This is a genomic window from Pseudoselenomonas ruminantium (assembly GCF_900113715.1).
In the GTDB taxonomy this organism is placed as follows: domain Bacteria; phylum Bacillota; class Negativicutes; order Selenomonadales; family Selenomonadaceae; genus Selenomonas_A; species Selenomonas_A caprae.
Genome location: NZ_FOQK01000028.1, coordinates 1 through 41738, shown reverse-complemented (window position 1 = coordinate 41738; position 41738 = coordinate 1). Strand labels below are relative to the sequence as shown.

Annotated in this window: 48 protein-coding genes; 30 read left to right on the top strand and 18 right to left on the bottom strand. The window is 41.9% G+C overall.

Annotated features, from left to right (window positions below):
• Positions 1 to 190: 190 nt before the first annotated feature.
• Together BM181_RS12780 and BM181_RS12775 are read right to left on the bottom strand one after the other, a co-directional pair.
• Positions 191 to 796, bottom strand: coding sequence for a hypothetical protein (locus BM181_RS12780; protein WP_075445531.1), 606 nt, complete (start codon positions 794 to 796; stop codon positions 191 to 193).
• Positions 796 to 1233 carry a hypothetical protein gene (locus BM181_RS12775; RefSeq protein WP_075445529.1) on the bottom strand — a complete coding sequence of 146 codons (438 nt, stop codon included), beginning with the start codon at positions 1231 to 1233 and terminating at the stop codon, positions 796 to 798. Before BM181_RS12775 ends, BM181_RS12780 begins: the two co-directional genes overlap by 1 nt.
• 443 nt (positions 1234 to 1676) lie before the next feature.
• Between BM181_RS12775 and BM181_RS12770 the strand changes: the two genes are divergently transcribed.
• From BM181_RS12770 to BM181_RS12750, 6 genes are all read left to right on the top strand, one after another.
• Complete coding sequence (locus BM181_RS12770; protein ID WP_075445527.1) at positions 1677 to 2273, top strand: recombinase family protein; 597 nt, start codon at positions 1677 to 1679, stop codon at positions 2271 to 2273.
• A gap of 132 nt (positions 2274 to 2405) precedes the next feature.
• The gene (locus tag BM181_RS12765) at positions 2406 to 2900 is read left to right on the top strand and encodes a nitroreductase family protein (RefSeq protein WP_231473903.1); all 495 of its coding nucleotides are present in this window, start codon (positions 2406 to 2408) and stop codon (positions 2898 to 2900) included.
• A 5-nt stretch (positions 2901 to 2905) separates the two neighbouring features.
• The gene (locus BM181_RS15185) at positions 2906 to 3241 is read left to right on the top strand and encodes a hypothetical protein (protein ID WP_371263044.1); all 336 of its coding nucleotides are present in this window, start codon (positions 2906 to 2908) and stop codon (positions 3239 to 3241) included.
• Positions 3222 to 4709 (top strand): Eco57I restriction-modification methylase domain-containing protein, encoded by a 1488-nt coding sequence (locus BM181_RS12760; protein WP_075445526.1) that lies wholly within the window; start codon positions 3222 to 3224, stop codon positions 4707 to 4709. The genes BM181_RS15185 and BM181_RS12760 overlap by 20 nt, the downstream gene beginning before the upstream one ends.
• Positions 4675 to 5592 carry a BsuBI/PstI family type II restriction endonuclease gene (locus tag BM181_RS12755; protein ID WP_075445525.1) on the top strand — a complete coding sequence of 306 codons (918 nt, stop codon included), beginning with the start codon at positions 4675 to 4677 and terminating at the stop codon, positions 5590 to 5592. Before BM181_RS12760 ends, BM181_RS12755 begins: the two co-directional genes overlap by 35 nt.
• 176 nt (positions 5593 to 5768) lie before the next feature.
• The gene (locus tag BM181_RS12750; RefSeq protein ID WP_075445524.1) at positions 5769 to 6392 is read left to right on the top strand and encodes a hypothetical protein; all 624 of its coding nucleotides are present in this window, start codon (positions 5769 to 5771) and stop codon (positions 6390 to 6392) included.
• A gap of 151 nt (positions 6393 to 6543) precedes the next feature.
• Here BM181_RS12750 and BM181_RS12745 read toward each other — a convergent pair whose 3' ends face one another.
• The 3 genes from BM181_RS12745 to BM181_RS12735 all read right to left on the bottom strand — a co-directional run bounded on the left by BM181_RS12745 (position 6544) and on the right by BM181_RS12735 (position 8431).
• Positions 6544 to 7038 carry an AAA family ATPase gene (locus BM181_RS12745; protein WP_075445523.1) on the bottom strand — a complete coding sequence of 165 codons (495 nt, stop codon included), beginning with the start codon at positions 7036 to 7038 and terminating at the stop codon, positions 6544 to 6546.
• 296 nt (positions 7039 to 7334) lie between these two features.
• Positions 7335 to 8210: an ArdC family protein gene (locus BM181_RS12740; protein WP_075445522.1), complete on the bottom strand. Its 876-nt coding sequence runs from the start codon at positions 8208 to 8210 to the stop codon at positions 7335 to 7337.
• Complete coding sequence (locus tag BM181_RS12735; RefSeq protein ID WP_075445521.1) at positions 8207 to 8431, bottom strand: hypothetical protein; 225 nt, start codon at positions 8429 to 8431, stop codon at positions 8207 to 8209. The genes BM181_RS12740 and BM181_RS12735 overlap by 4 nt, the downstream gene beginning before the upstream one ends.
• Before the next feature lie 527 nt (positions 8432 to 8958).
• Here BM181_RS12735 and BM181_RS12730 point away from each other — a divergent pair.
• Both BM181_RS12730 and BM181_RS12725 read left to right on the top strand, forming a co-directional pair.
• On the top strand, positions 8959 to 9159 hold the full coding sequence (locus BM181_RS12730; RefSeq protein ID WP_075445519.1) for a protein kinase: 201 nt from the start codon (positions 8959 to 8961) through the stop codon (positions 9157 to 9159).
• Between the two features lie 71 nt (positions 9160 to 9230).
• Positions 9231 to 10436, top strand: coding sequence for a zinc ribbon domain-containing protein (locus BM181_RS12725; protein ID WP_075445517.1), 1206 nt, complete (start codon positions 9231 to 9233; stop codon positions 10434 to 10436).
• A 285-nt stretch (positions 10437 to 10721) separates the two neighbouring features.
• On the opposite strand, the gene BM181_RS12720 is transcribed toward BM181_RS12725, so the two are convergent.
• The 12 genes from BM181_RS12720 to BM181_RS12665 all read right to left on the bottom strand — a co-directional run bounded on the left by BM181_RS12720 (position 10722) and on the right by BM181_RS12665 (position 20928).
• Positions 10722 to 11117 carry a DUF3846 domain-containing protein gene (locus tag BM181_RS12720; RefSeq protein ID WP_075445515.1) on the bottom strand — a complete coding sequence of 132 codons (396 nt, stop codon included), beginning with the start codon at positions 11115 to 11117 and terminating at the stop codon, positions 10722 to 10724.
• Between the two features lie 63 nt (positions 11118 to 11180).
• Positions 11181 to 11768 (bottom strand): JAB domain-containing protein, encoded by a 588-nt coding sequence (locus tag BM181_RS12715; RefSeq protein ID WP_075445513.1) that lies wholly within the window; start codon positions 11766 to 11768, stop codon positions 11181 to 11183.
• Positions 11769 to 11770: 2 nt separating this feature from the next.
• The gene (locus BM181_RS12710; RefSeq protein ID WP_075445511.1) at positions 11771 to 11995 is read right to left on the bottom strand and encodes a hypothetical protein; all 225 of its coding nucleotides are present in this window, start codon (positions 11993 to 11995) and stop codon (positions 11771 to 11773) included.
• Between the two features lie 345 nt (positions 11996 to 12340).
• On the bottom strand, positions 12341 to 12982 hold the full coding sequence (locus BM181_RS12705) for a hypothetical protein (RefSeq protein WP_143092196.1): 642 nt from the start codon (positions 12980 to 12982) through the stop codon (positions 12341 to 12343).
• Positions 12927 to 13247: a hypothetical protein gene (locus BM181_RS12700; protein WP_075445507.1), complete on the bottom strand. Its 321-nt coding sequence runs from the start codon at positions 13245 to 13247 to the stop codon at positions 12927 to 12929. Before BM181_RS12700 ends, BM181_RS12705 begins: the two co-directional genes overlap by 56 nt.
• Positions 13248 to 13371: 124 nt before the next feature.
• Positions 13372 to 13641, bottom strand: coding sequence for a hypothetical protein (locus BM181_RS12695; protein ID WP_075445505.1), 270 nt, complete (start codon positions 13639 to 13641; stop codon positions 13372 to 13374).
• Positions 13638 to 14333 (bottom strand): lytic transglycosylase domain-containing protein, encoded by a 696-nt coding sequence (locus tag BM181_RS12690; protein ID WP_075445503.1) that lies wholly within the window; start codon positions 14331 to 14333, stop codon positions 13638 to 13640. The genes BM181_RS12695 and BM181_RS12690 overlap by 4 nt, the downstream gene beginning before the upstream one ends.
• 139 nt (positions 14334 to 14472) lie before the next feature.
• A complete protein-coding gene (locus BM181_RS12685) occupies positions 14473 to 16704 on the bottom strand; it encodes a MobA/MobL family protein (protein WP_075445501.1) in 2232 nt (743 codons plus the stop codon).
• A 613-nt stretch (positions 16705 to 17317) separates the two neighbouring features.
• Positions 17318 to 17530, bottom strand: coding sequence for a DUF7675 family protein (locus BM181_RS12680; RefSeq protein ID WP_218150122.1), 213 nt, complete (start codon positions 17528 to 17530; stop codon positions 17318 to 17320).
• Positions 17531 to 17563: 33 nt separating this feature from the next.
• Positions 17564 to 18943: a replication initiation protein gene (locus BM181_RS12675; RefSeq protein ID WP_075445497.1), complete on the bottom strand. Its 1380-nt coding sequence runs from the start codon at positions 18941 to 18943 to the stop codon at positions 17564 to 17566.
• Between the two features lie 265 nt (positions 18944 to 19208).
• A complete protein-coding gene (locus BM181_RS12670) occupies positions 19209 to 19388 on the bottom strand; it encodes a hypothetical protein (protein WP_143092195.1) in 180 nt (59 codons plus the stop codon).
• A 1273-nt stretch (positions 19389 to 20661) separates the two neighbouring features.
• Positions 20662 to 20928 (bottom strand): helix-turn-helix domain-containing protein, encoded by a 267-nt coding sequence (locus BM181_RS12665; protein WP_082336320.1) that lies wholly within the window; start codon positions 20926 to 20928, stop codon positions 20662 to 20664.
• 271 nt (positions 20929 to 21199) lie between these two features.
• Between BM181_RS12665 and BM181_RS12655 the strand changes: the two genes are divergently transcribed.
• From BM181_RS12655 to BM181_RS12570, 18 genes are all read left to right on the top strand, one after another.
• Positions 21200 to 21520, top strand: coding sequence for a TrbC/VirB2 family type IV secretion system protein (locus tag BM181_RS12655; protein WP_075445491.1), 321 nt, complete (start codon positions 21200 to 21202; stop codon positions 21518 to 21520).
• A 62-nt stretch (positions 21521 to 21582) separates the two neighbouring features.
• The gene (gene trbF, locus BM181_RS12650; RefSeq protein WP_082336318.1) at positions 21583 to 22290 is read left to right on the top strand and encodes a conjugal transfer protein TrbF; all 708 of its coding nucleotides are present in this window, start codon (positions 21583 to 21585) and stop codon (positions 22288 to 22290) included.
• Position 22291: 1 nt separating this feature from the next.
• Complete coding sequence (locus BM181_RS12645) at positions 22292 to 23110, top strand: TrbG/VirB9 family P-type conjugative transfer protein (protein WP_075445487.1); 819 nt, start codon at positions 22292 to 22294, stop codon at positions 23108 to 23110.
• Between the two features lie 100 nt (positions 23111 to 23210).
• Entirely contained in the window at positions 23211 to 23741 is a 531-nt protein-coding gene (locus tag BM181_RS12640) for a hypothetical protein (RefSeq protein WP_143092194.1), read from the top strand.
• Positions 23738 to 24544, top strand: a complete 807-nt coding sequence (locus BM181_RS12635; protein WP_075445483.1) for a TraB/TrbI/VirB10 family type IV secretion system protein — start codon at positions 23738 to 23740, stop codon at positions 24542 to 24544. Before BM181_RS12640 ends, BM181_RS12635 begins: the two co-directional genes overlap by 4 nt.
• Before the next feature lie 5 nt (positions 24545 to 24549).
• Positions 24550 to 26718: a type IV secretory system conjugative DNA transfer family protein gene (locus BM181_RS12630; protein ID WP_177207214.1), complete on the top strand. Its 2169-nt coding sequence runs from the start codon at positions 24550 to 24552 to the stop codon at positions 26716 to 26718.
• A gap of 95 nt (positions 26719 to 26813) precedes the next feature.
• Positions 26814 to 27233 (top strand): conjugal transfer protein TraD, encoded by a 420-nt coding sequence (locus BM181_RS12625; RefSeq protein WP_075445479.1) that lies wholly within the window; start codon positions 26814 to 26816, stop codon positions 27231 to 27233.
• Entirely contained in the window at positions 27133 to 28104 is a 972-nt protein-coding gene (gene trbB, locus BM181_RS12620) for a P-type conjugative transfer ATPase TrbB (protein WP_075445477.1), read from the top strand. Before BM181_RS12625 ends, trbB begins: the two co-directional genes overlap by 101 nt.
• A 32-nt stretch (positions 28105 to 28136) precedes the next feature.
• Positions 28137 to 28397: a VirB3 family type IV secretion system protein gene (locus tag BM181_RS12615; RefSeq protein WP_075445475.1), complete on the top strand. Its 261-nt coding sequence runs from the start codon at positions 28137 to 28139 to the stop codon at positions 28395 to 28397.
• Positions 28398 to 30872 carry a conjugal transfer protein TrbE gene (gene trbE / locus BM181_RS12610; RefSeq protein WP_075445473.1) on the top strand — a complete coding sequence of 825 codons (2475 nt, stop codon included), beginning with the start codon at positions 28398 to 28400 and terminating at the stop codon, positions 30870 to 30872.
• Between the two features lie 14 nt (positions 30873 to 30886).
• Entirely contained in the window at positions 30887 to 31654 is a 768-nt protein-coding gene (locus tag BM181_RS12605; RefSeq protein ID WP_075445471.1) for a TrbJ/VirB5 family protein, read from the top strand.
• Between the two features lie 15 nt (positions 31655 to 31669).
• Complete coding sequence (locus BM181_RS12600; RefSeq protein WP_075445469.1) at positions 31670 to 32062, top strand: hypothetical protein; 393 nt, start codon at positions 31670 to 31672, stop codon at positions 32060 to 32062.
• Between the two features lie 9 nt (positions 32063 to 32071).
• The gene (gene trbL / locus BM181_RS12595; RefSeq protein ID WP_075445467.1) at positions 32072 to 33589 is read left to right on the top strand and encodes a P-type conjugative transfer protein TrbL; all 1518 of its coding nucleotides are present in this window, start codon (positions 32072 to 32074) and stop codon (positions 33587 to 33589) included.
• Between the two features lie 13 nt (positions 33590 to 33602).
• Positions 33603 to 33809, top strand: coding sequence for a helix-turn-helix domain-containing protein (locus BM181_RS15800; RefSeq protein ID WP_082336316.1), 207 nt, complete (start codon positions 33603 to 33605; stop codon positions 33807 to 33809).
• Between the two features lie 139 nt (positions 33810 to 33948).
• On the top strand, positions 33949 to 35112 hold the full coding sequence (locus BM181_RS12585) for a ParM/StbA family protein (RefSeq protein WP_075445465.1): 1164 nt from the start codon (positions 33949 to 33951) through the stop codon (positions 35110 to 35112).
• A gap of 98 nt (positions 35113 to 35210) precedes the next feature.
• Positions 35211 to 35504 (top strand): hypothetical protein, encoded by a 294-nt coding sequence (locus BM181_RS12580; RefSeq protein WP_143092193.1) that lies wholly within the window; start codon positions 35211 to 35213, stop codon positions 35502 to 35504.
• 76 nt (positions 35505 to 35580) lie between these two features.
• Positions 35581 to 35988, top strand: a complete 408-nt coding sequence (locus BM181_RS12575; protein ID WP_075445461.1) for a hypothetical protein — start codon at positions 35581 to 35583, stop codon at positions 35986 to 35988.
• Positions 35989 to 36083: 95 nt separating this feature from the next.
• On the top strand, positions 36084 to 37133 hold the full coding sequence (locus tag BM181_RS12570; protein ID WP_082336315.1) for an endonuclease NucS domain-containing protein: 1050 nt from the start codon (positions 36084 to 36086) through the stop codon (positions 37131 to 37133).
• Between the two features lie 63 nt (positions 37134 to 37196).
• On the opposite strand, the gene BM181_RS12565 is transcribed toward BM181_RS12570, so the two are convergent.
• Positions 37197 to 37823: a helix-turn-helix domain-containing protein gene (locus tag BM181_RS12565; RefSeq protein WP_075445457.1), complete on the bottom strand. Its 627-nt coding sequence runs from the start codon at positions 37821 to 37823 to the stop codon at positions 37197 to 37199.
• Positions 37824 to 37993: 170 nt separating this feature from the next.
• On the opposite strand from BM181_RS12565, the gene BM181_RS12560 reads away from it, so the two are divergent.
• The 4 genes from BM181_RS12560 (at position 37994) to BM181_RS12545 (ending at position 41696) form a co-directional block, all read left to right on the top strand.
• Positions 37994 to 40123 carry a DNA topoisomerase gene (locus tag BM181_RS12560; RefSeq protein WP_075445455.1) on the top strand — a complete coding sequence of 710 codons (2130 nt, stop codon included), beginning with the start codon at positions 37994 to 37996 and terminating at the stop codon, positions 40121 to 40123.
• Positions 40124 to 40134: 11 nt separating this feature from the next.
• The gene (locus BM181_RS12555) at positions 40135 to 40455 is read left to right on the top strand and encodes a hypothetical protein (protein ID WP_075445453.1); all 321 of its coding nucleotides are present in this window, start codon (positions 40135 to 40137) and stop codon (positions 40453 to 40455) included.
• 1 nt (position 40456) lies between these two features.
• Positions 40457 to 40906, top strand: coding sequence for a M23 family metallopeptidase (locus BM181_RS12550; protein ID WP_075445451.1), 450 nt, complete (start codon positions 40457 to 40459; stop codon positions 40904 to 40906).
• A 202-nt stretch (positions 40907 to 41108) separates the two neighbouring features.
• Entirely contained in the window at positions 41109 to 41696 is a 588-nt protein-coding gene (locus tag BM181_RS12545) for a hypothetical protein (RefSeq protein WP_075445449.1), read from the top strand.
• Positions 41697 to 41738 lie beyond the last annotated feature (42 nt).

The following is a 41738-nucleotide window of genomic DNA, read 5'->3' as shown; positions in this document are numbered from 1 at the left end:
GATTATGGTGTAAATATCCAAGGATGATGTAATATTAGTTTGACATTTTTGGGGGGAGGGAATATACTTACGATTGATAAAGTCAAGCATTACAAAAATTATTTCAACATCAATACACACTTTTGAACTGGGGGATATAAAGAACAGAGTAAGAGATAAAAATGAGGCGCTGTGATTTCACAGCGCCTTTTTATATTCTTTCACCTATGGTAGAATACTCTTTTTCTCTCTCGCCTAGCCTAGCCCATCCCTCGGAGCCGTGGAAGGAATCAATGCGCTGTTGTGCCTCATATGGGGTGGGATAGGATTCCCGGAACACTTCATCCTTACGTCCACGGGGGGATGTGTAGATAGTGGTTTCCTGTACTGGAGAAATTCCGCTGATGTGGAAGCTATGGACATCGGTGGAATTGTTGTAGAAAATGACACGTTTATCTTTGAACTCCACCTGCAGACGGTTTGCATCCAGCAAAGTGAAGCGACATTTGCGCTTCCTTTCTGCGGTTAATACAGCCCGGACTTCTTTGCTGGCTGTATTCAATAGGTCTTCGCGTGGCCATGTATGGCCAATGAATTTTTCATTAAGGAAATCTTCTATGCTTTGTCGAGGCTTCCAGAGACGTTTGGCCCCTTCACGGGTAATAAACCAACCTACTGCTGTTTCCACTGCTTCATCCTCGGTTAAGCGGTGGTTGATGCAAGCAGAAAAGACATTGGTGGTGGCTATCTCAAATTGCTCTGACACTTCGGCAGTGGACAATAATTTATTAAGATCTTGGATGCTGGTAATTTCCATTATGATTTTTCTCCATTTTGGACTTTCTCCAGTTCGGCAGTCAGATAGTCCAACATATCCTGTAACTCTGCAATTTCTTGATTCTTGGATTTTATGGTTTGCTGTTGATCTAAAATCATATTGACAAGTTTTTGGTTTTCGGTCCTTAACTGGTCAATATCGCCGGCAGCTTCCTGAACGGCATCAAGGGAATCACTATATGTAGTGAATACTTCAAAGAGTTGCTGCTGCAGCTCATCACAGGTAGCGGCAAGACGTTCGTGGGCTTCCTGCAGGTCAATGAACTTTTTTGCTTGCTTGCTGGCTCTATATTTGGTGATAAGGGTTTGAAACATATTGGCGCGAGTGGTGCGGTTTTTCTCGGTCATTTCGATGAAAGCCGCTTTTAACTCCTTACCCACGCGCAAGGTGATTACTTCATCATTGGATTGCTCCATGTTGTTCTCCTTTCCCATTCAGCTATGCTTAGAAATCATCAGGGTCATCTATATGATTGCCAGAACGGATATACTTTCGCACGGTACTGGCGGCATTACTCCATGTCTTTACCCATTGATCTACTTCCTCTTTGCTGGAAAAATCATCAGGTAATTTTCCGGCCATTACAAACGGTGCTTTTTATATTGCTCGGCAAAATATTTATATACTTCGTCTGTCATCTTAATTTCGCCTCTTATTCTATCGTTAATGGCTGTACTGTAAGTATACCATGTTTTATGTTTTAATACAAATATTATAACAATTATATAAAATTAGACCATGCTCTAATTTTATATAACGCTATGGCCATAGAATCAATGCTTGTCTTTATAAAATAACTGTTATTTGATATAATATCAATAAGAATATGATTCTATTTTTATAAAGAGGGGGGATTTACATGAATATAGGCTATGTCCGTGTCTCCACGATGGAGCAGCATGAGGAACGGCAGAAGGTGGAGCTGACGGAAAAGGCACAGGTTGAGAAAATTTTCCTAGACAAGTTATCCGGCAAAGATACTGACAGGCCCCAGCTTCAGGCCATGCTGGAGTTCGCCCGTGAGGGCGATACGGTCTATGTATCGGAGTTCTCCCGGCTGGCGCGTAGCACCAAAGACCTGCTGGACATTGTGCAGCGGCTGAAGGATAAGCAGGTGCAGGTCATATCCCTAAAGGAGAGCTTCGATACATCCACGCCTGCCGGAGAGTTGGCAATGACCATGTTCGCGGCCATTGCTACCTTCGAGCGCAAGATCATGCTGGAACGGCAGCGGGAAGGGATAGCCCTGGCCAAAGCACAGGGGAAGTACCGGGGGCGCAAAGAGGCCAAGAAGCCCGCCGACTGGCAGAACCTTGTTACAAAATACCAATGCAGGGAAATTTCGTCTGTTAGCGAATTAGTCAGAATATGCGGATGTTCCCGGCCAACAGTATACAAATGGTTAAAAAGCTCCGGCATTCATATAAATGATAAACCCGCACAGTTATCAAAATAGGCTACAAGACACCGGCTGCAGTTCATGCAGAAGGTGCGGCGTAAAGTCGCACTTTCGGTGTCCACTTTATTGACTTAAGACCAAAATAGTGATTATGAATAGAAACAGATTTGAATAAAAAAAGGAGAAATCATGGATATTTTACCTGAAATTCTGAATCGAAGAAGTATCAGAAAGTATAAATCAACAAGAGTTACAGATGAGCAAATAAGTGATTTGATATTAGCTGCTTCATTGGCACCTTCCGGTTCTAATGAACAGCCATGGGATTTCATTGTTGTGAAATCAAAAGAAATGAAAGAGAAGATTTGTGAGCTAGACCATAATCAAAAGTGGATGCTTCAAGCACCTGTGTTTATTGTTTGTGTAGGAAAATCAACATATCGTAAAGACGATAGTATGGAGCGTACCATTAGAGATAGCGCAATAGCTATTACTCATATTTTATTACAGGCACAACATATGGGATTAGCTACATGCTGGACAGGTTGGTATGAGCAGGATGAAATGAGAAATTTACTAGGATTAACGGATAAAGATTATGTAACTGGAATCATAATAGTGGGCTATGCAGATGAAAATCCAGATGCAAGACCGCGAAGGAAAGCTACGTATACGGAAATCTGATTTAGATTGAGCTAATAAAAATATGTAAGGCCCATGGTTTAAAAGCTCCAAGTAGTAAGGTACAGTTGAACGCAGTTATTAAAGCTTATTTTTCTGGAGAGAAGATTTCACCTGCAAAGAAAGTCGTAAGACCAAAAAAGAAGGCTGTAGTTACAAATCTTACTTTAGATACAGGAGTGATCGAGTGTGGGGTTAATTGCGGTAACAGATTTAGAGAATTTTTTAGACAACAGACTGGGAAAGAAAGTTTTAGTTTCAAGGTAGATATGGTTGCTACTGCAAAAGCAGTAAAGGCAATAGACACAAATAGGAGATTATTAAATGCTCGAATATGTTATTGATAAAACAAAGTATTACTTAGATGCAATGCCTAAAAAAACGAGAAAAAAAATAGGGCAATTTTTTACAAGTCGTGAAACAGCTATATTTATGGCTAGTCTTTTTGATATTCCCCCAAAAAAACATTTAAGCATACTAGATCCCGGTACGGGGTCAGGAATACTTACGGCTGCCCTTATGGAGCGTTTACAAAAAGAAAAGAATATAAATAGTGTATCATTAACTTGCTATGAGGTTGAACCTGCTATATTAGATTTGTTAAAAAACAATCTTGATTACATAAAAAAATCTGTCAAATTTAAATTAGAGTATACCATCATTACTAAAAATTACATAACTAGTCAATCTAAACCACAATCATTCGCAGATATTATAATAGGCAATCCGCCTTATATGAAAATAAACCGTTCGGCTGAAGAAGCAACTTCTATGAATCATGTAGTGCATGGAGCACCTAATTTATACTTTTTATTTGCTTCAAGAAGTATAGAAAATCTTATTGATATGGGGCAAATGGTATATATTATACCGCGTTCTTGGACTTCTGGTGCTTATTTTAAGGCTTTTCGGCATTTTTTATTTAATAATACAGCATTGCAACATATACACTTATTTGTAAGTCGTGATAAGGTTTTTGAAGAAGAATCTGTATTACAGGAAACCATAATTATTAAACTTCAAAAAACTAATATAATACCTGAAACAGTTACAATCACATCTACAGAAACAACTTATGATTTTCATCACTTAAATAAAATTATTGTACCATTTCATTTAGTGATAGGACACGATGATAACAAATATGTCTACTTAGTAACTAATAAAGAAGATGTAAATGTATTAGAACGCTTAAATAATTTTAATAACACATTAATGTCTCTTAATATGAAAATGAAAACAGGTTTAACTGTTGATTTTCGAGAAACAGAACATCTTATGGATTCACCAACAGATGATAATATCCCTATGTTTTTTGCACAGCACTTAAGAGATGGAAGAATTATTTTTCCAATAGGAAAGCACGGAGAATACATAGATACGAAGAAAAATAGTTTACTCCAGCCAAATTATAATTATTTGTTTGTCAAGAGATTTACTTCAAAAGAGGAATCACGGCGATTGCAGTGCAGCATCTATCTAAAGGAAGATTTCCCACAATATGAGAATATTAGCACTCAAAACAAACTAAATTTTATTGCTAGTAAGAAAAAAGAACTGTCCAAGGAAATAGTATATGGATTATACTGCCTTTTCAATTCGTCGATATATGATAGGTATTATCGTATACTAAACGGTTCTACACAGGTAAACTCGTCAGAAGTAAATACCATGCCTATTCCGACAATAGAAGGTATTGAATATTTAGGGAGAGAATTACTTTTAGGTAAAGATCTTTCTGAAAACAAATGTGATGATATTTTGGAGGAATATATAGATGTCGAAACTAGAAGATGCAAAAAAATTTCTTGAAGCTATTGGAATGCCCAAACAACAACAAGCTGATGTATGCTGTTTAGCATTACTTACATTAGCAAATATTGGTGAAAGTGATAAATGGACAGAAGCCTCTAATAATTGGATTAGAATACATGATATAATCCAATTTGCAAAAAATAATTATAACGTAGATTATGCTGAAAATAGTAGAGAAACAATTAGAAAGCAGGCAATGCACCACTTTAGACGAGCAGCCATCATAGAAGATAATGGAAAAGCTACTAACAGCCCTAATTATAGATACAGATTAACTCCAGAATCATGTGCACTACTGCAATATATAAATTCTGATGAATGGGATGAACAAATAAATTCTTTTCGCAATTCACATGAATCTTTAATTGAAATTTACGCATCAAAAAAGAAAATGCAAAAAATGCCAGTTAAAATAAACAATCAAGATTTTACATTTTCAGCAGGAGCACATAATCAACTTCAAAAAGCTATTATAGAAGAATTTGCACCAAGATTCGCTCCTAATTCAACATGCCTATATGTTGGTGATACCATAGAAAAAGATATGGTAAAAAACGAAGAAAAATTAAAATCGCTAGGCTTTGAAATAACATTACATGATAAGATGCCGGATGTGGTTTTATATAACGAAGAAAAGGATTGGATTTACTTTATTGAATCTGTTACATCTGTAGGCCCTATGGACCCTAAGAGAATAGATGAAATTACAACAATGACAAAAAATGTTAAAGCTGGGAAAATTTATGTTACTGCATTTTTAGATTTTAAAACGTATAAAAAATTCGCTGATAGTTTAGCATGGGAAACAGAAGTATGGATTGCAGATATGCCTGAACATATGATTCATCTTAATGGTGATAAATTTATGGGGCCTAGATAAAAAAGATTTATAAACCTGCCTATTGGCAGGTTTATTTTATTACAATCTGGTATAAAATGAAATTTAAGATATATAAACTTGAATTTTTCTTTGATTTATGCTAAACTATATTCAAGATGATAAATATTTAACACTTTTCAACTTGATTTATGTTTAACATAACGGAGGGTAATAAAATGGGCTGGGGTGGAGCACGAGACGGCGCAGGCCGGAAGAAACAGGAAATAAATAAGAAAATGCGTGGGTTCCGTCTTACTGACGAAGAATGGGCTTTTATGAAGGTTGCCTTGGATAAGTACCGCCAAGGGGAAAAGATGAATGCCAATGGTTCCCCTATTGCTCCCCCTTCACAAGGAAAAGAGGTAGTAAAAGAATATGGCGTCTTTGAGGCGTGCTTGCTTGCTCACTTAGAAGATTTATATAGTCAGGACTATAAGTGGTTACTAGAATACAAAAAGTATTTAAAAGATGAAAGTTACGATAAATATACCGAAGATGAAATAGAATTACAACGAGAAGTTATATATTTACAGATAATCACATTATCTTCTCATCTGCAAAAACTATCATTTAGTGACGATGTAAAAAGATCTTTCTCCTCATTAGATATTGCATTTTTGCATTCGTTAAATATAGATTCTAATAGAAATACTAATGTTCAAGTAAAAACATGGAAAGCTCCTGATAATATAGATTATCAAACTATGAACCTTAAATTATTAAAAACATATCAAGCACGTTGCTCGTTACAAGAGGAAATTCAAATATTGAAAAAAGAATTACATCAATATGATTGGTGATCCGATTGCCCCGCGTAAGCGGGGCAATTTTTTTAAGCGACGGATTGTCAAGCTAAGTGCAACACTTTCTCAAAATGGACCTCATATGGTGTTCGGTGACGCTCCATCAAACTGAAATTTTCTGTTTCCTATAAATGGTTCTTTGGTAGCATCACAACTGCTTGATTTCATTTGCAATCATAGCCACCGTTTTTTCATTGGTATCAATTTTAATCGTGTTTAATGTTTGATACATCGGTATTCTTGCTACACTTCTTTCAATTACATCCTCGGCACGAATACCTCTTTCCACATCCGTAGTTAATCTCTTATGCAAACTGGCTTCATCAGCAATAAGCGAAATACATTTCACCTCACAGTTTTGTGTATCCAGCTTTTCCAAGATAAAATCTATGATAGACTGTTGATGCATTACCCAGCAGAAAATCACATTTTCATAAGCAGAGCAATGCAAAAAGTTATTTAGTAAGTAACAAATATTATCTGTCACCATTGCTTTGGTTTCATTGGTTACTTGGAAAGGGTTTGCGTCCCAACACCAATCCCCATCAAGAAATACGCTATTGGGTAAATCAGATTTTAGTTGCTGGCTAACAGCAGTTTTGCCAACTCCCATTGTTCCGCCAATTATATATAATTTTTTCATATCCTCTCACCTAAAACTTCAAATTTGTCGAACTGTTTTGCAGTTTTCTTCTATTATAATATAATTCATTCCAAAAAAATAGCCTCTGCATAATATTTCTTTGAATATACAGAGGCTGAGTTTAATATTTTCTTTGTCTAGAGTCTGAAAAAGAAAGCCTATTTCAGCTTTCTTTTTCCTGTAGCTTTTTCACTATTCTATCTGTAATTTTATCGGCAAGTACATCTAAAAATCCGTTCTGTAGATTAACTCATCCCCATAAAAGAAAGGCGGTGCCTTCTGGCATCGCCTTTCTTTTATCCTGCTACGACCTCATTCATATAATCAACGGCTTTCTGTGCTGCATTAGCGCCATTTATGAGCCAGTCGGGATTTTCCTTGATGGCCTCGCTCCATCCCTGCAAATAGGCTGCCGTGTTGTCATCCTCGGAAGTGATGCCGAACTGACGGCAGAGGAGAGCCGCACCGAACTCGGCCACGATTTCCTCTTTAGAGTAGCTGATCCGTGCCGTGTCCTCCTCATCAGCCTTTCTGCCCATCGCCTTGCCCGTACTGTGTACCAACTCATGAAAGCAGGTAGCCACATAAGCCTCGGAGGTTTTGAACTCCTTACGGGGAGGCACTTGGACAAGGTGACGGCTGGGGATATAATAAGCACTGCCTTTTCCCGGCTTGGTGGTGCTTTCGTGCTCCATCGTGACACCCGTCTTTTCTGCAAAGGTCGCTATAAAGGCTTCGGCTTCCTCTAGTGGCTGGTTATCGCGGGTGATGACCTGCCGCTTACGCTCCAGTCCTTCCGTCTGGGCTTCAACCTCAAACACATTATAAAATTTAAGGAACGCATAGCAATCATCAGGATTATCGTCATCCTCGGCAGGTCTTTTCTCTACCTTGTTCCAACGGTTCCAATAGACGATAGGTAAGGACTTGGAGCCTTTCTTGATTTTCCCGCCTAATTCTTGGCACTGATTGAAGGTAACATATTCACTGGTTTCCCCGGCTCCTAAGAAGGAGAGAATCAGCATATTGATCCCCCGATAGGCTTTCATGGTTTTAGCATTGACCGGCATAAGCACTTTGTTGAGCAGTCCGCTGTCCCATGGTAGGCGTTTGCTCGTTGCAATCTTTTCAGTGACCATCTTCATAACTTCTGCTTTAATATCCTTCTTCATGGTGATTTCCTCCCTTGGGGGTGTTTTTCGTTGCCCCCTGCTGAATTTTTCTTTTTTTTGATGGCCGGAAGGGATCGCGCCCTGAAGGAAGCCACAAGGCTGCCACGCACCGCGCAGCGGCTCGGCCTTGTGGCTGGGAGGAGGGTGTGATAGGCTTTGCCCCGGCAAAAAAAAGAATAGATTAGATGCTTTTGGCTTTCCCGTTCAGGGAAAGTTTCCATGTATGCGCCTCCTGCTCATCGAGGCGCATACAAAAGTAACGGAGCCCGGCCAGCTCCTGGCCTATGAGCTGGCCGGGCGATAGTACAACCTACCTTCCGGCCCCGTCCGGCTGCAAACGTAAAGCGCACGGTCTGCCGCCTGCCGTGCGCTGCCAAGGGCCACGAACCCGATCCCCGCGTTAGGGATTGAAGCCCGAAGGGTGGAGACAGACCTGCTGGCTCCATTCACGAAAGCCCGACCCGAAGGGGAACGCCCTCCCCCCGAAAAAGCAACCGTATACTAAAAAAGCGGGTTATCTCAAAAACGGCCTCTCAGAATGCCCTGTAAGGCTCGTATTTTCATTTGCGCATATAAATATATACCCCACATAGGAATAATGCACTTAGGCCATCTGTGAGCGTATAAAGGGGCGATGAATAAAAGTAAGCAAATTTCACCAATTTTATCAAAAAAAGAAGGATAAATAGCAGTAATATAGAATAAAATAAGTATCAAAATTTGAAATATACTATGGAGGTTTTTCAGTATGGCAAGAAAAGCAAACTATGAGGAAAAGATTTCAACGATTGAAGCAAAAATCGAAAAGAAGAAAGAGGAAATCAAGTCCCTAAAAGAACAATTAGCCGCACTTCAAAGCAAAAAGGCTCAGAATGATTACCAAGAGCTTTTGGATTACATGAAGAATAATAATCTGTCCGCCGGTGAAGTCCTTAGCAAAATTAGATAAAAAAGAAGGAGCGTTTATACGCTCTTTTTTCGTCGAGAGAAATTTAGTTGACATAAATAGGAGATTTTCTTATGTTTTGTGTGAAATGTGGGACAAAATTGCCGGACGATGCGAAGTTTTGTTATAATTGTGGGAATGAAGTTACACTCATTAGAGGAGATGTAAATAGGGACGATAACGAATCAACAAAAGAATTAAATGCTGATTTAGAACCCAATACAGAAACAACTCCAATAGATAGGGAAAAACAGATATTACAGGCAGATAAACATGGATATATGGCGAAAAATCCAAAAACAAAAAAAGCACTCCTCGAAATTTTGAAAAGTAATGAATCAATAGAGTATATCGTTAAGGGTAGTGAGCAGGGAAAAGATAATGCAGAAGGTGGAGTTTTTGTTATAACTAATCAAAGAATGATGTATATAATAAGAAATATGTTATTCTTTAAGCATTCTGATAAAATATATCCATTAAACACAGAAATAAAACAAGGAAAATGGATGCTGTTAATAAAATGTATTGAAATAGGAAATGAAAAATATACATTTCCTGATAATCCAGAGGCTATCCCTACTATAATCGATACACAAAAGAGACTTCTCGACAATTCTATTGTCACATACAAAAATAATAACAGTAATTTGATTTGTGATATTGGCACTAGATGGGGAAAAGATAAAGCTCAACTATATGCAGTAGATAATACGTTTGAACTAAGATTAAAAGGACATACACCGAGACAAATCCCCATAGATGAAATATATGCAGCTCGTGCAGGCCAAGAATCTACGGTGGATATTTATACTAAATACAGTGTTATATCCATGAAAGTAAACGACAAAAATTCCGTAGTATCGACAATACAAAAATACATAAAAATTTTAAAGAATTTTAATTTTGATAATGACAAAGAGTATAAAGATTTATTACCTTCTATCATCAAATCAGATTTTCCGTATGATATAGATAAAGATAATAAAAAAATCAACATAATTCGTAAATACGATAGATTAGTAGCACCATTAAGATTTGATAGTTTTACAGAATATCTATTTTTTGATGTGGAAACACTAGAAAAATATGATGAGAAAAATTTCAATAGACAAAAGGCTGCATTAGGATGGTTTTTAGGTGGTGATTCGCTAAAATGGGGATTATCTGATAAAGAATATACATTGAAAATAAAACTAAAGAGTGGGTACCAGTGTTTAGTAGAGGCAAAAGATGGAATGATTAACATAACAGATATAGCAGATATAAATGCCCTTAAATAAGAGAAAGGAGGGAGCTTTTGCTCCCTCCTTTCTCTTATTTAAGGATGCTCCCCCGATAACGCTCTAATGATTCTTCAGCAGTGAATTTAACAAAAGCCTGATTCAATGTATCAAGCAGGGCAGAGAGTTCTTTTAATTGCAGCTCATTCATGTAGCAAAGTCCTTTCCTTGTAGCATAACCACAGTATTATTATACCACGGAACCCCAATGATCCCCGCGTAAGCGGGGCGATTTTGGAAAAGGCCACCAGCTACCGCGCTTGGCGCGGTGGCTGGTGGCTTTCCTTATTGCTTCATCATGGCGTGAACTTCGTCCATGAGTTCCTGCCGTGTATTGTATATGTAATCTATGATTTTATGCACTTCGTCCATCTTCAAGCCTCTTTCCTCGCCTTCATCCGTGAAGCCAGTAAAAAGGAGGTTGTTGCAAAGTATGGTTTTATATCCGTCCTCATTTAATAGCATGGTGGGAACGGCTCGCCCTTTTAATAAAAACTCATCGTCAAACCATACTGTAAAGGTTTTACCATCAATATCAAAGTCTTTACAGTCCACCAAATCGCACCCGATATATTTATATTTTTCATGCAGGGAATTTTCTTTGTCGATGTTTCTGATTTGCGGGGAAATCTTAAAATTTTCGTGGTCAATTTCGAAAGTAAGTACAATCATTTTTTTCATGGTGTCAGTTCTCCTTTTCTTCCCCCGCCGTCCCTTGACGGCGGGGCTTTCCATTTTGTTTGTTTAGTTATTCATCAACCCTTTTTCCTTGAAGCTGAAAAAGTGGAATCTGCCTAAAATCACATGGTCTAAAACAGGTATATCCATAATTTTTCCACACTTGACCAGTCTTTCCGTCACCGCTTTATCTTCACGGCTCGGCGTTGGGTCGCCCGATGGGTGATTATGCACAAGAATCATACAAGCCGCAGAATATAAAATAGCTTCCTTGAATACCTCTCTAGGGTGTACCACAGAAGCAGAAAGGCTTCCAATGGATACGACTGGCGTTGCTATGATGTGATTTTTCGCATTCAATAGCACCAGTACAAAATGTTCTCTCATTTCGTCCCTGTATCTTGGCCAAAGGTAATGCGCTACATCTTCGGGGCCGTGAATGGTATCAACGGGATTTGTTTCCATGTTCCAACGGCGGGAAAGTTCATTAAGCATCATCAATTTTTCCTTGCTCTTTTCTCCCACGCCCTTGATGGCCATAGGGGAGGTCATCACCTCCTGCAACGTGTGAGATTGCAGAGCCTTTTCAGGAAGGTTTAAGAGCTTTGCAAGCATTTCTGCGTCCGTCTTTGTGGTCATGTTGTAATTTTTCATCATTAGCACTCCTTTTGCGCTTGAGAGTTCTTTCCGAACCCCCTGCTGCGTTTTTCTTTTTTTTTGATGGCCGGAAGGGATCGCGCCCGGAGGGAACCCGCAAGGCTGCGCAGCACCGCGAAGCGGCTTGGCCTTGCGGGTGGAAGGAGGGGGTGATAGGCTTTGCCCCGGCAAAAAAAAAGATAGATTAAATGCTTTTGGCTTTCCCGTTCAGGGAAAGCTTCCATGTTTGCGCCTCCTGCTCATCGAGGCGCAAACAAAAGTAACGGAGCCTGGCCAGCTCCTGGCCTATGAGCTGGCCGGGCGATAGTACAACCTATCTTCCGGCCCCGTCCGGCTGCAAACGTAAAGCACGCGGTCTGCCGCCTGCCGCGTGCTGCCAGAGGCCACGAACCCGAACCCCGCGTTAGGGATTGAAGCCCGAAGGGTGGAGACAGCCGCGCTGGCTCCATTCACGAAAGCCCGACCCGAAGGGGAACGCCCAGAAAAGACAACAAAAAAGACAGACTCCTGAAGAATCTGCCTGTAAACGTATATAATCTTGATTTATGTATATCTTTTTTCAAAAAAACCTAGTCTGAATTATATTCCTCGCCAATCTCATGGACATCCTCATAGATACCTGATTCCATAATAGCCTCCCAGACGGCCACAGGAAGCTTCCAGAAGGCCAGATACCCCTCGGCATAGTAAATAGCATAGTTTCCCTGCAAACGATGCCCCTCAACGCTTATATTATCGCCACACACGAGAGAATGGAAATTAAAGAGCCACGGATTGAAGTCATCATCTTCAACCACAGCCACATAGAAATCCTCTTCATCACGGTAAATATAAGAATCCGTCAAAAGCATGGCCATAGGAAATATGCTTTTCATCCCATCACTGGAAAGGCTAATGAACTTTTGCTTACTATCCACACAATTTTGTTTCTGCTGCCGGGAAAACCACCGAGAAAGGAAGCCCGCAAAAGCATCCGTATCATAATGCAGGAACCAAGCTGCAGCCTTGGTATTGCAAATATTCGGGTCACTATACAGAAGGTCGGTAAATTCCTCCAGCGTATCGCAATCATCCCAAAGAAATTGAAAAATCTCCCGGTGCTCAAGGTCATTGAGCAGCCAATACTGGCGATGTCCTATAATTTCCTTACATTCCTCAATGGCTACATTCATAGCTTTCCTCCGAGCGTGTCCATAGGACTGTACCATCATCTGCAGCTGCATCAAGACCATGATCACGAATGGTCGATAGCTCAGATTCTACAATCTTCATGATGTCCTCGCCAAACCATTGACCGCGAAGGTCAAGATCATAGTTTAGGCGCACATCCAGCTTATACTCCTCATGGGCAATATAAATCTTTGCCCGGCCTTCTGCATCCAGCTCGTTCTCATCCAAGACAACGATACCTTTTTCACCGTTGCGGTAGATTACAATATTGCCCGTCTGCAGAAATTTATATAAATCCAGCTCCATAGAGAAACCTCCCATGAATCAAAATCTATATGTATTATACCATGTTTTATGTCTTAATACAATCATTATAGAGAAAAAGAAAAGAGCGCAAAATGCGCTCTTTTCTAGCATTGTATCAATATTGTCAAATGATTTCCATGCGCTCCATCTGTATTCTGTCCCGGACACCAAGCGCATAGCAATTTGAAGCCATCAGGTACTCGAATTTTTGCAGCTTATCAATCATGTTGAGGTAGAAATCAGCTTTCCCAGCCTCCTGACAGATAATTTCAAGTTCTGACAAGGCCTTTTCCCTTTCCAGATATTCATCGCGCTGCATAACAGCTCGATCAATAACATCCACACGTTGCATAATCAACCCCTGATACGCTTCATTCACAGACAAATCATTCATTGATACAGTCCTCCAGTAAAATTGGTTATGTCTGCATAATTGTTCGCTACTGCTGTTACATGACGTCTTGTCTCGGTATAGGGGGGCACATCACCATAATTTTGAACTGCATAAGGCCCGGCATTATAAGCAGCTATCGCAAAGCTATTCTGTAAGTCTCCTGCCGATTGGAATCGCTTCAGCTGATAGCTCAAATATTCAATGCCACCTTTGACGTTTTCTTCCAAAATGTAGGGATTATACCCCATTTGTTGAGCGGTATCTGGCATAAGCTGCGCTATGCCAATCGCTCCGGCTCCCGAAACTGCATCCATACGGAAATGACTTTCCTGCTCGAAAAGGCTGGCGGCCAGTATTGGATCAACACCATACTGCGAAGCGTTTTCTAATATTAGGCCGGCCACATAATTGCCATAGTCACTTCCCATCCCGCTTTCGCTTCCAATGTACTGCCCAAGTCTAAGGGTAAAATCATCGGAAGTTGCCATCGGGAAACTTCCATCCATTGATTCCTGCGCCCCAGCTTCGGAATTTGCCGAGTTCTGAAGGGCGTTCTTACTTTGCTCATCATCAACAGATAACGAATAATACATGCTGTCAAATTGAGTGTCATCCGGCAGCTCACTTGCAAAGGCCATTCCTCCACCTATCAAATTGAGCACCAGACATGCAATTATGATTGTTACTCTCATCACAATACTCCTTCATCATACCATTTTTCCATTAAATTTCCATTAGAAACGGACATAAATCATAGATTTTAGAAGCTTTTAAGAGGAATCTTACAAAAAAACAATATTTTAGGGACTAAAAGTCCTATTTGTATCTAAATCATCTTTCATAGCCAGTCCGTTTCAAAGTCTTATCTTTTAAGAGAAGGTCAGATGAATCTCCAAGATGCACGGATATACCACTAGATGCGTGTGCTTCTGGCAAATTGGCAATTTCCTTGATATTATCCATCAAGCTGGATGCAGCCTGTTCCAGTCCATCCTTCTGGCGTTCAAGGGCAATATCCTTAGATGCCTGTTCCCGCATTTCTGTCAGTTCTTCCTTCATCCGCAGGATCTCATGCACATTTTCAGCCATCACAGTTTTTCTGGCCTCCAATACATAATTCTTTTCCATACGGGCTTCCACCATACGCTCAATGCTGGCTTTTGCATGAGCAGAAGAAAGAATATCTGTAAGTTTAACCTTCATATCCTGCTGTTTCTGCAGCTTAGAATCAAGCTGCTCTTTCAGCTCCGACTTGCCGGGAGCAAGGAGGTATTCTTTCTGTAACTTTTCAATCTCCTGACCTAATTTCAAATACTGTTTATACTGGCCATGCGTATAAACACTCTTGGCTGCATTTACGGCAAATTCTTTTTTCATCATGAATCGGTTGAGCTTCGATGTCTTGTATTCCAGCCCACGCTGCTGATAATTCATTTCCACAAGCTTAGAACGAATGAGTTTCAAGCGTTCATGCGGATTTTTGATAGCCTTGATTTTCTCAATATCAAGGCTATTTCTTTCAGCACGGTTCCAAAGTTTGTTCTTTTCATGAGCAAACTTTTCCATTTCAATCAAGCTGGCACGGGAGGAATTAAGGATAAAGCTCTGCGCTCTCAAATTATTGATGCGTTCTTTTCTATCCACAATTCGCTGGCGGGCAATATCCACGCGCTTACGGATAGAATCGGCAATTTCCTGCGTTGCCTTTTGCGCCTTTTCTGTAGCCAAGGATTGCTTCATCTTTTCAATGCGTTCCTTCAGTCCTTCGCTACGTTTCGCATAGGCTTCCTGCAATATTTTTGCTTGCTGCTTATAGATGTTTTCTTGCTCTGGGGTAAGCGTTCCAGCCTTGGCCTTTTCGCTCCATTCTGCTTTAAGGTTGTTAAGGGCTGCCATGTCTTCCTTGCACTTAGTCACCTGCGTTCTAATACGCTTGGTTTCCTGCTTCGTGTAGATGTCATTAGCAAGCTCCTTAATCTTCTGATCAGAAAGGATGTAGTTCTCTTTCTGCTGGCGGAAATGTTGAAGCTCCTTAGTTGCAGCGGAAATTTCTGCCCGGGACAAAGTAAGCTGCGTGGCCAGCTGCTTTTCAATATCCCGTGAACTTTCATCCTGCCGCTCAATAACTGGTTCAGCCAGAACTTTTTCAGCCATTTCATCACGAACAGAGCGTTCCTGTGCCTTGATTTCAAGATTTTCCTTCAAGGTAAGGATACGCTCTCTGCGTTTGATGATAATTTCTTCTGCCAGTTTCTTTTCCTGACGAGCTATGAAGTTATGACGAACTTTCTTCGGGGCATCTTCCAGATAGTATTTTCTCTGGTCAACATACTTTGCTGCTTCACGCAGAGAAGTGTAGGTAAGTTTAGGGCCAAGGTGAACTTGCGGCAGGCGATCCAGAACAAAAGCCTTGTCCTTATCGCCATTAATCAAAGCCTCTGCATACTGGACGGCCAGAGACTTTGAAGAAACGCGGTGTTCTAAACCGTGCTCCTCATAGGCACGATTTATCTTCTTCTCCCAGTTCAGACGGACACGAGCAATTTCCAGTTTGCCTTGAAGGGTGCTAAAACGTGTATCGTTTTTTGCGCCACCCCGGCCCGGCTCTTTCGCATTATAACGCTTGAAAAATTGCTCACGGGTTCGTTCAATTCCATCTTGAACTTTAGGAGAAAACATGATGTGGGCATGGATTTGCCGCTGCTCGTTGTCATTCGCTGCGGGCTTAGAGTGAATGGCAAAGGTATAGGCATTATTCTCGCCTATCTCTTCAGCTATGAACGCCTTGACCAGCTTCAAATTGTCCTCATCCGAAAGCTCTTGGGGAAGAGCAACTTCAAATTCTTCGTATGTTCTGCCGTTGATTCTGGTGAACTCATCGGCAGCCAACCAATAATCCTGCTGGTCTTCTAATACAAAGGATGGCATATTGCCAGATTCTTTGTATACTAACTGCTCTTTCATTTTGGCAGTGCCAAACTTGCCCTCTCGGCAGATATAATCTGCATGAGGGCGAGCGTTACCAACATTGCCATGCTTCACAGAACAATGATACGTTGCCATGAGTTCACCTCCTCCCATTAGTAAAACATTTACCGCGCCTTGCGCGGCCTGTAAGCACGAGTTTCTCGAACCGCAGGTTTGAGAAACTCATAAGTGCGCCTTCCCAAAGGGGAGGACACCGCGTATCTCATTCCTCCCTCTGATATTATACCACGACTGCCCCCTCGTTGAAAGGGAACAACACAAATTTCGCAGCATCTTCGAATTAACAAAAATTCCTGATCACTGCCTGTTGCCACATCCGGTCCATCCGCGACATTGCCATCAAAAATATCACATTATGCCTGGCCTCTCCATTGCCCCGGTGCTAAAACAGAATGATTACAGTGCAATCCATTCTGAAAGCAAAAACAAGCCCACTAGAAAAGTAGAGATCATTTACCGCGGAAAAAATCAATGATACCTTTCACGAATCCCAAGGCACCACCTATAATAACGACAACCACACCTAAAAGAAATCCAGCTGCCATAATAAACAGAACACCTTGTATCATATTGCCCATCCTCAACATCAAATCAGCTTTGATACATCCATTATATCAAAAACCATTTTTTATATATACCAAAACATCCCTAACGCTATTAAAATTCGCTAGGGATGCTCTCACAGATCTTATCGTCTATCAGAAAAGAAATCTTTCCAATCTGGATTTTCACTGTCAAATATTTCTTTCTGTTCCTTAGTTAGTTTATAAGGATAATCTTGAAAAAGATTGAATATCGTTTTTTTATCAAAGCTAAATTTCCACACACCAACAGTATCGCTATTATCAACCCACCATACTTTATGATGTGGTTCTTCTTTGAAAAATCTTTTCTTTTCCAAAACTCCCACCTGATTCCTTTCATCCCGGCCAACTTACTTAAAGAAATTGACCGGGATTTCTTTGCCAGCTTCCAGCAACTTAATTGCTTCTCTTATCTTTGGCACAGTGCTTTTTTTATGTTTTAAATAAATTCGATGCGCAGCTGGTTCTGAACAATCTCCTTTTCTAGCAATGCTTCGATTTAAGAATGTAATTTCTATATCGTTGATTATCGTTACCTCATCAGAGAATTTTTCTTTATCTTGCTGAGCGTATGCTTCTTCATTACGCTTTATCAGTTCCTTGATTTCTTCTGCAGTTTTGGTCTTGCCATTGCTCTGCATCTGCGCTTGTCTCTTCCTCTGTTCTTCTGCTTCGCCAGCATAATCACCTTTCAGCGCAGAGAACAGAATTGCACCATAGCTTTTTCCGCCATTGGCCATTCTTTGCAAAGCAATGTCATTATTTTTTTTCACATAGTCAAAACCTTTTTCGCTAAGGAATTTTTTCAGAACACTTGCATTGATTTTCTTGTAGAGTAGGTCGGCAATAAACCTTAATTGTCCTTCATCATAACCATTTTGCACTGCTTCATCAAAACCAAAACCACGAAGATATTCTCTTACTTTTTCGATTTCCATTTTTTGAATATCTTTAGCCGTTGTTATGGTTTCTGTACTATTATCACTAAGGCTATCCATATAAACAGTTTTCTTTTTCGTATAAAAGATTATACTCTTATATGCGCGTCCGCTTCTTATCAATTCATAGCTGACAAGATACGGCATTTTTTCGTTTCCTGCAATAGACTTTATAGAAGGATCGATAACTCTTGATTTTAAGTGTGCAAACAACGCATATTTATTGTCATCAATGCCCAACTTCTGCCTAAATTCCTGTATAGTCATTTCTGGCCGTTTGCCGATTTTCTTGTATTGCATAGCTAGTTCATAGATTCTTTTTGTATAATAAGTAACCGAAATCAGTTCATCGACTGCGAATCTCGTATAAGGAAGTTTTCGATGTCTAAGACCTAAAAGATACGGAGCTAATTCCTCACTTACTCTCAACCGAACAATTCCCTTTGCAGGATAATAAACGGCAGAATCTAACCATGTGGTTTGTATCAATTTTTCCGTTCCATCTTCATCCCTACCAGTAAATACCACGGCTTTTTTTACCATATCTAAAGTAAATTCTTTAAGCTCACGCAGGTTTACTTTGACAAAATTACACAGTTCCTTTGTGTCGATTTCTATGTAGTTCATTTTTTCTTCGTTCTCATCCAACATGGAAAGAACAGCCTCCATTATTTTTGATTCAGGGAGGCTCATATTATAATTACCCTCGATAAGATAATTGGCTTTTGTTACCTGATTAGTCGGATTAAGCGGATGAACATTCATAAGTGAAATATCATTGTTATCTACCATACGAAATCTCCATTTAATATATTTTGTATTTAAAATATATTATTTTCTTAATACAAAGTCTCTTAATACTATATATAATACATATTTTAATAAATATATATTATATATCATCCTATTACTGTTGTAATGCCAAAGTAATACATAAATTAATATTTAAGTATTACTCTTGAAAAATGATTTATGTCTTGCTATACTTTTCATAAAGTCCCCTATGGGGTAATAATCTTTACGAAAAAGGTGTCTTTCCCTCATGAAGGCACCTTTTTTATTTTTCCCTTTTAGCCCAGATACCTTCCACGGCAGTAGGATCAATCAGATAGCCGTGTCTTGTTTTCACGCACTCCTTGATTTTCCCTTTCTTGCAGTACAGATACACCGTGGCTCTTGACGTCTGGTACTCAGCTGCAATATCAGAGCAGGAAACCAGCTTGGAAAAATCCTGCAAGCATCTAAACTCCATATCTAGTCCTCTCCGACAAGAGACGGCCAAACCGCTTCCCGTCTGATAAATTAACACAATTTCATATCCGGCAGAAAAAAGCTCTCTTGAAGCTCTCACAGGCTCGCAGAGGGCTTTTTTTGTATCCGTCTATATTCTCCTATACCTTTATGCCGAGAACCGCCTCACGGCTATTTCTCGCAACTTGAAGGGAAGTTGATAAGCAGAAGTTAGATCCACGGCTCATCAGCTTCTTTTTTATTATACCATGTTTTATGTCTTAATGCAATGTATATGTATTAAAAAGTGTATTAAAAAACTGGCAAAGATTTTCTCCCGGCCAGTCAGTAATATTGCTCTGACATTATGAACATCAGTTTATAATGTCAACTATTTAACATGAAAAATGTTAAATATATTTCATCATGATTTCTGTTTAATACTTTTCAATTATAACGAATGCAAATCTACATGTTCAAAACCATGAAACTATACATCCCTTATCATACCTGGCCACAACGAATTATAAACTATCACAAATCGGCTCTTTCCCTTACCAATTAATAGTATACTAAAACAGTATACTATTAATTGTGTCCAATATGTGATACATCATAAACCAGATTTTCAAAATGTTAGCCAAGCCCTATCCCGATTATTGGTACAAGCTATAAGCAAAATGATTCAACCTCTGACTATAAAATCCTATAAATTTCCTGACTGTTGATAAACTTGTTGATAAGTCTGTGGATAAATTGTGGATAATAAAAGCCAATTTGTGATAGTTCTTTTTTTACATCACAAAACGGCCATTTCTCGAAGCCAATTTGTGATAGTTCGTGGCCAATTTGTGATAGTTCGAAGCCAATTTGTGATAGTTAGAGCTGGGAACCCGCGCCAGACAAGGGCTGCGAAGCTCAGAAAGCATATTAAATATTTTGCTTGTTATAAAGAATAGCAAAAAATAGCACATGTATATTTGCTTGTCAAGCATAATTTTTGCTATTTCACAAAAAGTTACACCTGATATTCTTTTGATCATCCATAGCTTCTTGTACTTTTTGCTTGTTTGCTTTTGTATTAAATATATATTATTTTTTTATTCATTAATTAATACGTATTGTCTACACAACAGATAATTAATATATTTTTTATTATCTATGTATTAATTATATTATTATATACATCATATATAAATAAACACAGTTATATATATCTTTTAATACAGTTTTTATAAATAGAGTAATAAAAGAGGATGTCATTTAAGACATCCTCTCTCTTATTCATAGTCTTCACATTGTTGAGTTTCGGGGTTGTACTTCTTCAAAGGATGATACTCCAACAACTCGTTGAGTGAAACACCTAAACCATCACATAACGTAATGAAGGTGCCCAGTGTCATTTTCTCCATGTCTTTCTCTTGATAAACTCTGGCACAAGTGTTTCTTCCAACCTTGGTACATCTTATCACGTCAGCGATACGAAGTTTTCGATCGCCCATGATTTCGGATAGGTGAGATTTGGGAATACCTTTTTTTGCTTCCATATCTGTCTCCTTCTCGTTGCAAAGCGTAATGCTCCTCTGCAATATATGTATATTATAAATTATTATTCAATTAATGTCCATTTTTTTATCATACCTTTTAATAATATTTTAATACCTATAATTATCTTTTTCTTACATATCTCTATAATTATGATTATATCTCGATGCTTTTTACTATTAACTATAATAAAAATTATCTTTTCTCTATTGAAAATAGTTCGACCTAGTATTATAATGATTACTGTAATGATGATTCTAGTCATGAAAGGAGATTAACAGGAACATCTTACAACGCGTTGTAAAAAGGAAGAACAGTCTTTCCAAAGTATTAGTTCCCAGCATGACAACAGGCTTTATGGCTGCAGCATCGCGCTGCTATGCTGGTATGCCATGGGAAGGGCCGCTGGAAACCATTCAGGAATCTGTTACTGGGCCAGTGGCAACTGGTGTCTGCACGATCATCGTAGTCATCACGGGTATTGCTATTGCCTGCGGTGAAGGCGGCGGAGCTGGTAGACGCCTTTTACAGGGTATTTGTGGTCTTGCTCTTGCTTTAGGTGTTGCATCCTTTATTGCATCGTTTGGCGGCTAAATTGCCCATCAGATTAAGACAGCGGCAGGTAACTGTCGCTGTTTGGCTATTCATGGGAGGTTATGATGAAACATAAAACAGAATTTGACGAAAGACCGCTTCCTCATACGGCGAAAATGGATGAGCCAGAAAATCGGTTCAATGCTGCCCGGAAGCGTTATGAAGGGACAATGGGGGCTGCAGTAGTTCGAGCAGCCAACTGGCGGCTTATGGCCTTTGCTTCCATTACTCTTTCGGTTTTCTTGGGAGGAGGGCTTATCTACGCCAGTTCGCGCCCGGCAGCAGTTCCCTATTATGTGGATGTAGACAAAACGGGGGCTGCAGGGAATGTGACTAAGGCCAGTCAGGAATATGTGGTACAAGAATCATCAATCGAATATTTCCTTGGCCAAACCATCATGAAGCTGCGTATGGTTCCCAAGGATGTTGTTCAATATCGTCATAATGGGGACGATGTGAAGTATTTCCTGACAAAAAGCGGTGAAAAGAAGTTGGGAGAGCTGATGAAGGACGAACATCCCTTGCAGGACATCAAAGATGGCAAGGCTACGGATGTAGAAATCATTGGTATTACTAAGCAGACCGGCAAGAATCTGACCTATCAGGTGCGTTGGAAAGAGAAGGTCTTTGATAAGGTGGATTTGGAATCGGAATATACTATGACGGCTTTTGTTACAGTAAAGTTGTCGCGCCCGACATCGGAGGAGGTTATCCAGCATAATCCTTTCGGAATCTATCTTGATGATATTTCATGGAGCAAGGAGAGATAAGATGATGAACAAGAAGAAATATCTGGCAGTAGCCGCCTTGGTGGCAAGTTCCCTGTTATTTTCTGGAGAAGCACCAGCACAGGCTAAGTCTTTGGAATCGCTGGGAACGCCTGTGGCCGGAGAGGATGGGACGGCAGATTATATCCAGAATCCTTATGATGCAGCTTCTTTCGGGCTGGAAGTCGAGTTTAAGTATGAACCGCATGAGACCTATCAGATCTACTGTCAGGATGGCTTTATTACAGATATTAAATTTCAGCCCGGGGAAAAAGTGACCTATGTTGGGGCCGGCGATACAACACGGTGGGTAATTGACCGTAGTTCTGCAGGATCTGGGGCATTAAGGACGGAGCACGTTTATGTAAAGCCCGTGAAACGTGGGCTTTCCACAAACATCATTATCAATACCAATATGAGGACATATCAGATTCATGCTATTTCTGGGCAGCGGTACAATCCTATGGTTTCATGGGTGGTTGAAACAAGCAGGGAACAGCTCAATAGGCAGATTAGGGAGCGAGACATTGAAAATATGATGACGGTAAACGCCATGAATCTTCATTTTGGATATAGGATTTCGGAAAAGTCCCTCTCATGGTCGCCAGAAATGGCCTTTGATGATGGGCAGAAGACTTATCTCAAGATGAAACCAGAGATCAAGAGTAGCGTTGCTCCTGTTTTCATGATAGAGGAGCACGGCAAGACTATTTTGGTTAATTATCGAGTGGTTGGTGGCTATTATGTGATTGATCGGATCTTCAAGACTGGCAAGCTGATGGTCGGCACAACAAAAGTGATGATTAAGCGGGGGAGTGTGTAAGGATATGTCATTTCTGAGCAGATGGAAGGAATATATCCCGTCATCCAGCAAGGGCAACGATAGGAAGGATGAGGTGCCAGAGGAGGAGCTGCGGGAAAATTTGGAACTGACGGCAAAGCCGGAGGGAACCACTTCATTTAACCGGAAAAATGTGATGATTGGCTTGGGCGTGGTGGCTCTCATCTTCACGGTGGCTTTTGTTTATGGCATTTCTACGGCATCTACGGCGCAAAAGAATAAGCAGCAGGATAGATCTCAGGTTGAGACGGTTGATACCAGCCCAGAGCATCTAAAAAATGCGCCGGATAGCTACGGGGACAGTAAAACAAAGAAGTATGATCAAAAGTCGGACGGCGAAAAGAAATCCAAGCAGAAGAAATTGAAAAAGCCGGAGGATGATGTGGAATACATTGAGCCGGAACGGCGGCCAGCTCCAGCCTATACAAGGATTCCTGTCAGCAACTACACGCCACGGACAACGCCCATGCCAAGAGTAGCTGCTCCAAACATGGGGGCAGCTCGTGGTGGGCTTACGCCGGAGCAGAAAATTGAGGCAGAGAAGCAGAAAGAGAAAATGGCTGCCAATCAAAGCCCCATTGGTTTCAAATTGGACGAGGAGGAAAAGAAATGACAGGGTTTTCCAGACAATCGCTGAAAAGTGCCGTACTGGCGGGCACGGTGTCCATGATGTTGATGGGAGGGACAGTATCGGCAAACGAGGCTTATGATGCCAAGGTGCTGGCCGACCAGCAGCAGGTGGCGCAAATGGATGAGGATCAGAACAAGCAGTTATCCAAACAGGCATTTACTCGGCAGAAAGTAGACACAGAGACGTTTTCCGGCTACTTCATGCAGGATAAGCTGTCTGATTATCAGTTATTTGCCGGGACAATCATTCCTGGCATTATGATTACAGGTCTTAATTCAGACTTGCCGGGAAATATCATCGGTCAGGTATCGGAGAATGTCTATGATACGACAACGGGACAGTATCTCCTTATCCCGCAGGGGACGAAAATCATCGGTAAATATGATTCCCAGACTACTTTTGGACAGAAAAGAGCATTGGTTATTTGGAACCGTATGATTTTCCCTAATGGCAAGTCTATTCTCTTGGGCAATATGGTAGGAGGAGACCGGGAAGGTTATTCAGGCTTCAAAGACAAGGTGAAATCCCATTACGGTAGAGCACTATGGTCAGCTGTGCTTGGTGGTGTTGCCACGGGGGGTGTGGCTGCAGCTACATCATCAGGGAAAAATGATAACAGCTGGGGGGCTGAAGCTGGAAAAGGTGCAGCTCAAAACATAGCACAGGCAGTAAATTCCATTACCCAAAAGAATCTCAATATCCAGCCAACAATCATCATTCGCCCCGGTTATCAGTTCAATATCATTGTAGACAAAGACTTGGTGCTTGAGCCGTATGAGGGTTGATGCGTATGGATAAAAAGAGCATAAAGCGTTTGTTTTTGGGGGTATTGCTCTCTTTTCTGCTCATCGGGAATTGGGCAGCTACTGAATATTTTGCGGTTAAGCTGGGCTACCAACCATTGCTTGGTAGCCCTATTTTTTCTCTTGGGCAGAGGCTTATTTATCCGCCTTGGGATTTTTGGGTGTGGTTTTTTAAGTTCTATGAGGATGCCCCTCGAGTATTTGCTATGGGGTTCTCCATCATTGGTATGTGCTTCGGGGCCGGAATGGTGATTGTAGCGGTTCTGCGGCGTGTTCTGATCAAGAAACCGCTTACAAGTTGCGGAACGGCTCATTGGGCAAGTCGTGAGGACATCAAGGAGGCTAAGCTGCTGGATGGCAAGGGAGTTTTCCTTGGCAAGACGGAGGATGGCTATTATTTAAGGGACAATGATAATCGTCATGCTTTGGTAGTAGCACCAACGCGAAGCGGTAAAGGTGTCGGCTTGGTAGTCCCTACGGGGTTATCATGGTCTGAATCCATAGTGTTTGTAGATATTAAGGGTGAGATATACAGTATCACTTCGGGGTATCGCAAGAATAAACTACATCAAACGGTCATAAAATTTGATCCGACCAATGATGAGGGTAGCGCGGGGTTTAATCCCTTGGATGAAATTCGGCTCTATACCAAGGATGAAATCAAGGACACAATCAATATTGTCCATGCCATTGCCCGGCCAGATGGAAGCGACAAGCCCGATCATTGGCGGGATTTGGCTGCTTCAATGATAGAGGGTGTAGTATTGCATCTAAAGTACATACAGAAGGGGGATGCCTCTTTCGGGGATGTGCTGGGATTCGTGTTTGGTGAGATTCCAATTCGCCAGCGGCTCAGGGAAATGGCGGTGACTATTCACGGGGACACGGAGGAACAGAAAAAATTCTTACAGGAAGCATACGGGGCTGCGGATGGAGTTCATCCTTTTGTGAAGCAGAAAGCCTATACCTTCTTACAGAAGGAGGAAAAAGAATTTGCAGGTATTATGTCCACGGTAGAGGAGTTGCTAAAAGATTTTTCCGATCCTATACTGGCAAAAAATACCAGCTATTCATCTTTCTCTATTCGTGACCTAATGTATGCTGATAAGCCTGTTTCCTTGTATCTTATTGTGCCACCGTCTGACTTGGAGCGTATGGCCAAGTTTTTCAGGCTCATTGTAGTGCTGATATATCAACGGCTCACGGAGCACATGGCCTTTAAGGATGGCCAGCCTGCCCCGGACTACAATCACAAACTGTTATTGCTCTTGGATGAGTTTCCTGCATTGGGGCGTATTGTGGAGTTCGAGAAGTCGCTGGGTTACATTGCAGGGTATGGCCTTAGGGCATTCATCATAATTCAAGGACTTAACCAGCTTTTTGCTCAACACATGTATGGCCGGAGTACCAGTATCATTGATAACTGCCACATTCGCGTATTCCATACGCCGAATGATGATCAAACGCCAGAGTATATGTCCAAGATGATGGGCAAGGAGACGATTGAGGTAAAAAATCGTACCTTCCGAAATGACCTGCTGCAATTTCTAGGAGAGAACTCCTATAACGTACAGGAAAAGGGCAAGGATTTGATGACAGCAGCACAAATATCTGAACTGGATGGTGAAACGGAGATTATCTTTGTGGCTGGACGAGCACCGATTAAGTGCCGGAAAATCCGATACTTCAAGGACAGCAACTTTATGAAAAGGCTGCAGGCAGAGGTTCCAACAGATTCTTTATATGCGCTGGAGGAGCGCAAGGCACGAAAAGCGGAGATTTGCGCTGCTTTGACTGCAATGGATGAGGAAAAGACGGAGAAGGCTAGATACCTGCGGGAGATCAAAGAAAAAATGGATGAAATTGCAGAAGCTGAATTTATTGCCAAGAGTGAGAAGAAAATAGCGAAATTTGAGGAGGAGCAGCAGGAGGCCATGAATGCAGAGATTGATGCTGCATTAGGAATAAAGCTTTCCGGGGATGCCACAAATGAAGAAGCTGCAAAGGAATCGGCTGCAGATGAAAATAATGAGGATGCGGAGGCGAAGGCCGGGGATGATTCTCCGCAGGACGATTTCACCCAGCCGGATGGCTTTACCGATTTGACATCGGGAACATTTATGGAAGGACAGGAAGATTTTAGTGTAGATTTTTGATTTAGGTTGATAATTCTTGTAATAACCATTATAATACTTGTAGAGATTATTTTGATTCGACCTAGTATTAAAAGTTCCTTAGAAAGGTGCAAAATATGAGCGATAATGACAAAGAATTGACACATCTGGAGAAACTGGAAGCCCGCATGGCCAAGCTGCGGATGCAGATTGCCAAGGAGAAAAAGAAAGAGTCCGCCAAGCAACGCAAAGAGCGTACTCACCGCCTGATAAAGAAAGGTGGCTTGGTGGAAATGGTCTTGGGGGATTCCGTGGATGCAGGGCTTCTGGTTGGGCTTCTGGATTCTCGGAAGGATATTTTCCAAGATCCTGAAAGTAGCCAGGCACGGGATTTGAAAGCTCGTGGCGATAGATTGATTGCAGAGCGTGAACGCCAGAAGGAGGTGAAGAAGAAGGATGATAGCACAGGAAGCGGAATTGCTGGAAGTTCGGCAACAGCAAGCCCAGCGGGACAAAACGCTGAAAATGCTGCGGACGGCAATGCACGGATTCATTGATTATTTTGATGATCCTCGAGTAGTGGAAATCATGCTGAACGGCGATAAGTCTTTGTGGATTGAGCGGGTCGGTGAGGGCATGATTGACACAGGTCGCCGGATCGAGCCTGTGGATGCGGAACGCTTCATTTCTATTGTTTCTACGGTTACACAGGATAAAATCAACAAGCAGAAGCCGTATCTTTCCGGGGAGTTGCCTATTTGGGGGAGCCGAATACAGGCTGTTATCCCGCCGGGTTCGGTGAATCCTGTTTTCTCCATTCGCCAAAAGGCGAAGGTAATTTTTCCTTTATCAGATTATGTGGCCAATGGAATTATGACCGAGGAGCAGCAACAGGTTATCTTAGATATGGTATGGAAGCGGAAGAATATCTTGGTGGTAGGCGGTACAGGAACGGGCAAAACTACGCTTACCAATGCTATTTTACAGGAGATTGCCAAGACAAAATCCCGCCTTCTGATACTGGAGGACACTGCAGAGCTTCAATGTGACTACTCCAATACTATTTTCCTACGGCAGAGGGAAGGGTTTTCCATGCGGCAAATGGTTCGTTCCTGCATGAGACTGCGCCCTGACCGTATCATAGTAGGTGAGGTAACAGACGGGGCTGCATTGGATTTGCTCAAAGCATGGAACACTGGTCATCCCGGGGGAATATCAACTATACACGCGGATAGTGCTGGGGCTGGCCTTATCCGTCTGGAACAGCTGATTCAGGAGGTGATTCCGAATCCTCCTCGTGCACTTATTGGCGAGGCGGTGGATGTGATTGTCTATATTGAGAGAACGGCCAAAAGCCGCTTGATAAAGGAGGTCTTGGCAGTGGACGGCTGCCGAGGCGGGGAATATGTAACGAGGAAACTTGCTTGATTTGCTTGCTTGCTTTTTAGGAGGTCTTGAATATGGCAGAACGCGCCAAGGGCTTTGTTGTCCCGATTCATCAGTCACTCACGAAGCCAGTCCTGATGTGTGGTATTCCGAGAGACTTGTTTTTGCTCAATGGCACCTTTGCAGCATCCTTCGTGATGATGAAGTGCTATCCCCTGATTCTGGTCAATGTGTTCCTTCATGTAATTGCCCTGTCCTTTGCCAAGAAGGATGAGCAATTCTTCGAGGCATTGAAGCGACATATCAATGACAGAAAGTATTACGAGGTTCGTTAGATGATAAATTTACGAGAATATAGAAAGGATGCCTCCGGCCTAGAGGATTACATTGGCTGGTGTGTCATGATCGAGGATGGAATCATCCTCAACCATGATGGTTCACTCCAGCAGTCTTTCCGCTATCGTGGGGCTGATTTGGATTCCTCTACGGAGGATGAACTGGTGGTATCAGTGGCCCGGCTCAATAACTGTTTGCGCCGTATCGGCGGTAACTGGTGCCTCCAAGTCGAGGCAAGACGGGAACAAAGCAAGCAGTATGCAGCAAGGAAGTTCCCGGATGTATGCACGGCCTTGATTGATTCGGAGCGTATGGCTGCCTTTGCTGATTCCGGCAGATATTATGAAAGTTCCTATTATTTCACCCTTCTCTACTTGCCTCCCAAGGACAAATACGACAAGTTCAACAAGATTTTCATTGATGAGAAGGAAGTGACGGATGCCGAACATGATCGCATTGAAATGAATCTTAAAAATTTCAAGACGGAAGTGCAGCGGGTATACCAGTTGTTCTGTGAGGTCATGCCGGAGTGTCATGCCTTGGATGCCGAGGAAACATTGACCTATTTGCATTCTTGCATATCGCCAAAGAAGCATAAGGTCAGAAAATCCAAGATGTTCTGCGAGTACCTGAATCAGTATCTCACAGACACGCCTTTACATGGTGGGCTTCATCCTAAACTTGGTGATTACCATTTGGGGATTGTATCAGTCAAGGGATTCCCGCAGGAATCCACGCCGGGGATCTTGGATGCCCTGAATCGCTTGGATTTTGAATATCGGTGGGTTACGCGGTATCTACCGCTGGATAAGGTGGATGCCCAAAACGAGATAGAAAATTACCGGCGGCAATGGTTCGCCAGCCGGAAATCTATCTGGACACAGCTGAAAGAAGCCATCACGAAAAGTGAGAGTGCTATGGTGGACACGGACGCGCTGGAAAAATATGATGATGCTCAAATGGCCTTACAGGAGCTTGGCGGGGATGTGGTCAGCTTTGGCAAGTTCACGCAGGTTATCGTAGTAATGGACAAGAGCAAGGAAAAAGTCGATACGCGTGTGCGTATGATAGAAAAAACCATCAATGGTCGAGGTTTCACTACGGTTCATGAAACCACAAATGCCGTCAATGCTTGGATGAGTTCGGTTCCCTGTATGCCACGGAACAATATCCGCAAGTACCTTATGAGCAGTCTGAATCTGGCCCATATGTTTCCCTTGTCTGCAGTATGGGCAGGGGAGGCGTGGAACAAGCACCTGAACACGCCTCCGCTTATGCGCTGCAAGACATCGGGCAGTACACCTTTCCGCTTTAACCTTCATGTGAAGGATGTTGGCCATACAATGGTGGTCGGCCTGACGGGCGCGGGTAAGTCGGTTCTCCTGAACACGATTGAGGCTCAGTTCCGAGGCGTGCCGGATGCTCAGGTCTATGTCTTTGATAAAGGCGGATCGTCAAGGGCACTTACGGCTGGCGTAGGAGGTTCTTTCTATGACTTGGCCAATGAGGATGAGGATAGCTTGTCATTCCAGCCCTTAGCGCATATTGACAGCGAAAATGAGCGAAACTGGGCAATGGAGTGGATTTTGCAGATTCTCGCGCAGGAAGGGCTAGACAAGATTACCCCCACGGACAAGGCAGAAGTTTGGACGGCTCTTAATAAGCTGGCCACTGCGCCGGAGGATGAGCGTACTATGACAGGCCTTTGCCTGATGCTTCAAGATGAACGGCTGCGGGATGCCTTGAAGACATTTACCACGGCTTCGGCCTCGAACCCGGAGGGTGGCGCTTATGGCCGTCTCTTTGATAGTGAGCATGATTCCTTGACCTATGGGAATTGGCAGGTTTTTGAAATGGAGGAGCTGATGGAAAAGAAGTCGGCAGTCATGCCGACACTACAATATATTTTCCATCGGCTGGAGCAGAATTGCACGGGCAAGCCTACTATTTTGGTGCTGGATGAGTGTTGGGTGTTCTTAGACAATCCTCTGTTTGAGCAGAAGATCAAGGAATGGCTGAAAGTCATGCGTAAAAACAATGTGTCGGTGGTCTTCGCCACGCAAAACCTTGAAGACATTGCCCATAGCAAGATTGCCCCGGCCATCATTGAAAGCTGCCGGACAAAGATTTTCCTGCCGAATCCAAGTGCAACGAACCCAAGCAATGATGAGATTTACAAGATGTTCAGCCTGAACACCAAGGAACGGTGGCTTATTGCCACGGCCACCCAGCAGCGGCAGTATTACTATAAGTCCGACCGAAACAGTCGCTTGTTTGAGTTGGGGTTGGAGCAAATGCCTTTTACCTTGTCCTATGTGGCTAGTGCCAGCAAGGAAGATCAGAAGAAGGTAAAGGAACTTCTGGCAGCCTATCCGCAGGATGAGTTCAATGAGCATTGGATGGAATACAAGGGGATGCCGGAAGTTATTGAGTATATCGAGAACTTGAAAAATAATAGACATCAGTCAGCATAAGGAGGATGGTTTTCATGAAAAATTGGAAGAAAAATGCAGGTGCAGTTGCAGCAGCTACGGCGTTCTTTTGGGGGAGTGCGGCTTATATGCCAGCACCGGCTTCGGCAATGGTGGTTTATGACCCAACAAACCATTCTGAGAACCTGGCCAACAAGTTGCAGCTCATAAAATCCTATGAGAAGCAGCTGGAGCAGTTCGATGCCCAGCTGAAGCAGTTGGCAAAGCTCGATCCCTCCCAGCTTTCTTCAAGTGTCCGGCAGGTGCAGGAAATGGTCACGGAAATGAACAAAATCCGTACCAGTGTCAACGCCATCGGCACGGACTACCGTAAAGCCATGTCCGAGTTTGATGAGAATTTCACGGATTATACTAAGTGGAATGGTGCTTCTGCTAAAGCCTATGCCGACCAAGCAGACAGGATCAATAAGACGGTAGAGAATGGCATTAAGCAAAGCATTATGAGCCAAGGCTTGGCTTCCCCTGAGGAAATGCAGAAGACTACGGATTCCCTGAGCACTTTGTTGGAAGCATCCCAGAATGCTGATGGTATTGTTGGAGTGACACAGGCAGCCTCTCAGATTGCAGGGCTGCAGGTTAAGGAAATGCAACGATTGGAGGCCATTGTGGCTGATTCCATGAAAGGGCAGAACCTCTTTTTAGAAAAGGTAGTTCAGTCGGATGCAGCGAGTAAAAAAGTAGCCGAAGAATTTTACCAGACGGATGATTTTCATCAGATAGCACATGGCAGCGTTGATAGCCACACGGCGGATTTTCAGGATTAAAGGGAGTGACGGGGTATGACAAGACTTTTGGAGTTATTCGGGCAATACAAGATCCTTATGATGTTAGTGTTGTTGTTGATTATTGGTGGGATTGCTTTTTACTTAGGCCAGTCCTCTGCTAGTCCGGCGGAGGAAGCTCAAGTCCAGACGGTACAGAAGGAAAGCCATACCAACAAAAAGGATGATGCTGCAAAGGCTGAAAACTCTGCGGATGAGGCTGCAGATAAGGCAAATGCAAAGACGGAAGCTGACATTGAAAAAATGGCCAAGCAGCTAGATGAGCATAAAAAAGAGGTAGAAGAAGACAAGAGCAATGGAACTGTGGAAAATGGAACTGTGAAGATGGCTCCACCTAAATTTACGGCTCCGAAAGACCTGAAAGTAAGACAGGCTGATTTTAAGGACTAAGGTGGAACTATGGAATTAGCGGTATTTGACCAGATATGTTATCAGTTTGAAACAATAGCAACAGGCGGTGTGCCGCAGATAAAAGCCTTGGTTATGGCCACGTTTTGGATGTTAGCCACAATTGATGCTTGCATGGCCTTTCTCACTAACCTAGATGATGGCGATCATTTCAAAATAATGATACAGAAGTGCTTAAAAATTGGTTTTTGGCTCTTTCTGCTCAATAATTGGGGAATGTTTTGCAGTATCATCAAGAATAGCTTTATCATGGCAGGAAGTGTTATTGGTTCGGGTGGAGGCATGGGGATTATGCAGCATCCCTCTGTCATAGTGGCACAGGGAATCACGACATTAGAGCCTATCCTTACCTTTGAAAAAAATTTTACAGGAATGACTGAGGTGCTCTCTAATCTGCCTATGTTGTTGGCTGGTATTATAGCCTATGTCTTTGGGTGTCTGGCCTATGTAATATTAGGTGTTCAGGTGGTACTGACTTATGTGGAGTTCTACTTGGTTTGTGCTTTGCTGACGGTTTTTGTGCCATTTGGTGTAACTAAATGGACTTCATTTTTGGCCGAAAAGGCAATTGGTGGTGTAATTGCCTATGGTGTAAAGTTAATGGTGATGTCCTGTTTGGTGGCCATAATACCTGATGTGCTAAATTCTTATGCACCACTTATGGAAATGAACCCTGATAACGCACTGACGGTTATGGTGTCACTGGTGACGGTTGCTATTTTGCTGGCGTTTCTTGCATGGCAAGCTCCGGCCTTGGCTGCTTCTGTTATGACGGGAGGCCCATCTTTAACGGCAGGCAGTGCAGCTGGATTTGGTGCTGGTGTGGCTATGGTAGCAGCTGGCGCAGGTATGGCGGCTTCCAAGGGAGCCTCGGCAATCGCCGGATCTGGTTCTGCTGGTAGCTCTAGTGGAAAATCTAGCGCAGCAACGGCAGCCAGCCAGACAAATAATAATACATCTAATACAGATATAAATAATTCCTCGTCCTCATCTGTGGTAGGAAGCAGCAGTCAGGCTTCACCTACGTTTAGTAGTGGTGGCACAACAAGCTATGGTGGCAGTTCATCATCAGGTGGTTCATCGTCTGGTGGTAGCGGTAGCAGTGCATCAGGTGACGGTTCTTCTGCAAGTGGTGGCTCATCCAGTAGTAGCAGTAATTCTGCCGGAGGTAGTTCATCGACTGGTGGATCAAGTAAAGGTGCATCTGGCTCGGCAGGAGCCGGAGGAAGTACGGGATCTGATGGAGGAGCTGCAAGTGGTAACGCGTCAGGTTCTTCTGATACATCTGCCGGAGGAGCAACGGGAGGCACCAGTTCCCCCGCAGATAGTGGTTCATCAGGTAGCTCCAATGGAGGGGCTTCTGCAAACGCGCCGGGGAACAATGCTGCTTCTAGCGCAAAGAAATCACCGGCTTTTTCGGAGGCCGTAACTAAGATGTCTATGATGCGGAGTGCTATTCCACAAGAAGCAAGTCCAAAAGGCGGTATGTCTGCCCCGATAAGGGACTAAGGGGGTGGATATTATGACCTTGAAATGTAATTTGAGAAAGCTGATGTATGAGCATGAGTTAAAGACCTTTGCTGAAGTGATCCGATTGACGGGAGTCAATCGAAACACTATCACGCATCTGTATCATGGCCATAGATTGGATAAGGTGCAGCTGGGAACATACATAAAGGTATGTGACGGCTTGCAGTGTTCCTTGGATGAATTGTTGGTATATGAGTAAAAAAAGGGGATGTCGCAGGACATCCCCTTTGAATATATTTTTATTAAAAAATGTATTAAAAAATCTTGAATTACTTAATAAATTTTGTTATAATAGCTTTCGTAAAGGTTATTAACTCATATATTGGAGGGATTTATCTATGAATCTTAGAATTGCCAACGACAACGGAAACAGCGAGCATGACCTCATCATTGATGGGAAGCTGGTTCAGCAGCCGAATGTATTTGCAAAAATCATGCGGGTGCCGAACTTGGATGATGTCAACAAAGAGTATGTCCTGAAGAATCTTCATGACCATCTGCTGGTTTCCATTGAAGGTGGTTTGTATTACATCGGCCAGCGGGCTTTGGAATCCGGCCAGCCCTGCCGCGCTATTGAGGTCGGTGTAGACAATAACAAGGTAACGAGTGATATTGTCTACATCAATACGCTGGCACATTCGGCAGCTGCTGCCATTGAGGAGGCTGCTGGCAAGGACTATGACTTGGGCGCACTGGATGAGACGATTACTGCCCATGTGGACATGGCTACGGCTCTCCCGGTGTCCTACTTCAACAAGAAGAACTGTCAGACGTTCAGCGAGAAGTTCACTGGCAAAAAGCACCATGTATGTGTCTACATTGGCGATAAGGAAGTAATGGTTGAACTGATTTATGACTTTGTGAAGGTCATTCCTGAAGGTGTAACGGCTTCTTTTGCGCTGAAAGAGAACAATGAACTGTTTGAGGAATATAACAAGCAACATAAGGATGCCCCGCTGAACAAGGCTGATTTTGCAGAGAACAAGGTTCTGCATATCGCTGTGGGCGAAGGTACCACGGAGTTCCCTGTGACTACGGATGTTCATTTCAAGCCGGACTTCATCAGTGGTACCAATAACGGCAATGGCCATGCCATTGATGCCGTGATTGATGATTTCAAAGAGCAGTTCGGCTTGATGAAGCTCACCCGTCAGGAATACTCTGATATTCTTCAGGATGAAGGCCACAAGTACCATGCTACGGCAGTGGAGTTCATTATGCCCGCCTTGGAGAATCAGGCCGAAGAAATCCTGCATAAGGCCAAGCAGGTGATCCAGCAAGCAAACAACGAGATTGATGTGGTTTGCGTGTATGGTGGTGGCTCCATTATGATGCGCGAAGCACTGGAGAAGAAACTGAAGGACTTCTGTGACCGTGCCATGATTAAGCTCCTGTATATGCCGAAGAAGTACGCAGTTACATTGGAAGTAAGCGGTCTGAACGTGTTCCTTAATAGCAAGGTCTTTGCCGCTCTCAAAGAAGCATCGGCAGCAAATAACTAAAGGAGGGTAGGCGTGGAGCTGCCTCCACGCCCTTAAATATGGCATTTATAACAAAGTCGTTTCGCTTTGACGATTCGCACCCTGTACTGAAGGATTTTGTGGCCAAGCAGTCCAACTTCAGCAAGGCTATGAAGTATTTGGTATTTGACTATTGCAGCAAGCATCCTGAGATTGAGGACTTGGCGGTTAAATATCAGGTGGTATCGGATGCAGCGGTTCTTGACCGTATGCGTGCGATGACACAGACAGATTCCGCACAGGAAGCCCAGCCGGAGGTAAAAGCCGAGGAAAAGACCGAAGCTGCTCCAGCACCACAAAAGAAGAAAACATCCAAGAAGGATAAAAAGAAGTCCTCGGATGTTAATCTTGACGATTATAGCGAATATATGTAATATTGACCCTGCCTTTTAGGCAGGGTTTTTATACAATAATAAATTCATGTAAAGCAAATATGGAGGTTAGAATCTCATGAATGCGGAAGAAAGAAAACAAGTGGAAATAGAAAAAATATATGATACTATTTTACCTGTTGGAATATCTTATGAAGAAGGATATTCTAATTTAGAGAAATATCAAGGTAAATATAAAAATGAAGTTGCAGGTATGTTTGCATATGAGCTACAACAAAGCTATTGTGCTGGATATTATAAATATGAAAAGAAACAGTCATCAATTCATGATATAAGAAAAGAATTGTATATAAAAATTTGTGATGAATATTTAACATTAGATGGCTGTTTGGAAGCACCAATTTATTCCTTTTTTAAGGGCGATAATAAAAAGGTTCTAAAACAAGTAGATGAGTTTTTGGAAAAAATCATGATAAGAGTGGAAAGACAGTTCCCAGTGAATCAGATTTCTGCGTTTTATTTTTAGATTATTACAAAAATGCGTTTGATGGTTTTTGGAAAGGCTTTGCTGAAATTGCAAAAAAATACAATTATAAAGAATGTGCAGAGCTTGCATCACTTATGGATGAATTTTATAGTTGTGAGGATAATCGAAGCGGAATTGAGGTTTTATTAAATTATACACAATCACATCATGAGTGTATTATGCCTTATGAAATTTTAGGCTTTTTATATTCAGAGGAAAAGATGTGGTATAATGCTATTCAATGTTTTGAAAAAATAATAGATAAAGGATGTCTTTTCTATCCACATGATTTAGAATTTGCTTTAGCTTGGGCGTATGGAAAAGTTAAGGAATATAAAAATGAGGAAATAGCATATAGAAACTGTCTCGAATGCAAATCTGATATAGGAAATGCGCTAAATAACTTAGGCTATTGTCTCTACCGTCAAAAAAGGTATCAGGAGGCTATCGAGATATTTTTACGGTGTGTAAAAGAAGAACGTGACTTAGCTTGGGCACCCAACAATCTAGTAAGAACATACATTAGAAGCGGTCAGTATAGTACAGCGCGTGAGTTTGTAGAAACGCATGATTACAAGATAAGTAAGGCTTTACTTGAACAGCTGGACAAAAAGCCTAAAAAGGATGTCCCAGTAGATAGTGTGACTGTTGGTGATGATGAAGATGGTATGGAAGATGAAGATTCTATCCCTGTATCAGTAGAGGTTGATGAAGTCAAGCCAAAATTCTTTGAAAATAAAAATCAATTTACAAGTGAGAAGGTTTTGGAAGATGAATTGACAGCACGTTTGGAAAATGGACAAGAACTATTTGGCTTAAATTTGCATATTTATCGTAAAAAGGGGGATTATTATGGAAGACAATATCCCTGCGCTAATGGCAAGTGGCGATTAGATATTTTATGCGAAGATGATGATGAAAATCTATATATAATAGAATTAAAAAAAGATTCGGGATATGATGATGCGTTTGAACAAACTAAGCAATATGTTGACTGGTTTGAAAAACACAAAGTAAAAAAAGGTAGGAAGGTATATGGTATCATTGTATTAAATTCTCCCAAGAATAAGATCATAGAAAAAGTTCGTAGTGATAATAGAATTAGATTGTTTGAATATCAAATTGCATATAGAGAAATTAAATAAAATATAAAAATACTAAAAGGGGAGGCAAAGCCTCCCCTTTTAGTCATTGTATTCAAGACTATATTATTCATCATCATCAAAATATATTATATAGCCCAAATCACCCCATACAGCCCCTTTTGAGGCCATTCCTTTATTTTCACATATAATTTTGTCTTCAATGATTTTTTTTATAGATACATCTTCCTCACTGGTGGTTAAGATGCTAAATAACCATTTTCTATATGTATCTGCGATAACATCAGATTGATCAATCAAAGATTTTTTGAAATCTGTGTAAGGGATTAGCTTTTTTACCGACACATAAAGGTATTTGTATTTAGCTGCTTCGTCCCATACCCAAAGTTCATACCTATCCATATATCTATCTTCACAAAATTCCATGAAAAGCTCAATTTTATTTTCCACGGGTATTATTTCAATACTTCTCTTTCTGCTACATAATTTCTTTTCAAATATTCTATATGCCTCATCTTCGAGGATTTCACCAATAGACATATTAAAATACTCTGCTAAGGAAACTATATTATCTATTCCGGGCATTTTTGTCCCGTGCTCCCAGTTTTGAACTGTTTTTGTTGACACATCAAGATATTCAGCAATTTGGTCTTGTGTTTTTTTATGAAATTTGCGTATTTTGGATAATCTAATTCCAAAAGAAACACTGTCAAATTTATATTTATCGTTCATAATTAGTCCTCCTCTTTTCATTATAGGATAGATTTTCTATCGTGAGAAGGAACTGGCGGTTCCGCTAATAGGTAAATTTCCTTGATAATAATAGCTGATAGTATTATAATACGAGGTAGAAGCATTTTTGTTATACTAAGGATTAAAATAATTATTACAGGGGTGATAAATTGAAGGTTATCATAGCAGAAAAGCCCAGTTTGGCACGAACTGTGGTACAGGCATTGTCGGGCAAGGAAAATTTTGACCGTAAGCAAGGGTATTTTGAAGGTCAGGAAACGATTGTCACTTATGCTTATGGCCATTTGTTTCAGCTTCGCGACATGGGCGAATATACAGGGGAAACGGCTTGGAAATTGGAAGGGCTGCCGTTTGTCCCGGAAAAATTCAAGTTCCGGCTCAAAACATCAAAGGATAAGGCCAAGGATGACAGTGTGAAGCAGCAGTATGAGACTATCCGGGAGCTTATTGGCCGGGATGATGTGGATGCGGTGGTGAACTGCGGGGATAGTGACCGTGAGGGGCAGGTTATAGGGGATTTGATTATTCATAATGCTCTTGGCCAGCTTAAACAGAAAAAGGCGGTCTATCGTCTTTGGCTGCCGGAGCAGACAGAAGACACGATACGCCATGCCGTCAAGACCATGAAACTGGATGAGGAATATCAGAATCTTTTCCATGAGGGCTTGGCTAGAACATACATGGACTGGCTCTTGGGGATCAATCTGACACGGTTCCTTTCGGTGAAGCTGAATCACTTTATGCCAGTGGGCAGGGTGCTTATTCCTATTGTGAAGATTATCTATGACCGGGACATGGAGATAAGAAACTTCAAGCCGGAGAAATACTTTGTCTTAGAGAGTAACGCAGAAACCAACGGTGAAGCGGTAAAGCTGACCTTCAAAGAAAAGTATGCAAGCAGGGCAGATTGCCAGTCTATGCAGGAATATCTGAATGGTCAAAAGGCTACCGTTATAAAGGTAGAGCAAAAAGACATAATAAAAAGAGCAAGCAAGTTATTTTCCCTAAGTACCTTGCAAAGCCGTCTAAGTAAGCTGCATAAGATGACATTGGCTGACAGTCTGAAAATCATTCAGGGGCTTTATGAGAAGGGCTTTGTTACCTATCCCCGCACCAACTCAGAGTATCTAAGTGAAGCGGAGAAGGGCAAGGTAGAAGCCATTATTGCCAAGTTGAACGGGGAGCAGCCCTATTTGGCCATGAAGGACAGCAAGGGAATTTTTGATGATACCAAGATTGAGAGCCATAGTGCCCTTATCATTACCAATAAGTTCCCAAAAGCGGATGAGCTTGGCGTGGATGAGCAGCTTGTCTATGACACCATCAAGAATAGATTTATCTGCAATTTTCTTATAGAGGACACGGTAATGTCCCGGACTTGCATGGAGATTGCTGTGGGGAAGGAAAACTTTGAATTAAAAGGGGAGGCTGTGAAGCAGCCCGGATTCCTGAAGTATGAACCACTAACCAAGAAAGAAAGCATCCTGCCTAATCTAAATGAGGGGGATGAGGTGGCGGTGGACTTCCAGCCCGTAGAGAAGGAGACAACGCCACCTGCAAAGTTTGATATATCCATGCTATCGAACTATCTAAAAAATCCTTTCCGTGATGAGTTAAAGGAGGCAGACGGGGAGGCCGAAGATGATGCTGCCGAATATCGGGCTATGCTTGCAGGTGTGGAAATCGGCACGGAGGCCACAAGAACCGGCATCATAGAGAATGCGAAACACGCCAGTTATATATCAGAGAAGAACACAAAGCTGTCCATTGAACCAATGGGAGAAAAGCTGATAGAATCCCTTGATAAGCTGCACATTAACCTCTATAAGGAAAAGACCGTGGAATTTTCCAAGATCCTGAAGCAGGTTTTTCATGGTGATACAGAGGTTCAAGAGTGTGTGGACTTCACGGCCAAGGAACTACGCTCCATTGTGGACGGCGGGGCAGCCGTCACGCTGGAGCAGATTGCGCCAGCAGAAAAAGAAGTCATTGGCAAATGCCCGCGCTGCGGGAAGAATATCTATGAGAGTACCAAGGCTTTTTACTGTTCAGGCTTCAAGGCCGAACCTAAATGTAACTTTACCATGTGGAAGAAGGATAAGTTTTGGGAGAGCCGAGGGAAGAAACTCACCAAGGCTATGGCCATAAAGATGCTTCAGGGTGCCAAGGTGAAGGTCAAGGGCTTGAAGAAGAAAAGCGGCGATGGTACCTATGATGCCTATATTTCGATGGTGGACACAGGAAAATGGGTTAATTATGAAATGACCTTTGAAAAATAGGAGGCAGGAAAATGAGTTTTTTAAAACGCTGGCTTATGCCATATCAGACTTGTGCCCCGGAGACGGCAAAGAAGATTCGTCAAAATGTTATGCCCTTTTCGGATATAGAGGAGCATTGGGAACGCAGGGAAGAAGCAAAAGCAGCCTATCACCGTCTTGGAGATGGCGATAAGCTGCTGATCTTGTTATTCATTCTTAATTCTGTTATGTTGGTGGTTTCGGCAATATATGTGCCGCCTATTACATCCACATGGTTTTATAAGGGCTGGCAGGGGTTTCAGTTTGCATTTATGGTATATATTGCCTACCATTTGAGCCATAGGAGGCGGTAATATGCTAGTGAGAAAAATTTTTTGCTTGCTTGCTGCCCTGATGTTTTTGGGTTCTTCCGCTGCCATGGCAGAGGACTTGCCTGTTACATCGCCTTTTGGTTGGCGTGTGCATCCCATAAGTGGAACCTATAAGTTCCATTCCGGTGTTGACCTTGGCTATTCCTATGGTACGGGTATTTTGGCACTGTTCGATGGTGTGGTGGTGGATGCAGGTAACTTCAATGATGGCTATGGGAATCAGGTGCTCATTTATGAGCAAGCTGATGATACCTTTACCCGCTATGCTCATTGCAGCGAAGTCTATGTGTCGGCAGGAGAAGCGGTTCAGGCAGGGCAATTGATTGCTGCCGTAGGCAGCACCGGGAACTCAACCGGGCCACACCTGCACTTGGAATACATAGTCCCCGGCGAAGGGGGCTATCAGTACGCAGATCCGCTTGTGCTGTTTTAGCGTATATAAAAGAGATTGTGTAACAATGGCTACACTACATTCATTTGCTGGAAGTTGACACTTCCTCCCCCCCTTCTATGTCCATTCAGGAGGGGGCTTTTTAGTGTTCGGAAAAATTATTTAGCTATGCAGGAATAAAAAAAGGTGGTGTTGAATTTAGCAACACAGGCTTGAATAGTATTTAGAGTTAGGGGGGATATTTATGAGAAAGAAAATAATATTGTCGTTGATTATTGCTTATTTAATAGTTATTTCTCATACTAAAGCTGCCACAAATTTGGAAATATCAGAAATTGATGAAATAACACGAGAGCCTTGGACCGTATTTACAATATATTTGGGTATGCCAACAGAACAATTCGTAGACAATTTTAGTAGACTTAATAATTGGTATAATGAGAAATACCAATTAGATAGGTCATTTAGAGGAAAGCCGGAATATTCCATTAACTATAAAAGAATCTATCCGAGAATGAATATTACAGAAACTGTAGGTGTAGAATCCTTATTAAATGGTGGCGTGATATGTGTGACAATTAGCATAACAGGAAGCTACTCCGATTGTCAAATGCTCTGTCAGAGAGCATTTAATAATATAAAAAGCAAGATTAACATTTCACCTAAAATATGGCGAAATGAAGGTGTAACCAGCGGTGTTCATGATCCTCAATTCTGTGCTCAATGGAATGATGCAAATAACGATAGAGAAATCAGCGTGAAAGTATATAACATGGGATATGATATTGGACTGTTACAAATAGATAGGTATAAAATGGAAGCTGTAATATAAAAGATTATGGTGTAAATATCCAAGGATGATGTAATATTAGTT

What these genes read in the sequence shown, in the direction of transcription:
- BM181_RS12545 (WP_075445449.1), top strand. Translation starts at nt 41,109, where the DNA reads ATGAGAAAGAAAATAATATTGTCGTTGATTATTGCTTATTTAATAGTT.
- BM181_RS12775 (WP_075445529.1), bottom strand. Translation starts at nt 1,233, where the DNA reads ATGGAGCAATCCAATGATGAAGTAATCACCTTGCGCGTGGGTAAGGAG.
- BM181_RS12770 (WP_075445527.1), top strand. Translation starts at nt 1,677, where the DNA reads ATGAATATAGGCTATGTCCGTGTCTCCACGATGGAGCAGCATGAGGAA.
- BM181_RS12645 (WP_075445487.1), top strand. Translation starts at nt 22,292, where the DNA reads ATGATGAACAAGAAGAAATATCTGGCAGTAGCCGCCTTGGTGGCAAGT.
- BM181_RS12750 (WP_075445524.1), top strand. Translation starts at nt 5,769, where the DNA reads ATGGGCTGGGGTGGAGCACGAGACGGCGCAGGCCGGAAGAAACAGGAA.
- BM181_RS12630 (WP_177207214.1), top strand. Translation starts at nt 24,550, where the DNA reads ATGGATAAAAAGAGCATAAAGCGTTTGTTTTTGGGGGTATTGCTCTCT.
- BM181_RS12675 (WP_075445497.1), bottom strand. Translation starts at nt 18,943, where the DNA reads ATGGTAGATAACAATGATATTTCACTTATGAATGTTCATCCGCTTAAT.
- BM181_RS12570 (WP_082336315.1), top strand. Translation starts at nt 36,084, where the DNA reads ATGGATGAATTTTATAGTTGTGAGGATAATCGAAGCGGAATTGAGGTT.
- BM181_RS12725 (WP_075445517.1), top strand. Translation starts at nt 9,231, where the DNA reads ATGTTTTGTGTGAAATGTGGGACAAAATTGCCGGACGATGCGAAGTTT.
- BM181_RS12735 (WP_075445521.1), bottom strand. Translation starts at nt 8,431, where the DNA reads ATGGAAACTTTCCCTGAACGGGAAAGCCAAAAGCATCTAATCTATTCT.
- BM181_RS12555 (WP_075445453.1), top strand. Translation starts at nt 40,135, where the DNA reads ATGAGTTTTTTAAAACGCTGGCTTATGCCATATCAGACTTGTGCCCCG.
- BM181_RS12700 (WP_075445507.1), bottom strand. Translation starts at nt 13,247, where the DNA reads ATGGAGCTGGATTTATATAAATTTCTGCAGACGGGCAATATTGTAATC.
- BM181_RS12695 (WP_075445505.1), bottom strand. Translation starts at nt 13,641, where the DNA reads ATGAATGATTTGTCTGTGAATGAAGCGTATCAGGGGTTGATTATGCAA.
- BM181_RS12625 (WP_075445479.1), top strand. Translation starts at nt 26,814, where the DNA reads ATGAGCGATAATGACAAAGAATTGACACATCTGGAGAAACTGGAAGCC.
- BM181_RS12605 (WP_075445471.1), top strand. Translation starts at nt 30,887, where the DNA reads ATGAAAAATTGGAAGAAAAATGCAGGTGCAGTTGCAGCAGCTACGGCG.
- BM181_RS12755 (WP_075445525.1), top strand. Translation starts at nt 4,675, where the DNA reads ATGTCGAAACTAGAAGATGCAAAAAAATTTCTTGAAGCTATTGGAATG.
- BM181_RS15800 (WP_082336316.1), top strand. Translation starts at nt 33,603, where the DNA reads ATGACCTTGAAATGTAATTTGAGAAAGCTGATGTATGAGCATGAGTTA.
- BM181_RS12665 (WP_082336320.1), bottom strand. Translation starts at nt 20,928, where the DNA reads ATGGAAGCAAAAAAAGGTATTCCCAAATCTCACCTATCCGAAATCATG.
- BM181_RS12710 (WP_075445511.1), bottom strand. Translation starts at nt 11,995, where the DNA reads ATGGAAGCTTTCCCTGAACGGGAAAGCCAAAAGCATTTAATCTATCTT.
- BM181_RS12740 (WP_075445522.1), bottom strand. Translation starts at nt 8,210, where the DNA reads ATGAAGAAGGATATTAAAGCAGAAGTTATGAAGATGGTCACTGAAAAG.
- BM181_RS12585 (WP_075445465.1), top strand. Translation starts at nt 33,949, where the DNA reads ATGAATCTTAGAATTGCCAACGACAACGGAAACAGCGAGCATGACCTC.
- BM181_RS12715 (WP_075445513.1), bottom strand. Translation starts at nt 11,768, where the DNA reads ATGAAAAATTACAACATGACCACAAAGACGGACGCAGAAATGCTTGCA.
- BM181_RS12685 (WP_075445501.1), bottom strand. Translation starts at nt 16,704, where the DNA reads ATGGCAACGTATCATTGTTCTGTGAAGCATGGCAATGTTGGTAACGCT.
- BM181_RS12600 (WP_075445469.1), top strand. Translation starts at nt 31,670, where the DNA reads ATGACAAGACTTTTGGAGTTATTCGGGCAATACAAGATCCTTATGATG.
- trbB (WP_075445477.1), top strand. Translation starts at nt 27,133, where the DNA reads ATGATAGCACAGGAAGCGGAATTGCTGGAAGTTCGGCAACAGCAAGCC.
- trbF (WP_082336318.1), top strand. Translation starts at nt 21,583, where the DNA reads ATGATGAAACATAAAACAGAATTTGACGAAAGACCGCTTCCTCATACG.
- BM181_RS12780 (WP_075445531.1), bottom strand. Translation starts at nt 796, where the DNA reads ATGGAAATTACCAGCATCCAAGATCTTAATAAATTATTGTCCACTGCC.
- BM181_RS12575 (WP_075445461.1), top strand. Translation starts at nt 35,581, where the DNA reads ATGAATGCGGAAGAAAGAAAACAAGTGGAAATAGAAAAAATATATGAT.
- BM181_RS12690 (WP_075445503.1), bottom strand. Translation starts at nt 14,333, where the DNA reads ATGAGAGTAACAATCATAATTGCATGTCTGGTGCTCAATTTGATAGGT.
- BM181_RS12565 (WP_075445457.1), bottom strand. Translation starts at nt 37,823, where the DNA reads ATGAACGATAAATATAAATTTGACAGTGTTTCTTTTGGAATTAGATTA.
- BM181_RS12550 (WP_075445451.1), top strand. Translation starts at nt 40,457, where the DNA reads ATGCTAGTGAGAAAAATTTTTTGCTTGCTTGCTGCCCTGATGTTTTTG.
- BM181_RS12705 (WP_143092196.1), bottom strand. Translation starts at nt 12,982, where the DNA reads ATGATGGTACAGTCCTATGGACACGCTCGGAGGAAAGCTATGAATGTA.
- BM181_RS12730 (WP_075445519.1), top strand. Translation starts at nt 8,959, where the DNA reads ATGGCAAGAAAAGCAAACTATGAGGAAAAGATTTCAACGATTGAAGCA.
- BM181_RS12615 (WP_075445475.1), top strand. Translation starts at nt 28,137, where the DNA reads ATGGCAGAACGCGCCAAGGGCTTTGTTGTCCCGATTCATCAGTCACTC.
- BM181_RS12635 (WP_075445483.1), top strand. Translation starts at nt 23,738, where the DNA reads ATGACAGGGTTTTCCAGACAATCGCTGAAAAGTGCCGTACTGGCGGGC.
- trbE (WP_075445473.1), top strand. Translation starts at nt 28,398, where the DNA reads ATGATAAATTTACGAGAATATAGAAAGGATGCCTCCGGCCTAGAGGAT.
- trbL (WP_075445467.1), top strand. Translation starts at nt 32,072, where the DNA reads ATGGAATTAGCGGTATTTGACCAGATATGTTATCAGTTTGAAACAATA.
- BM181_RS12765 (WP_231473903.1), top strand. Translation starts at nt 2,406, where the DNA reads ATGGATATTTTACCTGAAATTCTGAATCGAAGAAGTATCAGAAAGTAT.
- BM181_RS12720 (WP_075445515.1), bottom strand. Translation starts at nt 11,117, where the DNA reads ATGAAAAAAATGATTGTACTTACTTTCGAAATTGACCACGAAAATTTT.
- BM181_RS12760 (WP_075445526.1), top strand. Translation starts at nt 3,222, where the DNA reads ATGCTCGAATATGTTATTGATAAAACAAAGTATTACTTAGATGCAATG.
- BM181_RS12745 (WP_075445523.1), bottom strand. Translation starts at nt 7,038, where the DNA reads ATGAAAAAATTATATATAATTGGCGGAACAATGGGAGTTGGCAAAACT.